At 64.3% G+C, this 52,861-nt stretch carries 54 protein-coding genes, 1 tRNA gene and 2 pseudogenes; 22 read left to right on the top strand and 35 right to left on the bottom strand.

Features of this window, described 5'->3' with window-relative positions:
• Positions 1-173 precede the first annotated feature (173 nt).
• The 5 genes from ppa to ORS3428_RS10100 form a co-directional block, all read right to left on the bottom strand.
• On the bottom strand, positions 174-707 hold the full coding sequence (ppa, locus tag ORS3428_RS10120) for an inorganic diphosphatase (protein ID WP_071097002.1): 534 nt from the start codon (positions 705-707) through the stop codon (positions 174-176).
• Positions 708-935: 228 nt separating this feature from the next.
• Positions 936-1,442, bottom strand: coding sequence for a GNAT family N-acetyltransferase (locus ORS3428_RS10115; RefSeq protein WP_071097000.1), 507 nt, complete (start codon positions 1,440-1,442; stop codon positions 936-938).
• 145 nt (positions 1,443-1,587) lie between these two features.
• Positions 1,588-2,226: a TPM domain-containing protein gene (locus ORS3428_RS10110; RefSeq protein ID WP_071096998.1), complete on the bottom strand. Its 639-nt coding sequence runs from the start codon at positions 2,224-2,226 to the stop codon at positions 1,588-1,590.
• A 6-nt stretch (positions 2,227-2,232) separates the two neighbouring features.
• Positions 2,233-3,060: a TPM domain-containing protein gene (locus ORS3428_RS10105; protein ID WP_071096996.1), complete on the bottom strand. Its 828-nt coding sequence runs from the start codon at positions 3,058-3,060 to the stop codon at positions 2,233-2,235.
• A gap of 203 nt (positions 3,061-3,263) precedes the next feature.
• Complete coding sequence (locus ORS3428_RS10100) at positions 3,264-3,899, bottom strand: LemA family protein (protein ID WP_071096994.1); 636 nt, start codon at positions 3,897-3,899, stop codon at positions 3,264-3,266.
• 140 nt (positions 3,900-4,039) lie between these two features.
• On the opposite strand from ORS3428_RS10100, the gene ORS3428_RS10095 reads away from it, so the two are divergent.
• The 6 genes from ORS3428_RS10095 (at position 4,040) to ORS3428_RS10070 (ending at position 9,274) form a co-directional block, all read left to right on the top strand.
• A complete protein-coding gene (locus ORS3428_RS10095) occupies positions 4,040-4,306 on the top strand; it encodes a hypothetical protein (RefSeq protein ID WP_338011919.1) in 267 nt (88 codons plus the stop codon).
• Positions 4,303-5,187 carry a pyridoxal kinase PdxY gene (gene pdxY / locus ORS3428_RS10090; RefSeq protein WP_071096992.1) on the top strand — a complete coding sequence of 295 codons (885 nt, stop codon included), beginning with the start codon at positions 4,303-4,305 and terminating at the stop codon, positions 5,185-5,187. The genes ORS3428_RS10095 and pdxY overlap by 4 nt, the downstream gene beginning before the upstream one ends.
• Entirely contained in the window at positions 5,184-5,936 is a 753-nt protein-coding gene (locus tag ORS3428_RS10085; RefSeq protein ID WP_071096990.1) for a DUF429 domain-containing protein, read from the top strand. Before pdxY ends, ORS3428_RS10085 begins: the two co-directional genes overlap by 4 nt.
• A 138-nt stretch (positions 5,937-6,074) precedes the next feature.
• Positions 6,075-6,716 carry a carbonic anhydrase gene (locus ORS3428_RS10080; RefSeq protein WP_071096988.1) on the top strand — a complete coding sequence of 214 codons (642 nt, stop codon included), beginning with the start codon at positions 6,075-6,077 and terminating at the stop codon, positions 6,714-6,716.
• A gap of 5 nt (positions 6,717-6,721) precedes the next feature.
• Positions 6,722-7,138, top strand: a complete 417-nt coding sequence (locus ORS3428_RS10075; RefSeq protein WP_071097016.1) for a nuclear transport factor 2 family protein — start codon at positions 6,722-6,724, stop codon at positions 7,136-7,138.
• A gap of 78 nt (positions 7,139-7,216) precedes the next feature.
• Positions 7,217-9,274, top strand: a complete 2,058-nt coding sequence (locus ORS3428_RS10070) for a M3 family metallopeptidase (protein WP_071096986.1) — start codon at positions 7,217-7,219, stop codon at positions 9,272-9,274.
• Between the two features lie 114 nt (positions 9,275-9,388).
• On the opposite strand, the gene ORS3428_RS10065 is transcribed toward ORS3428_RS10070, so the two are convergent.
• The 4 genes from ORS3428_RS10065 to ORS3428_RS10050 all read right to left on the bottom strand — a co-directional run bounded on the left by ORS3428_RS10065 (position 9,389) and on the right by ORS3428_RS10050 (position 14,514).
• Positions 9,389-10,939 carry a M81 family metallopeptidase gene (locus tag ORS3428_RS10065; protein WP_071096984.1) on the bottom strand — a complete coding sequence of 517 codons (1,551 nt, stop codon included), beginning with the start codon at positions 10,937-10,939 and terminating at the stop codon, positions 9,389-9,391.
• A 75-nt stretch (positions 10,940-11,014) separates the two neighbouring features.
• Positions 11,015-11,842, bottom strand: coding sequence for a carbohydrate ABC transporter permease (locus ORS3428_RS10060; RefSeq protein ID WP_071096981.1), 828 nt, complete (start codon positions 11,840-11,842; stop codon positions 11,015-11,017).
• Positions 11,839-12,708, bottom strand: a complete 870-nt coding sequence (locus ORS3428_RS10055) for a carbohydrate ABC transporter permease (RefSeq protein ID WP_071097013.1) — start codon at positions 12,706-12,708, stop codon at positions 11,839-11,841. The genes ORS3428_RS10060 and ORS3428_RS10055 overlap by 4 nt, the downstream gene beginning before the upstream one ends.
• 576 nt (positions 12,709-13,284) lie before the next feature.
• Positions 13,285-14,514 carry an ABC transporter substrate-binding protein gene (locus tag ORS3428_RS10050; protein ID WP_071096979.1) on the bottom strand — a complete coding sequence of 410 codons (1,230 nt, stop codon included), beginning with the start codon at positions 14,512-14,514 and terminating at the stop codon, positions 13,285-13,287.
• A gap of 174 nt (positions 14,515-14,688) precedes the next feature.
• On the opposite strand from ORS3428_RS10050, the gene ORS3428_RS10045 reads away from it, so the two are divergent.
• From ORS3428_RS10045 to ORS3428_RS10035, 3 genes are read left to right on the top strand one after another with little or no spacing between them, the layout of a single operon-like run.
• The gene (locus ORS3428_RS10045) at positions 14,689-15,459 is read left to right on the top strand and encodes an SDR family NAD(P)-dependent oxidoreductase (protein ID WP_071096977.1); all 771 of its coding nucleotides are present in this window, start codon (positions 14,689-14,691) and stop codon (positions 15,457-15,459) included.
• 2 nt (positions 15,460-15,461) lie between these two features.
• Positions 15,462-16,532, top strand: coding sequence for an ABC transporter ATP-binding protein (locus ORS3428_RS10040; protein ID WP_071096975.1), 1,071 nt, complete (start codon positions 15,462-15,464; stop codon positions 16,530-16,532).
• Positions 16,533-16,553: 21 nt separating this feature from the next.
• Complete coding sequence (locus ORS3428_RS10035; protein WP_071096973.1) at positions 16,554-17,435, top strand: MurR/RpiR family transcriptional regulator; 882 nt, start codon at positions 16,554-16,556, stop codon at positions 17,433-17,435.
• A gap of 290 nt (positions 17,436-17,725) precedes the next feature.
• Here ORS3428_RS10035 and ORS3428_RS10030 read toward each other — a convergent pair whose 3' ends face one another.
• Both ORS3428_RS10030 and ORS3428_RS10025 read right to left on the bottom strand, forming a co-directional pair.
• A complete protein-coding gene (locus ORS3428_RS10030; protein ID WP_071096972.1) occupies positions 17,726-18,040 on the bottom strand; it encodes a DUF167 family protein in 315 nt (104 codons plus the stop codon).
• A 10-nt stretch (positions 18,041-18,050) separates the two neighbouring features.
• Positions 18,051-18,341 (bottom strand): YggT family protein, encoded by a 291-nt coding sequence (locus ORS3428_RS10025; RefSeq protein WP_071096970.1) that lies wholly within the window; start codon positions 18,339-18,341, stop codon positions 18,051-18,053.
• 139 nt (positions 18,342-18,480) lie between these two features.
• On the opposite strand from ORS3428_RS10025, the gene ORS3428_RS10020 reads away from it, so the two are divergent.
• From ORS3428_RS10020 to ORS3428_RS10005, 4 genes are all read left to right on the top strand, one after another.
• Positions 18,481-18,556, top strand: a tRNA-Ala gene (locus ORS3428_RS10020).
• 757 nt (positions 18,557-19,313) lie between these two features.
• Positions 19,314-19,751, top strand: a complete 438-nt coding sequence (locus ORS3428_RS10015; RefSeq protein WP_071097011.1) for a curlin — start codon at positions 19,314-19,316, stop codon at positions 19,749-19,751.
• A 62-nt stretch (positions 19,752-19,813) separates the two neighbouring features.
• The gene (csgH, locus tag ORS3428_RS10010) at positions 19,814-20,215 is read left to right on the top strand and encodes a curli-like amyloid fiber formation chaperone CsgH (RefSeq protein WP_071096968.1); all 402 of its coding nucleotides are present in this window, start codon (positions 19,814-19,816) and stop codon (positions 20,213-20,215) included.
• 270 nt (positions 20,216-20,485) lie between these two features.
• Positions 20,486-20,902: a curlin gene (locus tag ORS3428_RS10005; protein WP_071096965.1), complete on the top strand. Its 417-nt coding sequence runs from the start codon at positions 20,486-20,488 to the stop codon at positions 20,900-20,902.
• Positions 20,903-21,038: 136 nt separating this feature from the next.
• Here ORS3428_RS10005 and ORS3428_RS10000 read toward each other — a convergent pair whose 3' ends face one another.
• Both ORS3428_RS10000 and ORS3428_RS09995 read right to left on the bottom strand, forming a co-directional pair.
• A complete protein-coding gene (locus ORS3428_RS10000; RefSeq protein ID WP_131802875.1) occupies positions 21,039-21,374 on the bottom strand; it encodes a hypothetical protein in 336 nt (111 codons plus the stop codon).
• Between the two features lie 159 nt (positions 21,375-21,533).
• A complete protein-coding gene (locus ORS3428_RS09995) occupies positions 21,534-24,569 on the bottom strand; it encodes an AsmA family protein (protein ID WP_108723029.1) in 3,036 nt (1,011 codons plus the stop codon).
• Between the two features lie 296 nt (positions 24,570-24,865).
• Here ORS3428_RS09995 and ORS3428_RS09990 point away from each other — a divergent pair, with 296 nt between their 5' ends.
• Together ORS3428_RS09990 and ORS3428_RS32985 are read left to right on the top strand one after the other, a co-directional pair.
• Entirely contained in the window at positions 24,866-25,051 is a 186-nt protein-coding gene (locus ORS3428_RS09990; RefSeq protein ID WP_131802874.1) for a hypothetical protein, read from the top strand.
• A gap of 167 nt (positions 25,052-25,218) precedes the next feature.
• Positions 25,219-25,398, top strand: coding sequence for a hypothetical protein (locus ORS3428_RS32985; protein ID WP_131802873.1), 180 nt, complete (start codon positions 25,219-25,221; stop codon positions 25,396-25,398).
• Positions 25,399-25,448: 50 nt separating this feature from the next.
• Here ORS3428_RS32985 and ORS3428_RS09980 read toward each other — a convergent pair whose 3' ends face one another.
• The 4 genes from ORS3428_RS09980 to exbB form a co-directional block, all read right to left on the bottom strand.
• Positions 25,449-26,843, bottom strand: coding sequence for a multicopper oxidase family protein (locus ORS3428_RS09980; protein ID WP_071096955.1), 1,395 nt, complete (start codon positions 26,841-26,843; stop codon positions 25,449-25,451).
• 86 nt (positions 26,844-26,929) lie between these two features.
• Positions 26,930-27,907: a TonB family protein gene (locus ORS3428_RS09975; RefSeq protein ID WP_071096953.1), complete on the bottom strand. Its 978-nt coding sequence runs from the start codon at positions 27,905-27,907 to the stop codon at positions 26,930-26,932.
• Entirely contained in the window at positions 27,904-28,410 is a 507-nt protein-coding gene (exbD, locus tag ORS3428_RS09970; protein ID WP_071096950.1) for a TonB system transport protein ExbD, read from the bottom strand. Before exbD ends, ORS3428_RS09975 begins: the two co-directional genes overlap by 4 nt.
• A 6-nt stretch (positions 28,411-28,416) precedes the next feature.
• Positions 28,417-29,253, bottom strand: a complete 837-nt coding sequence (gene exbB / locus ORS3428_RS09965; protein WP_071096948.1) for a tonB-system energizer ExbB — start codon at positions 29,251-29,253, stop codon at positions 28,417-28,419.
• A gap of 262 nt (positions 29,254-29,515) precedes the next feature.
• On the opposite strand from exbB, the gene ORS3428_RS09960 reads away from it, so the two are divergent.
• Entirely contained in the window at positions 29,516-30,190 is a 675-nt protein-coding gene (locus ORS3428_RS09960) for a cysteine hydrolase family protein (protein ID WP_071096946.1), read from the top strand.
• On the opposite strand, the gene ORS3428_RS09955 is transcribed toward ORS3428_RS09960, so the two are convergent.
• A complete protein-coding gene (locus tag ORS3428_RS09955) occupies positions 30,153-30,344 on the bottom strand; it encodes a hypothetical protein (RefSeq protein ID WP_071096944.1) in 192 nt (63 codons plus the stop codon). The two genes, ORS3428_RS09960 and ORS3428_RS09955, sit on opposite strands and share 38 nt — an antisense overlap.
• 62 nt (positions 30,345-30,406) lie before the next feature.
• On the opposite strand from ORS3428_RS09955, the gene ORS3428_RS33935 reads away from it, so the two are divergent.
• Together ORS3428_RS33935 and ORS3428_RS09945 are read left to right on the top strand one after the other, a co-directional pair.
• Positions 30,407-30,925, top strand: coding sequence for an antibiotic biosynthesis monooxygenase family protein (locus ORS3428_RS33935; RefSeq protein ID WP_083355080.1), 519 nt, complete (start codon positions 30,407-30,409; stop codon positions 30,923-30,925).
• Positions 30,922-31,863, top strand: coding sequence for a sigma-70 family RNA polymerase sigma factor (locus tag ORS3428_RS09945; protein WP_244507911.1), 942 nt, complete (start codon positions 30,922-30,924; stop codon positions 31,861-31,863). The genes ORS3428_RS33935 and ORS3428_RS09945 overlap by 4 nt, the downstream gene beginning before the upstream one ends.
• A 49-nt stretch (positions 31,864-31,912) precedes the next feature.
• Here ORS3428_RS09945 and ORS3428_RS09940 read toward each other — a convergent pair whose 3' ends face one another.
• Both ORS3428_RS09940 and ORS3428_RS32360 read right to left on the bottom strand, forming a co-directional pair.
• The gene (locus ORS3428_RS09940; protein ID WP_071097007.1) at positions 31,913-32,851 is read right to left on the bottom strand and encodes an LLM class flavin-dependent oxidoreductase; all 939 of its coding nucleotides are present in this window, start codon (positions 32,849-32,851) and stop codon (positions 31,913-31,915) included.
• Between the two features lie 169 nt (positions 32,852-33,020).
• On the bottom strand, positions 33,021-33,170 hold the full coding sequence (locus tag ORS3428_RS32360; protein ID WP_108723028.1) for a hypothetical protein: 150 nt from the start codon (positions 33,168-33,170) through the stop codon (positions 33,021-33,023).
• A gap of 298 nt (positions 33,171-33,468) precedes the next feature.
• Here ORS3428_RS32360 and ORS3428_RS09935 point away from each other — a divergent pair, with 298 nt between their 5' ends.
• Complete coding sequence (locus tag ORS3428_RS09935) at positions 33,469-34,236, top strand: SDR family NAD(P)-dependent oxidoreductase (protein WP_071096940.1); 768 nt, start codon at positions 33,469-33,471, stop codon at positions 34,234-34,236.
• A gap of 242 nt (positions 34,237-34,478) precedes the next feature.
• On the opposite strand, the pseudogene ORS3428_RS09930 reads toward ORS3428_RS09935, so the two are convergent.
• From ORS3428_RS09930 to ORS3428_RS09900, 7 genes and pseudogenes are all read right to left on the bottom strand, one after another.
• A pseudogene (locus ORS3428_RS09930) lies at positions 34,479-35,422 on the bottom strand (ABC transporter permease).
• The gene (locus tag ORS3428_RS09925; RefSeq protein ID WP_071096937.1) at positions 35,419-36,474 is read right to left on the bottom strand and encodes an ABC transporter permease; all 1,056 of its coding nucleotides are present in this window, start codon (positions 36,472-36,474) and stop codon (positions 35,419-35,421) included. Before ORS3428_RS09925 ends, ORS3428_RS09930 begins: the two are co-directional and overlap by 4 nt.
• Positions 36,475-36,762: 288 nt before the next feature.
• Positions 36,763-38,274, bottom strand: coding sequence for an ABC transporter ATP-binding protein (locus tag ORS3428_RS09920; protein WP_083355078.1), 1,512 nt, complete (start codon positions 38,272-38,274; stop codon positions 36,763-36,765).
• Between the two features lie 172 nt (positions 38,275-38,446).
• A pseudogene (locus tag ORS3428_RS33930) lies at positions 38,447-39,472 on the bottom strand (BMP family protein).
• A 176-nt stretch (positions 39,473-39,648) separates the two neighbouring features.
• Positions 39,649-40,449, bottom strand: a complete 801-nt coding sequence (locus tag ORS3428_RS09910) for an exodeoxyribonuclease III (protein WP_071096933.1) — start codon at positions 40,447-40,449, stop codon at positions 39,649-39,651.
• A 227-nt stretch (positions 40,450-40,676) separates the two neighbouring features.
• Positions 40,677-41,351: an outer-membrane lipoprotein carrier protein LolA gene (locus ORS3428_RS09905; RefSeq protein WP_071096930.1), complete on the bottom strand. Its 675-nt coding sequence runs from the start codon at positions 41,349-41,351 to the stop codon at positions 40,677-40,679.
• Between the two features lie 235 nt (positions 41,352-41,586).
• Positions 41,587-44,238 carry a DNA translocase FtsK gene (locus ORS3428_RS09900; RefSeq protein WP_071096928.1) on the bottom strand — a complete coding sequence of 884 codons (2,652 nt, stop codon included), beginning with the start codon at positions 44,236-44,238 and terminating at the stop codon, positions 41,587-41,589.
• Positions 44,239-44,589: 351 nt separating this feature from the next.
• On the opposite strand from ORS3428_RS09900, the gene ORS3428_RS09895 reads away from it, so the two are divergent.
• Positions 44,590-44,841: a hypothetical protein gene (locus ORS3428_RS09895; RefSeq protein WP_071096926.1), complete on the top strand. Its 252-nt coding sequence runs from the start codon at positions 44,590-44,592 to the stop codon at positions 44,839-44,841.
• A gap of 99 nt (positions 44,842-44,940) precedes the next feature.
• Here the strand turns inward: ORS3428_RS09895 and ORS3428_RS09890 are convergent, their stop codons facing one another.
• The 4 genes from ORS3428_RS09890 to tesB all read right to left on the bottom strand — a co-directional run bounded on the left by ORS3428_RS09890 (position 44,941) and on the right by tesB (position 48,461).
• Positions 44,941-45,216, bottom strand: coding sequence for a hypothetical protein (locus ORS3428_RS09890; protein WP_071096924.1), 276 nt, complete (start codon positions 45,214-45,216; stop codon positions 44,941-44,943).
• A 416-nt stretch (positions 45,217-45,632) separates the two neighbouring features.
• Positions 45,633-46,961 carry an ammonium transporter gene (locus ORS3428_RS09885; protein WP_443136849.1) on the bottom strand — a complete coding sequence of 443 codons (1,329 nt, stop codon included), beginning with the start codon at positions 46,959-46,961 and terminating at the stop codon, positions 45,633-45,635.
• Between the two features lie 49 nt (positions 46,962-47,010).
• Complete coding sequence (locus tag ORS3428_RS09880) at positions 47,011-47,349, bottom strand: P-II family nitrogen regulator (protein WP_071096920.1); 339 nt, start codon at positions 47,347-47,349, stop codon at positions 47,011-47,013.
• 248 nt (positions 47,350-47,597) lie between these two features.
• Entirely contained in the window at positions 47,598-48,461 is an 864-nt protein-coding gene (gene tesB / locus ORS3428_RS09875; RefSeq protein WP_071096917.1) for an acyl-CoA thioesterase II, read from the bottom strand.
• Positions 48,462-48,568: 107 nt separating this feature from the next.
• Here tesB and ORS3428_RS09870 point away from each other — a divergent pair, with 107 nt between their 5' ends.
• Complete coding sequence (locus ORS3428_RS09870; protein WP_071097005.1) at positions 48,569-49,825, top strand: ubiquinone biosynthesis hydroxylase; 1,257 nt, start codon at positions 48,569-48,571, stop codon at positions 49,823-49,825.
• Between the two features lie 213 nt (positions 49,826-50,038).
• Here ORS3428_RS09870 and ORS3428_RS09865 read toward each other — a convergent pair whose 3' ends face one another.
• From ORS3428_RS09865 to ORS3428_RS33920, 3 genes are all read right to left on the bottom strand, one after another.
• Positions 50,039-50,569 (bottom strand): hypothetical protein, encoded by a 531-nt coding sequence (locus ORS3428_RS09865; RefSeq protein WP_071096915.1) that lies wholly within the window; start codon positions 50,567-50,569, stop codon positions 50,039-50,041.
• Between the two features lie 143 nt (positions 50,570-50,712).
• Entirely contained in the window at positions 50,713-51,069 is a 357-nt protein-coding gene (locus ORS3428_RS09860) for a YciI family protein (RefSeq protein ID WP_071096913.1), read from the bottom strand.
• A 13-nt stretch (positions 51,070-51,082) separates the two neighbouring features.
• Entirely contained in the window at positions 51,083-51,463 is a 381-nt protein-coding gene (locus ORS3428_RS33920; protein WP_244507909.1) for a hypothetical protein, read from the bottom strand.
• Positions 51,464-51,517: 54 nt separating this feature from the next.
• Between ORS3428_RS33920 and ORS3428_RS09850 the strand changes: the two genes are divergently transcribed.
• Positions 51,518-51,943: an OsmC family protein gene (locus ORS3428_RS09850; RefSeq protein ID WP_071096909.1), complete on the top strand. Its 426-nt coding sequence runs from the start codon at positions 51,518-51,520 to the stop codon at positions 51,941-51,943.
• Positions 51,944-52,158: 215 nt separating this feature from the next.
• Here ORS3428_RS09850 and ORS3428_RS09845 read toward each other — a convergent pair whose 3' ends face one another.
• Positions 52,159-52,788 carry a YceH family protein gene (locus ORS3428_RS09845; RefSeq protein ID WP_071096906.1) on the bottom strand — a complete coding sequence of 210 codons (630 nt, stop codon included), beginning with the start codon at positions 52,786-52,788 and terminating at the stop codon, positions 52,159-52,161.
• Positions 52,789-52,861: the final 73 nt, after the last annotated feature.

The raw sequence follows: 52,861 nt of genomic DNA, 5'->3' as shown, positions 1-52,861 counted from the left end.
CAAGCTCGCCGATGAAAAGGCCAAGAGTTTTGCCTGCGGCAAGGACAGGCGCCAGGTGATCGGCAACGTCCCCGACTTCGGCCGGGTGGACAACTAGCCTTGGTGAAGATTAGCCGGGGCGTCCACAGCTTCGCCCAGGGCCCATCGCTGCGGTGTTTTGCCCCCGTTCCGCTCTACTTCGCCGCCTTCGCCCGCGCGATCRCATCGACGATCATCTTCTTGGCATATTTGGAATCATGCCARCCCTCGATCTTGACCCATTTGCCGGGTTCCAGATCCTTGTAGTGCTCGAAGAAATGCTGCACCTGCTGGCGCGTGATCTCGGGCAGGTGGGTGTATTCGGTGACGTTCTCGTAGCGCAGCGTGAGCTTGGGCGACGRCACCGCGATCACCTTCTCGTCCTGGCCGGCATTGTCTTCCATGATCAAGACGCCGATCGGCCGCACATTGATGACRCAGCCCGGCACCAGCGCGCGCGTGTTGCACACCAGCACGTCGATCGGGTCGCCGTCGCCGGATAGCGTGTGGGGCACGAAGCCGTAATTGCCGGGATAGCGCATCGAGGTATGCAGGAAGCGGTCGACGAACAGCGTGCCGGCCTCCTTGTCCATCTCGTATTTGATCGGCTCGCCGCCGATCGGCACCTCGATGATGACGTTGATGTCGTCGGGCGGGTTCTTTCCGGTGGGCACGGCTTCGATACGCATGGCTCAAATCCCTCTCAATCTTGTGAGACCGATAGCGGCACACGCGTCATGGTGCAATGCGGCGAAAGGTGCTGAACGCCGATGGAAGCGCACACTTTGTGATGGGTTGTAACCCAATGCATGTCGCCCAAAACGTGCGTGGCGGTTTTGGAGGAGCGACATGCATCAAATTGAGGCCTAAGCGCGTCGCCTGAATCGTTTCGACGCGACGCATTTAGGCGGTGCCCGTCATTCCCAGACGAAAGCGACCTTCTTCAGCGCCTTCTRCTCGAAGACCTCGACGCCCTCGGCGATATCGCGACCGCCATTGCCGGCATAGAAGGCCAGCGCGTTGTAGTTGTCTTCCAGCGCCCACACCACCAGGCCCCTGAGGCCGTGGTCGGCGAGGCGCGCCCGCGCCGCCTTGAACAGCCGGCTGCCGAGCCCGATCCCCTGATATTCCGGGCGCAGGTAAAGCTCGTAGATCTCGCCCTGCTGCCGGAGCTCGCGGGCGCGGTTCTTGCCGATCGTGGCATAGCCGGCGATCGTGCCGCCGATCTCGACCACCAACACGGTGGCTGCGCGGCGAATCGCGTTCGCCCACCAGTCGGGACCGCGCCGATAGATCATCGCCGTCAGGGTGCGGTGCGGGATGATACCGGAATAGGCGCCGCGCCACGCTTCCTGATGYACCTCGGCGATGGCGTTTGCATCACGAGGCTCGRCTTTCCTGATGTCGATCGTCAGCGTGTTCATGATTTGTTAACCATAGACCCGCTTCGTTCGATTGCAAAGAGTCCGCTCTGTCGCGCCCGCGCTTTCRCACAGGCCAACTCGCCGGCTCCCGAGGCGCGGAAAACCGCGCCAGGCGTTCAGCAGAGTGGGTTGCAGCCAGGCTCGGTCATAGCTCGACGAGGTGGTCGTCGAGCTCGTTGATGTCGCCGGCGGTAACGGGGAAGTGTTCGGCAAGCACCGCGCCGACCGATTCGATCGCCTTGACGAAGCCGTCGGCCAGCCGATCGTCGCCGGCATGCCGGGTGAGGTCCTGTATCACGCCGTCCCAGACATGCTGGCCGACCTTGGCGTCGATGCCGCTGTCGGCGACAACCGCCGCATAGCGCTCGGCGATCGAGACGAAGATCAAAACGCCGGTGCGCGCCTGGGTGCGGTGAACGTTGCGCGCCAGGAACTGTTTCATCGCATTGGCGTGCGCAGCCTGATAGCGCAGGCGTTTCGGCACGAGATGGATGCGCAAGCCGGGCCACAGGCGCAGCAGCGCCAGCACCGAAGCCAGCGCCAGCAGCTCAGCCAGGACGAAGTGCGGCAGCCGCATCGTCAGCCACCATGCTTCCAGCCCGTAGGCGACGACCAGGCTGGCGACGAGCATGCCGATCGTCGCCAGGAAGGCGGCGGGGAAGAAGTAGCCGTCGCTGGATTGCGCCACGACGCAATAGATTTCGCCGTCGGTCTTGGCCTCGGCGGCGCGGATCGCGTCGGCGATGCGGTCATGGTCCTGCGGGCTGATCGGTCGCGTTGCCATGGTYCCTCACCAGCTTCCCGAAGAACCGCCGCCGCCCGACGAGCCGCCGCCGCCGGAAAACCCGCCTCCACCGCCTCCGGAGGACCACCCTCCGCCGCCCGACGACCAGCTACCGCCGCCGGAAGACCAGCCGCCGGAGGACCGCCGGCCTGGCTCGAAAGTCATGCCGAGCCAGCGATAGCGGCCCGGTCCGATCTTCTGGCCGAAGATCGGCGGCAGCACCGTCAGCGCGATGCTGCCGAAGAAGATGAGCACCCAGATGGAGATGAAGACAGCGAAGAACAGGTCGTCGGAGTTGAACGGTGCTTGCTCGTTGCGCTTGCCGCGCGCCTCGAGCTCCTCCGGATTGCCCTCCAGCACCATGATCATGTCGTCGACGGCCTTCGAGATGCCGCCGGAGAAGTCGCCGGCGCGGAAGGCCGGCACCATGTCGTTCTCGATGATCAGCTTGGTGTGCAGGTCAGTCAGCGTGCCTTCCAGCCCGTAACCGACCTCGATGCGCATCCTGCGGTCGTTCGGCGCGACCAGCAAAAGAACGCCGTTGTTCTCCTTGGCCTGGCCGAGCTTCCAGAAGCGGAACAACCGGTTGGCGTAAGGCTCGATCTCCTCGCCGCCGAGGCTGGGGATGGTGGCGACGACGATCTGGTCGGAGCCCWTCTTCTCGAAATCCGCAAGCTTCTGCGTCAGCGCGGCCTTTGTTCCGGCGTCGATGATGCCGGCATTGTCGACCACGCGTCCGGTGAGGGCGGGGAGGTCTGCGGCAAGCGCGGCGAGGGGGAGAAGGAGGAGGCAGAAGAGGCTTAGCAAAACGCCGATGATGGCGTTCCTTCGCACCCCCCTCTGTCCTGCCGGACATCTCCCCCGCGAGGGGGAGATTGGCAGCTTCGTTGCCGGCCATCACCTTCAGACGCCAAAAATTGACGACGGCGCAGGCGGCGGCTGATCTCCCCCCTTGCAGGGGAGATGTCCGGCAGGACAGAGGGGCGTDGGACGGAGTGCAAGGTCGGCAGGCTCGATCTATGATCTACTAAGTCATTTCACCCGCCCTGCTTGGTGCCGAAATTCACCTTCGGCACCTGCAGCTTGTCTTCCTCGACGGTGAAATTCGCAAAAGGCTGGTTACCGCGGAACCAGAAGGTCGCCCACAGCACCGACGGGAAGGTCTTCAGCGTCAGATTATAGTCCCTGACGGCCTGGATGTAGTCGCGGCGCGCTACCGCGATGCGATTCTCGGTGCCTTCGAGCTGCGCCTGCAGCGCCAGGAAATTCTGGTTGGCCTTGAGGTCGGGATAGTTCTCCGACACCGCGATCAGCCGCGACAGCGCGCTGGTCAACCCGGCCTGGCTGTCCTGGAACTTCTTGAAGGCTTCCGGATCCTTCAGCGTGTCGGGCGTAACCGTGATCTGGGTTGCCTTGGCGCGCGCCTGGACGACCGCATCCAGCGTCTCCTTCTCATGCGACGCATAGCCTTTGACCGTCTCGACAAGGTTCGGGATCAGGTCGGCGCGGCGCTGGTATTGATTGAGCACCTCGCTCCAGGCCGCCCTGGCGTTCTCTTCCGCCGTCGGGATGGTGTTGTAGCCGCAGCCGGCAAGCAACGGCAGCACGAACGCCATCATCAGCAAGGCGGACAGATTGCGGAAGGAGGGTAAGGAAAGGCGTTCGGCAGACATGATTGGTCCCCTCGATGGAAGTTGCAGCCGAAGCAATAGCACAATCGTCGCGCAAGAAAATGACCTCGGCACCCATGGTCGTGGCCCCTGTGAATGACCGGGCGAACAGGCTAAGCTCCGGGCGGGAAAGGACAATTGCCATGGCCGAACGCCGGGACGACGAGAGCGAATCGCGCCGCATCCTCGAGCGCGTGGCGCGCGAGACGAGGCCGGGTGGCGTCTCGTTCATCGCCCGCACCGCGAAGGACGCGCGCGACCGCATGACCGCGGCGGACGCCGATCGCTCCGATCCGATCGAATATTGGGGCACCCGCATTGGCCGAACGCTCGGCCTCATCGTCGCCATTGGCTCTTGGCCTGGCTGGTGTATGTCACCACGCGGGGTGGCTAGGAACCGAATTCCATGAATGCAGAGAAAACCGACGCGCCGCGTGCGGTCATCGTCATCTCCAGCCATGTCGCCCGCGGCTCGGTCGGCAACCGAGCCGCGGTCTTCGCGTTGGAGACGTTGGGTTTTCCGGTCTGGGCGGTGCCCACCGTCATCCTGCCCTGGCATCCGGGCCACAGCCGCGCCACCCGCATCGTGCCGCCGCTCGACCAGTTCAAGGCGCTGATGACCGATCTCGAGCGCGCGCCCTGGCTCGGCGAGGTCAGGGCGGTGCTTTCGGGCTATCTCGGCGAGGCCGGCCAGGCCGACGCGGTCGCCTCGCTGGTCGCCGCGGTCAAGGCCAAAAACCCGGGCGCGCTTTATGTCTGCGACCCGGTGATGGGCGATTCGGGCGGGCTCTATGTGCCGGAGCCGACGGCTGCGGCGTTGCGCGACAGGCTGATGCCGATCGCCGACATTGGCACACCGAACCGCTACGAACTCGAATGGATGGCCGGCGCGCCGCTGCCGGACATCAAGTCAGTGACGGCGGCAGCGCTGCATGCCGGCCCCTCCACCATGCTTATCACCTCGGCGCCGTCGCTGATGGCGGGCGGCACCGGCAATTTCCTGCTCGACGGCAGCCAGGCGCTGCTTGCCGAGCACCGCCTGATCGAGCGGCCGCCGAACGGCCTGGGCGACCTGACGGCCGCCGTCTATCTGGCCCGCATCCTCTCCGGCCAGCCGCCGCTGAAGGCGCTGCAGTCGACCACGGCCGCCGTCTACGAGATCCTGGCGCGCACCGCCAAACGCGGCGGCGACGAACTGCAGCTCGAGACCGACGCGCAGAGCCTGTCGCATCCGATGGCGATGGTGCAGCTTCGCCATCTCCTGCACCCCGGGCGGGACAAGAGAGCGTGAAGCTCGCCGGCGTCGACGGCTGCAAGGCCGGGTGGATCGCCGTCCATCGCGAGTTCGGTGCCGCGCCATCGGTCTCTGTCTTCCCGAGCTTCGAGGCGCTGCTCGAGGCCTTGCCCTATGCGACGATAGCCGTCGACATGYCGATCGGCCTGCCTGACTTTTCACGCCGGGGAGGACGCGGACCGGAAGCGCTGGTGCGGCCGCTGCTCGGGGCGCGGCAATCGAGCGTTTTCGCCATTCCTTCCAGGGCGGCGCTCTACGCCGACACCAGCGACTTCACGACCGCCGAGGCCTGGTATGCGGCGCACCGGCGGGCAAGCGAAGTGGCGATGGCCACATCCGATCCGCCGCGCGGCGTCTCCATCCAGGCCTTCGGCATATTCGCCAAGATCCGCGAGATCGACGCACTTCTGATCGCGCGGCCGGATTTGCGCGGCCGGATTTTCGAATCGCACCCCGAAGTGGCGTTCTGCCGGCTGAACGGCGGCGCGGCGATGACACTGCCGAAGAAGATCAAGGGCGCGGTCAACCCGGCCGGCATGGAGGAGCGCAAAGCGCTGCTCTGCCGACATGGCTACACGAAGGCCTTTCTCGACCAGCCGCCGCCAAAGGGCGCCGCCAGCGACGACCTACTCGACGCGGCGGCCATGATGGTGATCGCCGGCCGCATCGCCAGCGGTGAGGCGCGGCCATCGCCCGATCCGCCGCTGATGGACCGGTTCGGCATTCCTGTCGCCATCTGGGCATAGTCCTCCTTGCCTCCTTCATCGCGATTGCGACGGAGCCGTCCGCGATTCGGCATTGCCCGCGGGCGGCTTTTGCCGCTAGAGGCTTTTTTCGATCGCAACGCGCTGYCGTCTCCAACCCCGGAAAGGCTCTAGCCGCCCATGCCTCACCTTCCCGAACATCTGCTGACCGGCTATCGCAACTTCATGAGCGGCCGCTATCTTGCCGAAAGCGACCGCTACCGATCGTTGGCGCGAGAAGGCCAGTCGCCCGAGACGATGATCGTCGCCTGCTGCGATTCCCGCTCGGCCCCGGAGGCGATCTTCGATGCCGGCCCCGGCGAGCTCTTCGTTCTGCGCAATGTCRGCAACCTGGTGCCGCCCTATGAGCCGGACGGCGAGTTCCACTCGACCTCAGCTGCGCTCGAATTCGCGGTGCAAAGCCTGAAGGTGAAAAACATCGTGGTAATGGGCCACGGCCGCTGCGGCGGCATCCGCGCCGCGCTGGACACCAATTCGGCACCGCTCTCGCCCGGCGATTTCATCGGCAAGTGGATGAGCCTGATTGCGCCGGCCGCAGAAACGGTAGCGGCCAGCACATTCATGACCGCGACGGAGCGCCAGACCGCTCTGGAGCGCATCTCGATCCGCTATTCCATCGCCAATCTCCGAACATTCCCCTGCGTCTCGATCCTCGAAGGCAAGGGCAAGCTCTCACTGCACGGCGCCTGGTTCGACATCTCGACCGGCGAGCTGTGGGTGATGAACAAGGAGACAGGCGATTTCGAGCGACCGGAGCTGTGACCTTGATGCGTCGCGAATGGCGGAAGTTATTTCTCGCGACGGCGATGCTGCTGTCCTCGATCATTTACGCCAGCGCCGATGACGGCGCCGTCGTCGATCGCTGGTATGCGGCGCTGCTGGCCGCCGACCGCACCGAATTGTCGCAGCTGCTGGCGGATGACGTGCGCATGAAGCTCGACGACGTCGGCGTCATCCAGGATAAGCAGGAATTCCTTGCCTCGATCGACGAATGGCAAGGCGCGGTCGCAAGCGCTGCCATCCGCCATCGCATCGAAAAGAGCGAGAACGGAGAGACCACGGTGCTCGCCTGCTACAATTTCCCGGAAAACGACACGCTGATGCGTGAAACCTTCACCGTAGTCGCCGGCCGCATCGCCGCCAGCACCCAGACGGCAGTCGCGCAGGACTGCAGCGCTTACTGAAACCCCCGCGTTGCGCGATTGCGAGCCCCGCCCTACATCGAGGGCAACCCGCCTTTATCCAGCCCACCGGAATTGCTCATGTCATCTTCGAAAGCCGTCGACCTCGCCGCCCATCCGCTGACGTTCTGGCAAGGGCCRCTCGGCCTGCCCGATTTCTCACGCATCGGCGACAATGATTTCGGCCCGGTCTTCGACGCGGCGCTTGAGGCGCATCAGGCCGAGATCGACGCGATCGCCGGCAACAGCGAAACGCCGACCGTCGACAACACGCTGGCCGCGCTGGAGCTCGCCGGCGAGTCTCTCGACCATGTCTCGTCGATCTTCTGGTGCCGCGCCGGCGCCCACACCAACGACACCATCCAGGCGCTGGAGCGCGACATTTCTCCAAAAATGTCGCGGCATTTCTCGGCGATCTCGATGAATGCGAAACTGTTTGCGCGCATCGACGATCTCTACCAGCGCCGCGAAAGCCTGCAACTCGATGCGGAAACGCTGCGCGTGCTGGAAAAAACCTGGAAGGGCTTTGTCCGCTCCGGCGCCAAGCTCGACGCAGAAGGCAAGAAGCGACTCGCGGCCATCAACGAGGAACTCTCCTCGCTCGGCACCAAGTTCGGCCAGAACGTTCTGGCCGACGAGCGCGACTGGGCGCTGTTCCTCGACGACGCCGACCTCGCCGGCCTGCCGGATTTCTTGAAGAGCGCTATGGYCGAAGCGGCCGAGATACGCGGCCAGAAGGGCCGCTATGCCGTGACCTTGTCGCGCTCGATCTATGAGCCGTTCTCGACCTTCTCGGAGTGCCGCGACCTGCGCGAGATCGTCTTCCGCGCCTTCACCATGCGCGGCCAGAATGGTGGCGCCACCGACAATTCGGACGTGGTGCGCGACATGCTGAGGCTGCGCGCCGAGAAGGCGAAGCTTTTGGGCTACACCTCCTACGCCGCGCTCAAGCTCGACGACACGATGGCGAAGACGCCGGAGTCCGTGCACGACCTGCTCGACCCGGTCTGGGAAAAGGCTCTGGAGAAGGCCGCCGCTGACCGGCAGGAACTGGAGCGGCTGGCAGCGGAAGCCGGCAGCAACGAGACGTTCGCCGCATGGGACTGGCGCTTCTACCAGGAGAAGCTGCGCGCCGAGAAATTCGCCTTCGACGAGGCGGAGCTGAAGCCTTACMTCCAGCTCGAGCGCGTCATCGACGCCTGCTTCGACGTCGCCACAAGACTGTTCGGCATCACCTTCGAGGAGAAGAGGGGCATTGCCGCCTGGCATCCCGACGCGCGCGTTTTTGCGGTGAAGAATGCCGACGGCAGCGAGCGCGGCCTGTTCCTGGCCGACTATTTCGCACGGCCGTCAAAACGCTCGGGCGCGTGGATGAGCGCGCTGAAATCGGGCTACAAGCTGGGACACGGCGCGAAGCCGGTGATCTACAACATCATGAACTTCGCCAAGCCGCCGGYCGGCGAGGCCGCCCTTCTGTCAGTCGACGAGGCAAAGACCCTGTTTCATGAATTCGGCCACGCGCTGCACGGCATGCTGACCGACGTCACGTGGCCCTCCGTCGCCGGCACCTCGGTGAGCCGCGACTTCGTCGAATTGCCGTCGCAGCTCTACGAGCACTGGCTGACGGTGCCGTCGGTGCTGGAAAAGCATGCGCTGCACGTCAAGACCGGCAAACCGATGCCGAAGGACCTGCTCGACAAGATGCTCGCCGCCCGCACCTTCGGCGCCGGCTTCGCCACCGTCGAGTTCACAGCATCAGCCTTGATCGACATGGCCTACCATGCGCGCCCGGATGCGCCGGAGGAGCCGCTTCGTTTCGAATCCGAAACGCTCGAAAAGCTGCATATGCCGGACACCATCGCCATGCGCCACCRCACCCCGCATTTCGGYCATGTCTTTGCCGGCGACGKATACTCAGCCGGCTACTATTCGTACATGTGGTCGGAGGTCCTGGACGCCGACGCTTTCTCGGCCTTCGAGGAGGCCGGCGACCCCTTCAATCCGGAACTCGCCGAGCGGCTGAAGAAGAACATCTACGCCGCCGGCGGCTCGAAGGACCCCGAAGAGCTTTACACCGCCTTCCGCGGCAAGATGCCGTCGCCCGAAGCGATGATGGTGAAGCGCGGATTGACTGGGTAATCTCCCCCTTGTGGGACCCTTGTGGGGGAGATGGCCGGCAGGCCAGAGGGGGGCGCTGTCCCGCYGACTTTCAGTGGATCGGAATTGCGCCGTCCGATTTGTCTCTCCCGCCATTTACGATGAGGAAGCGTCGCGTTCCTTCGCGCCCCCCTCTGCCCTGCCGGGCATCTCCCCCGCAAGGGGGGAGATCGGCAGCTTCCACGGATCCTTCACTCTCGGCCATATAGCCCGCTTCAGCTTCTTGTAGTCCGTAACCGCCGGGTTGCTGGGATATGAGCTCGGCGCCGTCACATAGATGATCTCGGCGGCGATGGGCGCGAAGCCGGCGTAGAAATGGTTGGTCGACTTGACCAGCAGGATGTCCTTGCCCAGCGGATCGATGCYGATGTTGGAGAAGATGTCCGGCTCGAAGGTCTGCGTGCGGTTGGTGTTGAGGATGACATCGATCTCGGTACCCTCGATGCGCACCACCGCGGCCGGCCCCAAAGTCACCCGGCTCGGCCCGAAGCTTTGCCAGCCTTCGGCGACGGCTTTGAGCACCGTGACGCGCGCGTCGATCGGCTCGCCGGCCTGCGGCCCGGCCTTGCCGCCGAAGCGCAGGTCGATCACCGCACCCTCGCCTGCGGCATGGCAGAAAGTCACCGCGATCGGATCCCAGATCGTCGCCACGCCGACCTTGTCGATGCCGCGAGCCAGCAGCTCGCGCAGTACGATGGTGCCATCGCCGGGCACGCCGCCGCCCGGATTGTCCCAGATATCCGCGATCACCGCCGGCTTGTCCTTGTGCTCAGCGCGCGCGGCGAGCGCCCGCTCGATGCYGGCCGAGGCGGAGAGCATCGTCATCGCCGTCTTTTCGCGCAAGGCGTAGAGCTCGCGCCCCAGCGTCTCGGCAAGACGATCGCCCTTTTCCTTGTCGTTGTCGGTGATGACGAGGATGCGCGTGCCCATCTCCGGCACGTCGGCAGYCATGAAGCCGTGGATGACCGAGACCGACAGCACGCCGTCCTTGCCGTGCAGCGCCTTGATTTTGTCGACGAAGGAGCGCATCGGCTCGCGGCTGGTCGGCAGCACCTGGATCATGCGGCAGTCGAAGGTGGAGATCACCGGCTTGATCTCGCCGCGCGCGGCGGCAAGGCCGAGCTCGACGACATGCTCGCCGCGTTCATAGAAGTCGGTGTGCGGGAATTCAAGGAAATAGGCCATGATGTCGGACGCCGCGACGCGCTWCGGCGTCAGGTGGCTGTGYGGATCGAACTCCGAGGCGATCACCACTTTCGGYCCGACGATCGCGCGCATGCGCTCCAGCAGATCGCCTTCGCAATCGTCATAGCCCTGCGCCACCATCGCGCCGTGCAGGCCGAGGATGACGGCGTCGACCGGCAGGGCCGCCTTGAGCTGATCGAGGATCTCGTCGCGCAGCGCCTCGTAGGTCTGCCGCTGCACCAGACCGCCTGGCTCCGCCCAGGTCGCGGTGCCTTCGATGACAGTCAGGCCCTCGCCTGCCGCGCGCCGACGCAGCGCCACGATCGGTGAGGAGCACAGCGTCGGCGTCTCCGGATGCTTGCCCGGGCCGGCATAGAAGGCCATCTCGAACGAGGCCCGGTCGGTCGGCACCGGCGAGAAGGTGTTGGTTTCCGTCGCCAGCGAGGCGGTGAAGATGCGCATGAAAGCTCCGTTTGAGGGGAAACTGGCTGTTTTCGCGGTTCGGGAGGGCAAACCGCTACCACTTTCCTGGAATTGCTATTTAACGGCTCCGAGCGCCAGCCCTCGGACGAGGTAGCGCTGCAGYCAGATGAAGAGGATCGCCACCGGCAGGGTCGCCAGCAGTGTGGCCGCCATGACATGGTGCCATTCGATCGTGTAGCGACCGGCGACCAGCGAAAAAACCTGGATCGGCAGCGTATAGCTTTCCTGGCTGYGTAGCATGGTGAGCGCCACCACGAACTCGTTCCAGGCATTGATGAAGGTGAAGATCGCCGTAACCGCGATCGCCGGCAGGCAGAGCGGCAGGAACACCTTACGCAAGGTCAGCCAGCGGCCGGCGCCTTCCATCCAGGCCGCCTCCTCGAGGTCGCGCGGTATGGTGTCGAAATAGCTTTGCAGCATCCAGACGGTGAAGGCGACATTGAAGGCCATGTAGATGAAGCCGAGCGCAGTGGTGCTTTCGACGAGGCCCCAGGCGGCCATCAGCCTGAACAGGCCGAGCACCAGCACGATCGGCGAGATCATCTGCGAGATCAGCAGGAACTGGCGGAACGCGCCATAGCCGCCGAAGCGGAAGCGCGACATGGCATAGGCCGCCGGGACCGAGATGAGGATGGCGCCGATCGTGGCGAGCGCCGAGACATAAAGCGAGTTGACGAGGGCCCGGCCGAAGCYGGTCGCCACCCACATGTCCGAGAAGTTCGACCAGTGGAATTCGCTWGGCCACCAGGTGGGGGAAAGCACTTCCGGYCGCGGCTTGACCGCTGTGAGGAACATCACCGCGAAGGGGAAGATCGTCACCACGATCAGCGGCAAAAGCAGCAGCCAGGCGATGATCGAGCGTCTCAGCTTACCGTTCCTCATGCGCGCTGCTCCCGCATGGCAAGCCTCACATAGATCATGGTGAAGATGAGCAGGATGACGAACATCACCAGCGACACCRCTGACGCCTCGCCGAGTTTGCCGATGCGGAAGGCGAGCTTGTAGAGATGCGTGACCAGGATGTCGGTGGAGTTCGCCGGCCCGCCCTGCGTCATCACCCAGATGATCGGGAAGGAGTTGAAGACGTAGATGGTGTTGAGCACGATCGCGATGTTGATGAAGGGCTTCAGYAGCGGAAAGGTGATCTCGCGGAACTGCTGGTATGGCGTGGCGCCTTCCAGCGCCGCCGCTTCATAGAGGTCGTCGGGAATCGAGGACAGGCCGCCGAGGAAGATCGTGGTGGTGAACGGCACCGTCACCAATATGCCGATCAGCACCTGCATCGGGAAAGCGGTATCGGCGCTCGCCAGCCACTGGATGTTCTGGCTGATCAGGCCGAGCCTCATCAGCGCCGAATTCAGCATGCCGCTTTCGCCGTTGAGCGCCCAGCGCCAGACCACCGCCGTCATGGTKAGCGAGACCGCCCAGGGCAGCATGATGATGACGCGGGCGAGCCCCCGGCCATAGAAGTCGGAGTTGAGGATAATCGCCACGGGGATCGACAACAGCAGCGCGCCGCCGACCACCAGCACGGTCCATAGGCCGGTGCGCCACAGCGCCGCGACAAAATCAGGATCGACGACGAGCGCCGAGAAATTGGCCAGGCCGCTGAAGTCGCGCAGCTGGCCAAAGCGATTCACGTCATGCGTCGAGATCTGGACAAGGTCCCAGACCGGCCAGAAGATCACCACCGCCGCCAGGAACAGGCTGGGCAGCGTCAGCAGATAGGGCAGGATGCGGCTTTGCATCGGCTGGCTTGCACCGCGGTGCGGGTAGATGGCAGTGGCAGTGGTATTGGTGCTCAAGACGTGCGCCCATATTGGAATTTCGCTGGCTTGCCAGCTTGGCTCATTCGGCGTCTCGTTCCCTAGCGTTTTGACCGGTCGGATATTTTTGCGCTGGCACGTCGCATGCCTTTGGAGATTGGCCGAGACACCCATCCCTCGTCATCCTTGGGCGTAGCGGGACGCGAAGCGTACCGCGTAGACCCAAGGATCCATGCCGTGACTTCAGAGCGCTGCTGCGATGCAGAATTCTGCTCCGCTGCACCCTCGGCGGAGTTCACGGCATGGATCCCAGGGTCTCCGCGACGGAGCTTCGCTCCTGCTCCGCCCTGGGATGACGACGTTGGGGTTGCGTCAGCCAATTGCAAACGTTGGTGATGGCTCACCGAAACGAACGATGAAATCTTACCCGCCCACAAGCTTGCAACCTTTCAAAATCACTGTGTCGCGGAGCCGGTYCCTGGATTTGCTCCGAGGCCGAAAAAGGTGTGGCGCGCCCCGACGGGGTGGGGCGCGCCACGGGGCGCAGGGAGTGACGCCCTATTTCTTCAGCACCCCGTTGGCTTTGGCCGCCGCGTCCTTCAGGGCCGCTTCCGGCTCGGCGTTGCCGAGATAGATCTTCTGCATGGCGTCCGAGGTAATCTGGGCGATCTCTTCCCAGCCCGGAATGACCGGCGCGAAGCGGGCGTCGGGCAGCAGCGCGGTGAAGGCGGCGAGGTCGGCATTGTGGACGTAGTAATCCATCTTTGCCTCTTCCTTGTTCACCGGCAGGAAGCCTTCGCCTTGCGTGAACTTGGCGCGCTGCTCCTTGGTGAACAGGAAATCGAGCAGCTTCCAGGCCTCGTCCTTATTCTTGGAGTTCTTGAACATGATGATGGAGTCGGTGACGCCATAGGTGCCACGTGCGCCGGTCGGGCCGGCCGGGATGGCGGCGACVCCATATTTCAGCTTCGGCGCTTCCWCCTTGATCTGGTTGGACAGGAAGGGCGCGGTGATCATCATGCCGACCTTGCCCTGCTTGAACAGGTTCTGCACGTCCTCGCGATTGTTCGAGGTGACGCCCGGCTCCGTCAGGCCMTCGTCGATCATCGACTTGTAGAGCTTGGCGGCCTCGAGCGCGCCGGGCGTGCCGAGACCGGACGTGCCGTCCTTGTTCAGGATCTCGGTGCCGAAGGACCACATCGCATAATAGTAGTAGACGTCCGTCTCGATCTCCTTGCCTTGCATGCCGAAGCCGAAGGCGCCCTGCGCCTTGATCTTGCGTGCATCCTCCTGCAGCTCGGCCCAGGTTGCCGGCGGCTTGGCGATGCCTGCTTTCTCGAACAGATCCTTGTTGTAATACATGGCGCGCGCCGAAGCGGCGATCGGCAGGCCGTAGGTGTGGCCGTTCATGATCGACGGCTGCAGGAAGGTGTCGATGAAGCGATCCTTGAACTCGGGCGTGATGTAGCTGTCGAGCGGCTCGGCGACATCCTGCTGCACGAAGTCGATCAGCCAGCGCGTGCCGATGATCGAAAGGTCGGCATTGGTGCCGGCGGTGATGTCGGTGGTGAGCTTCTGCAGGAGCACATCCCACGGCACCACTTCATATTTGATGGTGATGCCCGGATTGGCCGCCTCGAACTCCTTCTTCACCGCTTCGAAATAGGGGCCGGTCTTGGCGCTGTACTCGGCGACCGTGACGCGCACTYCGCCCGCATCGGCCGGCACCGAAAGCGCCAGCATGCTCATTCCGGCCAACAGGCCGACAGTCCATTTCGCAAGGCTCATCTGATCTCCTCCCGTGATGCGCATTGGCGCCTGGCCCCGATGGGCGCAGGATTATGTGACTTTCTTACATTATCGATCATTCTACGCCACGCAAGCAGTTTATGATGTTGCTTAATTACATTTCGTTGGGTAGCCTTGGTCCTCCATCTGGCTTGCAGAGGGGGAGCGCGCATCGTGGATTCGAAGGCCGATTTCGAGGGTAGGACCGTTGTCGTCACCGGCGCCGGCGGCGGCCTCGGCTCGGCGATCGTGGCGCTCATGGCCGAGCGTGGCGCGCGCATCATTGGCTGCGATCAGTCGGCCGAGGCKCTGGCGAGCCCGCACATTGCTTCGCGCCACGYCTTCAACCTGCTAGACCGCGTCTCGATCGAAGCCGCGATCCCGGCCCTGYTCGACAAGGACGGCGTCCCGGACATCCTGATCAACAATGCCGGCTGGACGCGCGCCGAGACGATTGATGCGCTGACGCCGGACAAGATCGAACAGGAGCTCGATCTCAATCTTACGGGCGTGATGAATTTCGCCGATCCGCTCATCAAGGCGATGGCTGGGCGCGGCTCGGGCAGCGTCGTCTTCATCTCCTCGGTCAATGCCATTGCGCATTTCGGCAACCCCGCCTATGCCGCGGCCAAGGCCGGCWTCAACGCCTATGCCAAGTCGATCGCCGTCGAGCTTGGACGCAGCGGCGTGCGCGCCAATGTCGTCTGTCCCGGCTCGATCCGCACCGCCGCCTGGGATCATCGGCTGGCCAAGGACCCCGAAATCCTCGGACGGCYGAAGCGGCTCTATCCGCTCGGCCGCATCGTCAATGCGTCGGAAGTGGCTGAAGCCGTGGCTTTCTTGGCTTCGGACCGGGCGTCCGGCATAACCGGCGCAGTGGTGCCGGTGGACGCCGGACTGACAGCCGGCTACCTGCCCTTCATCGACGACATTCTGGGAGCGTGACCATGACCGATGTCCTGTTTCGCAACCTGTCGAAATCCTTCGGCCAGCTCCAGATCCTCGAGGACATCAACCTGGAGATCAAAAGCGGCGAGTTCGTCGTTCTGGTCGGCCCGTCCGGATGCGGCAAGTCGACCCTGCTGCGCATGCTGGCCGGGCTGGAGACGATCACCTCCGGCGACCTCGTGATCGGCGGCGTGCGCGCCAACGACCTGCCGCCGCAGAAGCGCAACATCGCCATGGTCTTCCAGTCCTATGCGCTGTTCCCCCATCTGAAGGCCTCGGACAATATCGGCTTCGGCCCGAAGATCCGCGGCGAGACGCGCGCCGCCGTCGAGGACAAGGTGAAGAAGGCTTCCGGCGTGCTGAACCTCTTCTCCTATCTTGACCGCTACCCGAGGCAGCTGTCCGGCGGCCAGCGCCAGCGCGTCGCCATGGGCCGCGCCATCGTGCGCGAGCCTTCGGTGTTCCTCTTCGACGAGCCGCTTTCCAACCTCGACGCGCAGTTGCGCGTGCAGATGCGCACCGAGATCAAGGCGCTGCACCAGCGGCTGAAATCGACCGTCGTCTACGTCACCCACGACCAGATCGAGGCCATGACCATGGCCGACCGCATCGTGGTCATGGACCGCGGCCGCATCCAGCAGGTCGGGCAGCCGCTCGAGCTCTACGATAAGCCGGCCAACAAGTTCGTCGCCAGCTTTATCGGCTCGCCTTCGATGAGCTTTGTCTCCGGCGCGCTGAGGACGACGGACGGCAAATCCTGGTTCGAGACCACGGGCGGCGGCCGGCTGGCGCTTGACGGCAAGGATGCCTCGCGCAGCGACACGGTCGAGGCGGRCATCCGCCCGGAGCATTTCATCATCGGCGCGGCCGACGATGYGATCGCCATCAAGGTCGACGTGGTCGAGCCGACCGGCTCCGAAACTCATGTCTACGGCTCGATCGACGGCGACACGGTGCGCGCCGTGTTCCGCGACCGCCTGCAGGTGAAGGCGGGCGACCGCCTGCTGGTGACCGTCGACCCGCGCAACATCCACCTCTTCGACAAGGCGACGGGCCTGCCGCTGCTGTGATGAAGACATGACGGTTACGAAATGAAGACGCCGGCCGATATCATCACCCGCCTGCAGCTGATGTCGCAGGACGGCACCAAGTCGGACCGCCGGCTGGCCGGCCTCGTGCTTTCCGACCTCGATTTCGCCTCCAAGGCGGCGATCTCCGAGATCGCCGCGCGCGTCGGCGTCAGCGAGCCGACGGTGACCCGCTTCTGCCGCAGTCTTGGCTGCGACGGCCTGCGCGATTTCAAATTCTACCTTGCGCAGGCAATCGCCATCGGCGGCCAGTATCTGTCGCCGGAGCCACTGAGCCGCGACGCGCGCGAGCAGCGCATCGCTTCGGCCATCACCGAGTCTGCAATCGCCGCCATCCAGCGCGCCAGCGAAAATCTCGACATGAGCGTGCTGCTGAGTGTGGCTGCCCGCATCGCCGGTTCCAGCAACGTCTTGTGCATCGGCTCCGGCGGCATTTCCTCGATGATGGCGACCGAGATGCAGAACCGGCTGTTCCGGCTGGGCCTCTCGGCGCTCGCCCAGATCGACGGCCAGCTGCAGCGCATGTATGCCGCCGTCGCGACTCCGGAGACTACGGTGGTCGCCTTCTCCGTCTCGGGCTATGCCCGCTCGGTGATCGAGGCGGTCGAGGTCGCGCAGCAATATGGCGCCGCGACCGTCGCCATCACCGCGCCGGACTCGGCCTTGGCCAGGGTCGCCGACACGGTCATCCTGCTGCAGCCATTCGAGGACGGCAACATCTACAAGCCGACCTCATCGCGCTACGCCCTGCTCGCCATCCTCGACATGATCGCCACCGCGGTGGCCGAAGCGCGCGGGCCGAAAGTGCTGGAGAACCTGCGCCGCATCAAGCAGAGCGTGAACACGCTGAAGGTCGACGATCCAAAGCTGCCGCTGGGGGATTGAGAAGAGCCGGCGGCGGAGCTGCGAATCTCCCCCCAAGCGGGGGAGATGTCCGGCAGGACAGAGGGGGGCGCTGTCCCGCCCGCGTCTCAAGATTCTGCATCGCCGCGCTGCCCCTCATCCGCCTGCCGGCACCTTCTCCCCGTTTAGGACGGGGAGAAGGGAGATCCTGCGACGCTGGCGGTTGGCGAAATCATCCGCGACAGCTCCTTTCTCCCCGTCACTATACGGGGAGAAATGCCCGGCAGGGCAATGAGGGGCAGCGCCGACCGGCGATATCTATCAATGCGGTGTCAACCGCCGGAAAGCGCCTCGACGCTCGTCGCCAGCGCCGCCGCGTCGCCCAGTATCCGCACCGTCTTCAGCCGCGACGTCCCCGCGGCAACGACCGAGACCGCCGAGCCCGGGACGCCCAGCGCCTTGGCCAGCAACCGCTCCAGCGCCGCATTGGCGGCGCCGTTCTCCGGCACCGCGCGCACGCGCGCCTTGAGATGGCTGCGTCCGTCGGCGGCCGTCTCGACGCCGTCGATGCGCTCGAGCGCCGCCTTCGGCGTCAGCCGCACGAAAAGGTCGATGCCGTCTCCACGCGAGCGAAACGGCGCGCTCATCGGCGGGGTCTCAGACGACGAGCGACAGCACGGTCGTGAGCAGGAACTGCCGGATGAAGAAGATGATCAAAAGAAGAATGATCGGCGAAATGTCGATGCCGCCGAGGTCGGGCATGAAACGAYGGATCGGCCTGAGGGCCGGCTCCGTCAGCCGGTAGAGCATGTTGGCGACGGTGTCGACGAACTGGTTGCGCGAGTTGACGACGTTGAAAGCATAAAGCCAGGAAAAGATCGCCGAGGCGATGATGACCCACCAATAGAGGTCGAGCGCCATGACGATGGTTTGAATGAGGGCGATCATGCCGGTCTCCAAATTGTCGCCGACATGTAGCCATTGCGCGCGAAACCGGCAAGCCCGCCGGCTTCGGCGCATTGCGCGAGGCAACCGTTTCGCCTTGACATCAAACGACCGCGACCGATAAAAGCCGATCCGCTGGAACGGGGCTGTAGCTCAGCTGGGAGAGCGCATCGTTCGCAATGATGAGGTCAGGGGTTCGATCCCCCTCAGCTCCACCAGCGGGAATCCTTAAGCGATTGAAACAACGACGTTTTATCAATCGCTCGGCATTCTTCCCCACTTAGCCGCTTTATGCCTCTGTCTTTTGGGGGCGGAGAATATTGTTCCCGCCACGCGCCCGACGCGCAGATTCCATGACGGCGCTCCGTTGTCGACCGTATAGAAACGAGCGCCACAGCCTTGCCAGAGCACGTTTGCCTTCTGCCACTGTTCGGTTCCCGCACGGGCGAGGTGCTTCTCGCGCGCTGATGACCTGTGGCTTGCCGGGATAGTGCGACAGTCGTGGCGCCTTAATAGCCGCCGCCGCCCGAGCCGCCGCTACCGCCGGAGCTACTGCCGCCACCCATTGTGGTCTGTGCCGGGGAATGCTGCGCTCCATTGCTGGTCATACACCCGGCGGCACTGGTGAGGATCATGAGCAAGACTGCGATTGTGATGTGACGGCGCATGAGGTTCTCCCTTCCGTGAGGTTCCTATCGCGCATCCGGTCAACACCATTGAAACTCGGTTTTATTCCATCACGATTGAGTGACRGATTCGCGTACTCACGAGGCGCTGCGCGATCCCTCTCCATTAAGTAATTGGAAATGAACGGCGATGCCTGACGCCAATGGCCGACTGCTGCGGCTTTGACGCGTCCGAATGGGCGGTCATGAATATTCGCTGAATGGAGCCTTCAGCCTCCGTTCCGCGCGGCTTCTCTACAAAGGGACCGTTCAACCCGCGGTCCCCTGCCGCATCGAAGGAGAGATCCCCATGACCCGCACCTCAATCGTCGCTGCCGCCCTTGCCGCCGCCGTCGGCTTCACCGCCGTCGCTCCCGCCATGGCCAACGACGTCAACATCGAACAGTATGGCTGGCGCAATTCCGCAGGCGGCGCCCAGCACGRCTACCGCAACCGCATCCATTTTCACCAGGATGGCCGCTTCAACACCGCGATCGGCCAGCAATATGGTCGTCGCAACCTGTCGGTTATCGGCCAGCAGGGCGTCAACAACTACGGCGCGACCTATCAGTATGGCAACCGGAATGCCGCAGGCATTGCCCAGTTCGGCTCGAACCACACCGCTATCCTGACGCAGGACGGCAACGGCAACGTCGCCGCCGGGGTGCAGGTCGGCCACGGCTGCAATGCGGACGTCGGCCAGGGCGGCAGCGGCAATGTCGCCGCCTTCGTCCAGGACTGCCCCTGAACCATGGATGGCCGGCAATGGAAGTTGCCGGCCGCCATCCTGAGATGGCGAGGAGAACGTTCATGACCAAACTGGACAAGCGAGCAGCGGCGGCATCGGCCGCGCTCCTGGCTGTCATCGCCGCCGGCGTGGCCGGCGCGACAGCCGGCAGGGACGGCTCGAATTCCGGGCCGTTGCGATGCGAGATACGGGAGACGATCCGGGGCGACGCCATCCTGCTGGAGCCCCTGGTCTATGCCGACAAGAGCACCAGCGGCACCTACTCGGTCAGCGTCTCCGGGGGCGGCGCGTCGGGCTCCACCAACATCCAGCAGGGCGGCGCCTTTGAGGCCGGTCCCGGCAAGCCCGCATCGCTCGGCCAGATGAGCCTCGGGGCGAATGGCGCCACCTACGACGTCAAGCTGAAGGTGACAGCAGACGGCACGACCATCAACTGYGTCAAGCAGGTGTCCGGCGCGACCTGAGCGCCGGCTGCAAGGACCGATCGAAAAGGGCTCCGGGCAACCGGGGCCCGTCGCCATTTTCGCCAGGCCACGAGCAATTCCCTGAAAGTGAGCGTCGGGTCCCCCCGTCCGGAATTGCGCGAGGTTGAACACTTGGAGCCTTGGCGATTCTGGCAAAAGGCCGAGCCGCTCCTGATGTTGAACGGCGCCTGAACGACCCCTTCCGTCACGGTTCAGCCTGGCTGTGCGACTGTTCCCCATCAACGGTCGAACCCCGCCAGGAGACGTAACATGAACCGCCAGATTACAAAGCTCGTCCACGCCACTGCGCTCGCCGCGGCTATTGGCCTGCCCCTTTTTTCCGCTCCGGCAAAGGCGGGCGGTTCGATCGGGTTTTACTACACGCCTCGGACGACCCGCGATGCGCGCGCGCTGGATCTCGGCCTGCGCGCCTATTCGTTCTACAACGGACTGCGCAGCGGCGCCCATATCAGGCAGTTCGGGCGGAACAACCGTGCCGGCATAGCTCAGGAAGGGGCCGGCAACCTCGGCATAATTCGCCAGGAGGGCAGCGGCCACTCCGCTACCTTGCGGYAGGATGGCAACGACAATTCCTACGGCATCTTCCAGTTCGRCAGAAACACCGACGCCAACGTCGCACAGRCCGGCGACGGGCAGAGCGGAGCGGCTCTCCTGTTCGGCTGGTAGGCGAGAATTCGCGGGGGTCGCGGCTACGTGAACAGCTGTCTCTAGCCACGTAGCCGCCGGCTGYCTTCGTTACTGCTCAGCAGACCTGGAAACGGCTCCTGGGCAAATGCAGGAGCGCATTTCGGCTCGGACGGCCTCAGTCATCCCAGTCATCCCAATCGTCTTCGTCTCGCTGCGGATAGCTGGGAATGACCCGGATAATCGGCTGTGGACGCTGATAGCGCCAGTAATATTCGTCCGACGGCCGCGGCTCGTAGGTGCGGTAGATTTGCCGGTAGTGGTGTTTGGGCTTCCAGTATTTGTGCTTCTTCTGCGGCCGCACGCAGTAGCCGTCCTCCGTCAGGTACGCGCATGTCACATGCGCCTCCTGAACCAGACTGCCTCTCTCCGGCACCACGATCATCGGCGCTGCATGGACCRCAAAAGTCGGCGCCAGCACGGCGCCGGCAAGGGCAAGAACGGACAATTTCATCGACCTCTCCATCGTCTCCGGGTTACGGCCGGAAAAGCCTTCCGATTGGGGACGATTTGCGGCGGCCGGTGATCACATTGATTTTCCGCCGCACATATGAGCGTTAGATCATGTCGTCTGCCCGCAAGCTCGAAGCCCGGACCGGGCGCATCCATTGCTCTAGTTCGCCAGCTGATCGAGAAGCGAATCTATTTCGCCTTTCTTCGTCGATTCGGGCGAAGCAGCGGGGGCTTGCGGATCAACGGCGGCGGGTTCCGCCGCCGGCGCGGGAGTCTCGGCGACGGCCTCGCCATCCGGACTCGGATTTTGCGGCGGCGCCGCGGTTTCCGCATTGCCATTGTCTGGCGCTGCGGCCGCGGCCGGGGCAGCGGGCGACGATTTCGGCCGTGGCTTGGCGTTCCGCAGAAGATCGCCGATCAGATCCGCCGCTCCTTTGCCGGAACCGGTCGCGCCTGTCTGACCGGAGATCAGCTTGTCGAGATTGAGTTTTCCGGTCGGCAGCCCAAGACGGCTCAACATGTCCAGCGCGCCCTTCGGGTCTTTCGCCAATGCGCTCAGGTCCGGATAGACGCGGGGCGCGGACAGGGAGCCGTCGACCACAATCGGCACACCGATGCCCTTCACGGCGACGTCGCCTCCCTGCCCGGCAAGCGAAGCGACGACGCGGGGGTTGAGATGGATGTCGAGCGTCTGGTCGGCAAGGTCCATCTTGCCCGAACCGTCCATCCGCACCAGCGGGCCCAAAAGATTGATATCCGTTGTCTGCGCAACGCCGTTCTCGATGGCAAATGAGGCGCCGAGTTCCGTGAAGTTCGTCTTCTTGGCCTGATCCTGCTTGAAGCCGCCGGACAGCAGGCCGACAAGGTTGTTGTAGACCTCCGCTATGTCGATGCCGCGAAATGCGCCGTCGCTGAATTTTGTCGCTGCCTTGCCGCCGAGCGAACGGGCAAGCGATTTGGTGCTCTTTCCCGAACCTGAAACCGCGACCGTCGCGTTGAGCGTGCCTTCGATGCGGTCAAAATCCGCTGCATCGTGAAGCAGGGGAGCGGCGGCCGCGCCGGCGATCGCCGTGTTCAGTTCAAGCGAAGGGGCATCGCGCGAGCCATCGGCGATCATTTCCGCCGCAATTGTGCCGCCGTAGAAAGGACTTTGCGGCACGCTCAGATGCGCCTTCCCGTCGGCCACCGTCAGGGTGGTTGCCACCGGGCCGGCGAAGACCTCTCCATAGCCGAGCTTATCCGCCTGGATCTCCACCTTGGCATCAATGCCCTTGAGGAAGGAGAGATCGATTGGAGCGTCGGCGGCGCCGGCGGGCTTTTGCTTGGCGCCTGCCGCGCCGTCACCGCCGCCGGCGAGTGCAGCAAAGTCGAGTTTTGCGAACTTGAGCGACGTCCGGATGTTGAGAGGTTCCCCCAGTTTCATCGAGCCTTGTCCGGACGCCTTGACGCCGTTCAGGGCGACGGTGGCTTTCTGGAAGGAAAGCTGCCCCGGAGCGGCATCGACATCGCCTTTGAAGGCAAAGCCTTGCAGACTGCGGGAAGCGCTTCGGCCCAGCCACTGCATCAGCTTGTCGACGGAGGCCGACGTGACCGAAACCTGGCCCTTGAATGTGCCGCCAACCCCGGCAACACCGTTGACGCTTCCTTCAAGATATTTGGAGGCAACCGAAAGGCTGATCGGTGCGGATGCATCGGCAACAGAGGCACCGGCAAGAAAAGGCGCAGGCGCGAGCTGCGACTGGAACGTCACGGCCTGTCCGCGTAAGGCGAACTTGCCGGCCACATCGACCGGCTTGCTGACATCGTGAACTTTCACGTCCAGGTTCAGCCCGGTAATGTCGTTGGCTGTTTGATCCTTGGCATCGGTCAGCGCCGCAAGGGGAAGCTTGCCGTCTCGAATCCCGACGCTCCCCTGCAGATTGGCGCTGCTGCGAATGCGCTTTGCGGTCAGCCCTCGAAAAGCGAAGCCCATATCGGCCGTCAGCTTGCCGGAAAGCGGCACGGTTTGCCCGACAAGCTTCGCCATCGAGCCTATGTCGAGCCCTGAACTGGCAATGTTGCCCCGTATGGTGGGAGGTGCTTCACCCACATTCGTCGAGGCCTTCGCGGTGACGCTTCCCGCRTCCAGGCCGAAGTGCTCAAGCTTCGCCTCGAGATGCCCGTCGCGCAGCGTAGCGCTGAGCTGAACATCCGAAGCCCGTATTTTGCCGCTGACCAGTTGATCGATGGCAACGCTGATGTCGGCATCGAAATTGGACAGCATTGCAAGGTTGGGTTCTCCCGAACCGGTGGCAGCTTTGCCCCCGCTGGAGCCGCCCTTTCCGACGTCGCTCAGCGCGTCGATATCGACGCGCTTTGYCGCAAGGTCGGCGAAGAAGTGGTGCCGTGCCCCAGGCTGAAAGAGCGCGTCCATCTGGAAGTTTTGATCGCCGATATCGAACTTGCCACCCTTGATCTGATAGCTGCCGTTCCCGTTGAGCTGAATYTCTCCGCTCGCATGCAATGAAGAGAATTTTTGCACCGGCGCCGGGTCAAGCCGCGCTTCGATGGCGATTTGCGCAGGGAGCCGCTTCAGGATCGGCCGCAGCGCGGAAAGACTGCCGCTCATTTCCACGCGACGGCCATCCCTGGTACCGGCCAATGAGAACGAGACCTCGCGGTCGAGGTCCGGAACTTTTAGATCGGCGTCGATTGCCGTGACCGTGATTGCATTGCCGGCCGCAGCGCTGGAAGTGAGGCTGCCGTTTCTGATGGTCAGCTGGTTGATCGCCAGTCGCTCGAGCGCATTGACAATCGATGCGAACGGATCTGCCTGCGCCTCGTTCGACGCCGCAGGTGAATCGGCGGTCCCTGAAGCCTTGACGGCGATTGCCGGGTCCGTCAGCGCGACGGACTGTATCTCGAGCTTTTCAGACCATAGCGACGAGAACGTTATCGATGTCGAGAACCGCGGAGCGGATATCTCGAGATCGCCCGTGCCGGTCGACAGGGAAATATCTTCCGCGACCACCGCCAGGCTGGGCAGGAGCGACAGTCTGACCGGCCCGTCCAGCCGAATGGTCATCCCCGTCGCGGATGACAGCTGCCGGCTCAATTCGGCACGAACCCAGTCGACTGAAATCAAAGCGGGCAAAAGGAAGAGCAGCCCGACGAAAAGAACACCAGCTACAGTGAATGCAGCGACGATTTTTCTCACATCGACCARCCAGAATGCTCGGAAGAATCAGTATCGTCAGCATACATGCTTCCGGCGCCCGACTGAATCCTGTAGTCGATGGCTTCGAGCGGACGAATTTCGGACTGCTGCACGGAGCTCGGCCGGCGCTTTGMCGCGAGCTCTCACAACCGGGCCCCTTAGACGCAAATGTTTCCAGGCCTACGAGTTTGGAAACGATTAGCCGTTTTCAGAGCCATTCCCGCGAAACAGACCGGGCGCATTCATCGCGCATCCCACGGCGCTGATGCCCGTCTCAACGAAACAGGGGAATGCAAATGTCTATGCTTGGAAATCTGGCCGGCTACGGCCGGTTCGTTATGCGCGAACACAACCGCGCCAAGACCAGGAACTTGATGAACAGTCTGTCGCCTGAGCTGCAGAAGGACATCGGCTGGGAAGCCACGCCCGGCGCTCGCGAAAAGGCGCGCCTCGCGCAAATCGTCTTTGCCGGCACGCGCTGAGCCAACCAAGCCCTTCGCCCATGCAGGGCGAGGGGCTTCTCGATCCGGCAGCCCTCTTGCGCCATCGCATGCGGCCCCCGGCGCCGGACCATCGTGCCATCGCGGCGAAACAGACGAGGTCCGACGGCGACATATCGGCCATTTCAACGGAGGAAGTGCCTATGTCAGTGCTCGGAATCCTGCTCCACCACAGCCGCGCGATCATCGACGCGCATAACAATGCCAAAGTCAGAAACCTGATGGACGCGATGCCGCCTCGCGCGCACGCAGAGGCCGGCAAGGAAAGGCATCTCGCCGAAGGGCACGAGCGCCTCCCCCGGCACCGGCGCGATAGACGATCGAAGTGACAGGCTGACTGCTCAGGAGGCCGGCACGGCCCGATCSGAATTGCCCCTGGTCATGCCACCCGAAAATAGCTCGTCATGCCCGTCTTCTGGTGCTCGATGATGTGGCAGTGCAGCAGCCAGTCACCGGGATTGTCGGCGACGAAGCCGAGCTGAACCTTCTCGTTGGGCTGGATGAGGTAGGTGTCGGAGACGAGCGGCTGCACCTGGCGCGTCGAGGACGATAGCACCTTGAAGCTCATGCCATGAAGATGGATAGGGTGCGCGTGCGGCGTGAGGTTTTCCATGTCGATGACATAGGTTTTGCCAAGTTTCAGTTCCGCCAATGGCGCGGTCGGGTCCGGCGTGTCGCCCGGCCAAGGCACCTTGTTGATCGCCCAGAAACTGTAGCCGAGCGAGCCGCAGATGCCGTCGCCAGGCACGTTTTYCGCCGTGGCGCTGAGCGCCAGCGGAATGTGCGTGGCGCCGGCGACGTCCACCTCAGCCACCGGATTGGCCTCCAGCGGCGCGAGGTCGCGAAGGTCACGCTTGAGCGACGTTCCGACGGCGYGCAAGGTCGCCAAAATCTTGGGCTTGGTGCCCCTGACGTCGCGCACGCTGACGATCGCGCCTTCGTCATCGGGCATGCGGATGGCGACCTCCAGCCGCTGRCCGGGTCCGATCTGCAAGGCATCGGGCGCGAAGCGCTGCGGAACCGGATTGCCGTCGAGCGCGATGACGGCCGCCTCTGCACCCTCGACGCGGAATGCATAGATGCGGGTGACGTCGGTGATGGCGGCCCGAAGCCCCACCAGCCCGCCGGCCGGCGCGTCATATTGCGGCTGTGCGAGCCAGTTGGCCGTGCGCACGGTGCCATAGGTGCCGGCTCTCGCCGCATCGCGTGGCCGGAACTGCTCGATGAACTGGCCGTCGTCGCCGAGCCGCCAGTCGCGCAGGTTGATCACCACTTCGGAATCGAAGGCCGGATCCCTCGGGTTCTCCACCACGACGACGCCGGTCAGCCCGTGGCCCATCTGGGTCAACGTGTTGCAGTGCGGGTGGTACCAGAAGGTGCCCGCATCGGGCGGCGTGAAGGCGTAGTCGAAATGATCGCCCTGATAGACATAGGGCTGCACCAAGAAAGGCACGCCGTCCATCCTGTTCGGAACGCGCACGCCATGCCAATGGATCGTCGTCGGGTCGTCGATGCCGTTGATCAGCCGCGCCGCAAAAGCCTCGTCCTTCCTCATCCTGACGACCGGCGGCATCCCGGCCTCGCCGTAGGTCAGGACATTTTTCGTCGGTGCGCCATCCGTCAGCTGCGCCTGAATACTGGCGGTCTTCAGGATCAGCGGCTCGGRCGTGGCCGCGGCCAGCCCGGCCACCCTGCCGACGGTCGAGGCGCCGATGCCGGCAAGGCCGGCTGCAGCGGTGGCTTTGAGAAGATTGCGGCGCGTGAATATCGTCATCTAGCTTTCCAGCGGGCAATGTTTCGGAACCAATCCAAGATTGGGYTGGACCGGTTGAGGCGCCTATCATCATCCGGCTCCCTGGCCTAGTCCCGCAGGCTGAACACGAACGGCGCCGTGCGGGTGACGCGCGCGCCGAGCTCCGCTGGCGGTGTGGGCACCGTGGCGCCCTGCAGCGCGCCAAGCGCCGCGCGATCGAGGTCCGCGTCGCCCGACGACCGCGCCAGCCGGGCGGAGAGAACCCGTCCCGATGCATCGACCGTGAAAGTCACATTGGGCCTGCCTTCAGCCCGCCTGGATTTCGCCGCGCTCGGATAGCGCGTGTGCCGCCTGATCCAGGCCGCGAGGCTGGCATTCCATCGCGACGGGCTGACGCTGGACCGCGACGCCGCCTCCGGCGACTGCGGCGCGGCGGCTTTCACCCCCGCCTTCGCGTCGAYGCTGGCGGTCGTCACCACTTTGGACGGCTCCGACTTTTCCTTCTTCGGCGGCCGTTTCGACTTTTCGACCGGCTTCCTGTCAGCCTTCTTCGTCACCTCGGCCGGCTTATCCGCTTTGATTTCGGTCTCAACCGGTCTTGGCTGCGGCAAAGGGATGGCAACCTCAGGCGCGATAGCCTCGACGGGATCGGGCACGACTTCGTCCAACGGTGCCTGCTCATCGAGAGCCGCCACCGTTGCCGCCGGTTCGGCCGCCTCCGTCTTGCCGGCGTCGACCGGCTGCTCAGTCACCGGCTCGGATTTTTCGGCGACCGGCGCCGGGTCGCTCACCGTTTTCGCATCGCTGACGGCTTCCGTCTCCTCGACCAAATCCGGCCGATCGGATGTCACCGCGTCCAGCATGGCCGCTTCTTCCGGCACGGGCGGTGCGACCACCAGCGGCGCCATTTCGACCGCCAGCGCCGGCGGCGGGCCGCCGTCCGGAACCTCGGTGAAAACAAGATGCTGCACCGCATAGGCAATCGCGACATGGCCGGCAAAGACAATCGCGGCCGCACCGGCCCACCGACCGGCTTCACGCAGGCCGAAGCGTGGCTGGCCAATCGCGGACAAGGCGGCCGTCATTGGCCCGTGCTCCCGCCTGTCGCCGGCGGAGTGCTGCCGCCGGCGGCCGGGGCTCCGCCTGGCGGGAGAGCACTCCCGGGACCTGACGCCGTCTCCAGGCCGACCAATGCAACCTTCAGATAGCCGGCGGCGCGCAGCAGGTTCATCACCTCCATCAGCTCGCCATAGCCGACTGTTTTGTCGGCGCGCAGGAAGATGCGGGTCTGCTTGTCGCCCTTGCTGCGGCTGTCGAGCCCGGCGGCTAAGGCGGGGCGCGGCACGCTCTCATTGCCGATGGCTAAAGTCAGGTCGCTTTTCAGCGTAAGGAAGAGTGGCGTCTCGGGCCGTGGCGCCGGCGTTGCCGTCGAACCCGGCAGGTCGACATCGACGTCGACCGTCGTCAGCGGTGCCGCCACCATGAAGATGATCAGCAACACCAGGATGACGTCGATGAACGGCGTGACGTTGATCTCATGGCTTTCCTCGAGATCGTCGCCGGCCGTTTCGCGGATCCGCACAGCCAAGGCCAGCTACTTCGCCGCTATTGYCGTTGCCGGCGGCACCGTGCGGAAATCGAGGTCGCGGCTGACCAGCCGTTCGACGCCGGCGGAAGCATCGGCGAGGATTTGTCTGTAGCCGGCTATCGATCGTGCGAAGACGTTGTAGATCACCACCGCCGGGATTGCGGCGACCAGGCCCATTGCGGTGGCAAGCAGCGCCTCGGCGATGCCCGGCGCCACCACCGCCAGATTGGTGGTCTGCGCCTCAGAGATGCCGATGAAGGCGTTCATGATGCCCCAGACGGTGCCGAACAGGCCGACAAATGGCGCCGTCGAGCCTATGGTGGCGAGCAGGCCTGTGCCGCGCGACATGCGCCGCGCCGCCGCCGCCTCGATGCGCCCGAGTCTCGAGGTGACGCGCTCCTTCAGGCCGTCGCCCGAGGCATGGTCGAGCGCGCCGGCCGAGAGCGCGCGCTCTTCCTCTGCCGCGCGCACCAGCAGAGCGCCGGGTCCGTTGCCGTGGCCGAGCGCGCGGCCGGCCTGTATCAGCGTCACGGCATTGCCGATGGCAATGGCGGCGCGACGCGCCCTCAGCTTGCCGCCGAGGATTTCGAGCGACTTGGCGAGCCAGATCGTCCATGTCACCAGCGAGGCAAACGCCAGCCCGACCATGACCGCCTTCACGACGATGTCGGCGTTCATGAACATTCCCCAGGGCGAGAGATCGTGCGGCAGCGTGAGTGAAACGGCAGGCGCCGCAGTCGCGGCCGGCATCGCGATCGGCGACGCCGGTTGTTCCTGCGCGACGCCAGGTCCGATCGCGATGAGGTACGCGGCCAGTGCCGCGTGCAGACCGTTTCGGGACACGCCTCGTCCTCGCTTGTTCATTGCACTTAAACGACGGGCTGGCGGGCTGCCTGAGCGCGAACGTCGGCACGGCCCCGCGTGGCTGCTCGACTGAGTACGAAACATGAATTTTATAGTCAACATTAAAGATGATATTTTAAGCCAACAAATAGAGCAAGGTCTCGGCCTCGGACGACGCGGGATCGCATCCGCAAGAGCGCAGGAGCGGCGTTCCGAAGCGCGTGTGATAGGCTATGCTTCTCGCGGGATGAGGAGACTGTGAATGATCAAGGCGACACCGTTCGACTTCCCCTATGACGGCCGGCTGGTGCCGCAACAGACCGCACTGCTTGTGATCGACCTGCAGGAGGATTTCCTGTCGCCGACGGGCTACTTTTCCAGGCGAGGCTATGACCCTTCCCCGCTCCGCGCCATCCTGCCGGCGGTGAACCGGCTGATTGCAGCCGCCCGCGCCGCCGGCCTGACGATCATCCACACCCGGCAGGGCTACCGTGCCGACATGGCCGACATGACCCCTTACGAGAAATGGCGCCGCAAGCGGGCGGGACTGGAGGGCACCGACATCCTGCTGCGCTCCAGCCCGGGTTTTMAGATCGTTTCCGATATCGAGGTGGCTCCGCAAGACATCGTCGTCGATAAGACCTGCAACGGCGCCTTCACCCATACCGACCTGGAGCTCATCCTGCGGGCGCGCGGCATCACGCATCTTCTGTTCAGCGGATGCACGACGGACGTCTGCGTGCATACGACGTTGCGTGAGGCCTGCGACCGCAATTTCCAGTGCCTGACGGTTTCCGACGCCTGCGCCAGCGGCGACGAAAAGGCGCATGAAGCCGCGCTCCACATGGTGACGGTCGAGGACGGYGTCTTCGGCGCGCTGGCGGACTCGCAAGCCGTCATCACCGCGCTGTCACTACTTGCGGACGCGGCGAGCTGAAGATTTCCGGTCCGCGACGATCGCCCACCTCCGGCCAGCCGATATCCTTGCGGATATCCATTGGCAGCAAATAGAGTGTCCGCGCCGCCCGATAGCGGGCGCGGATGGCCGCGTATTCGGTTGCCATGCGGCTGATGGATGACAGGATCGACATCTTGTTTCTCCCTTGGTTGATGCCGCGTCGAAAGCAGCGGCACCCATCAGGACGAACGACGGATGGCTTTCGGAACGGTGAGGGCGAATTTTCTGAAAATGATCTCTGCATTGCCGATCGACAGGTGCTCGTTGGCGCTATTCATCGCTGGCCGAATTTTTTTGCATGCACCGTTCCGTTCCCAACGCCGCCTTCGTCTTGACGGTTGTGACGATCGCGGAGGCCGCGGCGGCCTCCGCCAGAACAGACGGAGCCAAGCCATGTCGAATGCAGTGACCTTGATCAATGTCTTTACCGCCAAGCCCGGCAAGCAGCAGGATCTCGCAAGGGTGCTCGCCGAAGGGACGCGCAGCTTCTTCAGCAAGCAGCCGGGCTCGTTAGCTTCATCCGTGATCGTCGGCAGCGACGGCAGCAAGGTGGTCAACATCTCGCAATGGCGCTCGGCCGAAGACATCGCCGCCTTCCGCGGCGACCCTCGCTTCGCCGAATACATGAAAACGATCGTGGAAGTTGGAACCGGCGAGAGCGTGATGGGCCACACCAGCTATTCCCATACGGCCGGCGTGGAAAACCAGGCGTGACCGGTTCGCATGACCGTCCCGTTGCAACGACGGAAGCCAGGCTTCGCGCCTTCGAGCGCGAGGCCGCAGGCTTGAGGGCCCGGCTGCACCGCTACTGCTCGCGGATAGTGGGATCGGTCATCGATGGCGAAGACATCGTCCAGGAAGCCTTGGCCAAAGGTTTCGTGGCGATCAGGAACGGCGACATGCCCGAGAAGACCGAGCCCTGGCTGTTTCGCATCGCGCACAATTCGGCGCTCGATTTCCTGCGCAAGCGAAGCCGATCGCGCCCGAGCGAAAGCGATGTCGAGCTCGATACGATCGCCGCCGAGGACTCTCCCATCGATGCGCGGATTGCCGCCGAGGCCAGCCTTGCCGAGTTGATGCAGTTGCCGCCGGCGCAGCGATGCGCGGTCGTCCTAAAGGACGTGCTGGGCCACAGCCTGGAGGAGATCGGCGAGATCCTCGAAACCACCGAAACCGCGATCAAGGGCGCGCTGCAGCGCGGCCGCGAAAGCCTGCGCAGGCTTGCCGCAGCGCCGCGGCCGGCAACGCCGCGCCCGACGCTCAACCRGCAGGACGTGCGGCGCCTCGGCGACTATGTCGCGGCCTTCAACGCGCGCGATTTCGATGCCTTGCGCGGCCTGCTCGCCGACGACGTGAAGCTGGAACTCGTCAATCGACTTCGCGCCGAAGGCAAGGAATATGTCGGCAATTATTTCGGCCGCTATGCCGAAGAGACGCATTGGCATTTCACCACCGGGCTCGTCGAAGGCCGCCCCGCCATCCTGGTCACCARCCCGGACCGCCCGGCCGGGCCTCCGCGCTATTTCATTCTCATTCATTGGGAGAACGGCCGGATCACCGGCATCCGCGATTTCCTTTTCGCGGACTATGTGATGGACGGATTGGAGTTCTCGTCTCGACCGTCGGGAACCATCGATMCCGTGTCGCGATAAACGCCCCAGCGATTTTGCCAGTTCGGCCTGACCGGCTGGCCGATCGATCTCAGCCGGCGCGCACTCCCGTGAAGAAGCGAGACGCACGCGGTCCCGGCCGCGGAATGTCGGCCTCGCGTCGCGCCAGTGAATTCGATACCAGCGTGATCGTCTCGCGTCCGATCCGRGCGATCTCGCGGGGACGGTCGATGCCGCTGACCATGAATTCCTCGATGCCAAGCGCCGCATAGGGCAGCAGCGAGAGCGCAAGCCGTGCCGCCGGCCCCGCGACCTCGACCGCCTTGCGGTCGGAGGCGTCCGCCCAGCCTTGCGGATGGATACGCACCGGAAGGGCAAAGCGYAGCCTGCCGGCGCGGCCGTGTTCGGCGGCGGCGCTGCGCACGCGCTGCATCAGCTGTGCGACTTGGTCCGGCGAGCCGGCGGCCAGCTCGAAAACATCGGCATGCCGACCCGCGGCCTTCAGCGCCGTGCCGGATTGCCCRCCGAGGCGGATGGTGAGATCCGCGCCATGCGGGCCCTTGCGCGGCACATAACCGCCTCTGACGCTGTAGAAGGCGCCTTCGTGATCGAAAGGCTTCTCGTTCGACCAAAGGCGCTTCAACAGCACCAGATATTCGTCGATGCGCTGCCACACTATGCTGTGGCCGACGGGCCGCGCTTCGGCGTCGCAGTCCTCGAACGGCTCGCTCAGCATTCTGAGCGACAGGCGACCGCCGCCCTTGCGGTCCAGCGCCGCGAGTTGCCTCGCCGCCACCGTCGGTTCGATCACGCCGGCCCAATGCGTCAGCACCACTTCGAGCGACGCAGTGCGGTCGAGCGTCTGGGCGGCGATGTCCATATTGGCGAGCAGGCCGGCCGGATCGTCGACGACCAGCTTGCGGAAACCRGCATCCTCGATCAGCGACAGCTTGGTCGCGGTCTCCGCGAAATCGTAGAAGAAGCTGCCATCGGCAGGCTTGCCGGGAACATGCGTGAACTCGATCGGCATTGCCATCTCTCCATCACGTTGGATCGCCCCGCTTCAAAGCCCTCGTATTTGAAATCTGCGCGCCGGCACGCAACAGCGCCCGGCGGCGCGGCCAGTTCCACTACGACTACTTGAAATTCAGATTGTCTGTCGGCGGGGCCTCGGCCCCGATACGGTCAGGACTCGACGGTCAGGGGATGATCCCCAGCACCACGGCGCCGGTGAACACGAAAGCCAGCGCGAAGACGAGATAGRCAAAAGTGCCGCCATAGGCGGGCCTCCAGCTCTGGTCGGCGGTCAGCCTCTGGCCTTTGCGCTGAGCGTTCTGAATGTAGGACATGGTCGAGCCTCCGTCTCGGTAATTAATCTATAAACTTACTAGACTTTGTCGATTGCTATTTTTGAGGCGTTGTTGGAACGGCATTCCCAGGATTCGGCCCTTGGTGGTTTTTCTTACCCTACAAAAGCGAGGATTCCGGCTCGTCAAAGCGTGCGACATGGCCTTGGCTGGCCTGCAATCGGCCAGTAGGGCGGCCAGCCGAAGCCAAAAAGCCGTTTGTTCGACGGTGCTTGGCCATTCCGAGCGGCAGGGATAGCATCGTTCCGAGCAGACAAAACCTTCAGAACGGAGAAAAGACATGGGTGGAAGGCTGGCGGGCAAGGTCGCCATCATTTCGGGCGGTGCGACAGGCATGGGCGGGGCGGCGTCCGAGCTGTTCGCAGCCGAAGGCGCCAAAGTGGCGATCGTCGACCGCAACGGCGAGGCGGCGGGCAAGACCGCCGCGGCGATCCGGGCGCGCGGCCATATCGCCGAGCATTTCGTGGCAGATGTTTCGGACGAAGCGCAGGTCGAAGCGGCAGCGAAGGCGGCGGCGGAAAAATTCGGCCCGGTCACCGTGCTGTTCAACCACGCCGGCACCATCGTCATCAAACCGTTCCTGGAAACGACACTGCAGGAATGGGACTGGCTGCATGGCGTCAACGTCCGCTCGATGTTCCTGATGACGCGCGCGGTGCTGCCCGGCATGATCGCCGCTGGCGGCGGCTCGATCGTCTGCACCTCGTCGATCTCGGCAGTGGCGGCCACGCCGAACGAGGTGCTCTACGACACCACCAAAGGCGCCTGCCACATGTTTGCCCGCGCCATCGCAGTGGAGTTCCGCGACCGCAACATCCGCTGCAACGCCGTCTGCCCCGGCTTCATCCGCACGCCCCACGGGCTGCGCGAGGTCGCCGACCTCGGCAAGCTCGGCGTCGACGTCTCCGACGCGGCGATGGCCGCGCAGCAAGGCCGCATCGGCGAGCCGGAGGAAGTGGCGAAAGCGGCGCTGTTCCTGGCCAGCGACGAATCGAGCTTCGTCAACGGCGCGCATCTCTTCGTCGACAATGCGTTCACGGCGATTTGAGGCGTTTGCTTTCTCGGGGTTATGACTTCCAGCGTCGCGCCGCCCCTCACCTGCCTGCCGGCATCCTCTCCCCGTAGAGTGACGGGGAGAGGGGCGCTCTCATCGATGGTTTCGCCAATCTCAAGCGCAGCAGGAAGAATGCCAAGGCCGCAGCCAGCCCCCTTCTCCCCGTCACTATGCGGGGAGAAGGTGCCGGCAGGCGGATGAGGGGCGGCGCCAGCCTGGCCAGCGTGACACCATTGCTACCGTTCCTCCCTCCGGAACGGCTTCAGCAGCGCGGATGGCGCCACCGCATTGCGTGACATGAATGCCATGGCGATGATGGTGAAGATGAAGGGCAGCATCAGGAACGCTTCGTAGGGAATGTGCCCGAGGCCGCTGGCCTGCATCCTGAGCTGCAGCGCGTCGACGAAGGCGAACAGCAGCGCTGCTCCCGCCGAGCGCCACGGATCCCAGCGACCGAACACGACCAGCGCGATCGCTACCAGCCGCGCCCCGAGACGACGCCGAAGGTGAAGGCATTGAACTGCGCCATGGTGAGGAACGCGCCGGCGAGCCCCATCAGCGCGCCGCCGAGGATCACCGCCTGGAAGCGTGTGGCGATGACGCTGACGCCGGCGGAATCGGCGGCGCGCGGGTTCTCGCCCACCATGCGCACGGACAACCCCCATGGCGTGCGGTAGAGCACGAAGGCGGCGAGCGGCACGGCGATAACAGCGAGATAGACCAGCGTGAACTGGTTGAATACCGCCGGGCCGAGGATTGGTATGTCTGAAAAGAGCGGGATCGGCACCGRCTGAAAGCCTTTGATGCTCGGCGGCACCGATTGCTGGCCGAAGATCAGCCGGTAGAGGAAATAGGCAWGGCCCGAGCAGAACAGCGTCACGCCGATGCCGCAGACATGCTGGCTGAGGCCGAGCGCCACCGTGWAGATCGCATGCAGCGCGCCCATCAGCGCGCCGACAAGCACGGCCACCAGCACRCCAAGCCACAGGCTGCCGCTCAAGCTCGCGGCAGTGAAGCCCGCCATGGCGGACAACAGCATGATGCCTTCGATGCCGAGATTGAGCACGCCGGCGCGMTCGGAAAACATCTCGCCCAGTGTGGCGAAAGCGAGCGGCGTGGCGATGCGGATGATGGCGGCGAGGAAGCCGACCTGGAATATCTGCTCGAACACCGCGCTCATGCGGCAGCTCCCACGCRGCGGATCCGGTAGGCGGTGAAGAGCAGCGCCACCAGCATGGCAAGCAGCGCCGTGCCCTGGATCACGTCGCTGAGGAAAGCCGGCACGCCGGTCGCCCGCGACATCGCCTCGGCGCCGGTCATCACGGCGGCGAGGAAGAGTGCGGCCGGCACCACGCCGAGCGGGTTGAGCCGCGCTAGCATCGCGACGACGATGCCGGAATAGCCATAGCCGGGCGAGATGTCGCTCATCACCTGGAAATGCACGCCGCCCACCTCGCCGACGCCGGCGAGYCCGGCCAGCGCACCGGAGAGCAGCGCGGTCGACAGCAGCACACGTTGCACGTTGATGCCGCCATAGCGCGCGGCTTCCGGATTCTCGCCGGTGACGCGGATGCGGAAACCAAGCGTTGTGCGCGCGATCAGGAACCAGCAAAGCGGTGCCGCGATCAGCGCCACCACGACGCCGATATGCAGCCTTGTGCCTTCGATCAGCACCGGGAAATTCGCGGAATCCTCGATCGGCGGCGAGATCGGATAGCCGCTGAAGCTGTCCTTCCACGGGCCCTCAATCAGCGCCATCAGCGCATAGTAGATGACCGAGTTGAGCAGCAGCGAGCTCACCACATCGTCGACCTTGAATTTTGCTCTGAGCGTCGCCGGCACAAGGGCGACAACGGCGCCGGCGGCAGCGCCCACCAGCGCCATCAGCAACATGGCGAGGTAGCCCGGCATCGGGATTGCGCCGATGGCGCAGCTGGCAACGGCGCCGGCCAGCAACTGACCCTCGGCGCCGATGTTCCAGAACTTGGCGCGGAAGGCGATCGCAACCGCCAGGCCGGTGAAGATCATCGGCGCGGCGCGCACCAGCGTCTCGGTGATGGCGTAGCTGTCGCCGAGCGAAGCCGACAGCATGACGCCATAGGCCTCGATCACGCCGGCGCCGGCGATCGCGATCAGCCCGCTGCACAAGACCAGCGCGACGGCGATGGCCAGCAGCGGCAGCGCAAGATTGAACCAGGCGGGTGTGGAAGTGCGCGCTTCGAGACGAAACATCAGGCGCGGCCCTCCGCRCCATGATAGCCGGCCGACAAACRCCGCAGGCTGGACGAGTACTTCCTCAAGCGTCGGCGCAGCGCCTCATTCGCCTGCCGGCCCCTTCTCCCCGTATAGTGACAGGGAGAAGGGGGATGACCGCAGCCTCGGCGCTCTTTCCTGCAACGCTGGCGATTGGCAAAATCGACGGCGATAGCGTCCCTCTCCCCGTCTCTATACGGGGAGAGGATGCCGGCAGGCAGGTGAGGGGCGGCGCCGGCGTCCGCAATCAGAGGCAAGCTCATCGCTCTAGGCCCTCCCTTCCGCACCGGTCATCATCAGGCCGAGCCTCGCGACGGTGGCTTCGGTGCTGGAAAGCGTGCCGGCGATGCGACCCTCATACATCACCGCGATGCGGTCCGAGAGCATCAGCAATTCCTCGAGGTCCTCGCTGATGACGATGATGCCGCAGCCCTTGCCGCGCATGGCGAGAAATTTCTCGTGGATGAAGCGGGCCGCACCGATGTCGAGGCCGCGCGTCGGCTGCGAGACGATCAGCACCTTCGGGTCGAAGGCGAGCTCGCGCGCCAGCAGCGCCTTCTGCAGATTGCCGCCCGAAAGTGCGCCGGCGCGCACCATAGGGCCGGGACAGCGTATGTCAAAGGCCTTGATCTGCGCTTCGGYGAAAGCGCGGATCGCGGCGGGATTGAGCAGACCCTTGCGACTGAAGGCCTCGGTGCCGATACGCGGCAGCACCATGGAGTCGGCGAGCGGCAGATTGGTGACCAGCCCGGTCGTCATCCTGTCCTCGGGTATGCGGCCGAGGYCGAGCGCCTGGAGCTCGCGCGGCGAGAACTGCGCAACCGCTTTGCCGGCTATGATCATCGAGCCGGCATTGGGCGCCAGCATGCCGGAAATCACATCGGCGAGCGCCCGCTGGCCGTTGCCGGAAACGCCGGCAATGCCAAGGATCTCGCCCGCCCGGACAGAAAGCGAGACGTCGCGCAGCGGCGTGCCGGCATGACCCAAGGTGGAGATGCCGTCCAGCGTCAGCACGGAGGCGCCCGGCGTCGACTCCCCCTTCGCCGGAGGCACGATCTCGTGGCCGCACATCAGCTTGGCCATCTCCGCCGAGGTGGTGCCCGCCGGATGATCGACGCGGCCGGCGACCTTGCCGTGCCGCAGCACCACGCAGCGATGCGTGAGCGCCCTGACCTCATTGAGCTTGTGCGAAATGAAGATGATGCCGAGCCCTTGGGCCGCCATCGAGCGCAGCGCGGCAAACAGGCCATCGACTTCGGAAGGCGCCAGCACTGCTGTCGGCTCGTCGAGGATCAAGAGCCTGGCGCCGCGAAACAGCGCCTTGATGATTTCCAGCCGCTGCTGCTCGCCGACCGACAGCGCCGACACCCGCAGGTCGGGATCAAGGCTCAAGCCATGCTGGCGGCCGATCTCCTTCAGCCGCGCCAGCCCGCCGGCGCGGTCGATCCGGCCCGATTTGCCGGCAATACCGATCAACAGATTTTCCAGCACCGTCAGCCGCGGCGCCAGGTGAAAATGCTGGTGCACCATGCCGATGCCGGCGGCAAGCGCATCGGCGGAATTGTGGATGGCGACCGGCCTGCCCTCGACCAGGATCTCGCCGRCATCCGGCGCATAGGCGCCGAACAGCACGTTCATCAGCGTCGTCTTGCCGGCGCCGTTCTCGCCGAGCAGGCCGAGGATCTCGCCGGGCGCGACGCTGAGATCGATCGCCTCGTTCGCCTTGACGGCGCCGAAGCTCTTGGTGATGCCGCGCATTTCGATCAGAGGGGCGGACAAAGGTGCTCCTGGGGGGTACGACGTTGGAGCTGAACACCCTCCCCCTTGTGGGGAGGGTCGGCGAGCAAGGGACGCGAAGCGTCGTTGGCGAGCCGGGGTGGGGGTACGGCGCCGACCCCCACCCCGCTCCGCTTCGCGGATCGACCCTCCCCACAAGGGGGAGGGTGAAAGATCAATCCGAAACCGGCGTGTTCTCGTCGACGTCGACGCGGAAATTGCCTTCGAGTATCTCGGCCTTCTTCTTCTCGACCAGCGCCTTGACCTCTGCCGGCAGCGTGTTGTCGAACTTGTGGTAGGGTGCCAGATAGGAGCCGCCCTTGGCCATGCGCGAGAAGTCGCCATAATCCTGCGCGGTGAAGACGCCGGCCTTGACCAGTTTGATCGCCTGCTCGACCGTCGGATACATGTCCCATACCGGGCCGGTGATGACCGTGTCCGGGCCGAGGCTCGACTGGTCGGACATGTTGGAAATAGCGTAGATCTTCTTCTCGACCGCCGCCTCGATGACGCCGAAACGCTCGGCATAGATGACATCGACGCCGGCGTCGATCTGCGCCACGGCCGCCTCCTTGGCCTTCGGCGGATCGAAGAAGGAGCCGATGAAGGCGACCTTCTTCTTGACGTTCGGATTGACCTCCTTGGCGCCGGCAAAGAAGGCATTGACCAGCCGGTTCACCTCCGGAATGYCCATCGCCGCGACGGCGCCGACCGTGCCCGACTTCGACATCTTTCCCGCGATCATGCCAGAGAGATAGGCGGGCTCATGGATCCAGTTGTCGAAGACGCCGAAATTGGGTTCGGCCGGACCGGCACCGGAGCCGAACAGGAAAGCGGTCTTCGGGAACTGCTTGGCGGTCTTTCGCTATTCGCGCTCGGCGGCGAAGGCGTCGCCCAGCACCAGCTGGTAGCCGCCCTGCGCATATTCGCGCATCACGCGGCTGAAGTCGGCGGTCTGCACCTTTTCCGACCATTTRTATTCGATGCCCAGCTCCTTCTCGGCCTTCTGCAAGGCGACATGGATCTGATTGTCCCACGGCTCCTCGATCGGCGTGGCGAAGATCGCCGCCACCTTCAGCTTCTTGTCCTTGGCGAAGGCGCCATTCGGCAGCGCGGCCGCCGCGAGACCCAACGCGCCGAGTTCCAGCACATGGCGCCGCGACAGGCCGGCGCGTTGCGTTCTGCTATGATCGTTTTCCATTGAAGTTCCCCTGTGCTCGACGGCCGTGTCGAGCCGGCCGTTCAAGAAATGTCTGACGCCAGGACTATGGAACGGCGCCCGACTTTTGTCCACATGGTCAAATTTGCTGTCGATCGTTTTGAGGCAGCCGGCACGGCCGACGGAACAGAGACGCGAAGGATYGCCGGCGTAACCGCCTAGTCCAGATCGAACCGTGCGATCACCGGCACATGGTCCGACGGCTTCTCCCAGCCGCGTGCTGCCTTCAGGATCTCGTAGCCGGCAAAGCTCGGCACCAGATTGGCCGATGACCAGACATGGTCGAGGCGCCGGCCGCGGTCCGAGGCCTCCCAGTCCTTCGCGCGATAGCTCCACCAGGTGTAAAGTTTTTGCTCGGCGGGCACGTTGAGCCGCATCAGGTCGACCCAGCCGCCGGCCTGGCGCATCGCCTCGAAGCTTTCCGTCTCGACCGGCGTGTGGCTCACGACATTGAGCAGCTGCTTGTGCGACCAGACGTCATGCTCCTGCGGCGCGATGTTGAGGTCGCCGACCAGGATCGAGGCATCGGCCTCGCTCGCCGGCACGCCGTTCATCTCGTAGACGAAATCGAGCTTGTGCCTGAATTTCCGATTGATTTCCGGGTCCGGCTCGTCGCCRCCGGCCGGAACGTAGAAATTGTGCAGCAGGATCGACCTGCCGCCGGCCTGCACTTTGACCGACAGATGACGGCTATCGTCGATCTCGCAGAAGCGCCGCTTCTCGACCAGCTCGATCGGGCGCCGCGCCACGGTCGCGACGCCGTGATAGCCCTTCTGGCCGTGGAAAAGGATGTGCTCGTAGCCCGCCTTGCGGAAGGCCTTTTCCGGAAAGAGCTCGTCCGGGACCTTGGTTTCCTGCAGGCACAGCACATCCGGCGCGTGCTCGTTGAGCAGCCGCTCGACGATCGGCATGCGCAGGCGCACGGAGTTGATGTTCCAGGTGGCGATGGTGAAGGGCATGCGGCGAGGTCCGGAAAGATCGCCGATCTACTGCCAGTTGCGCGCAAAGACAAGCGGACGATACTTGGCAATGCGCAGGCGCCGCCCCTCATCCGCCTACCGGCACCTACCCCCCGTGAAGGACGGGGAGAAGGGACAAGCTCCRKCRCTGRCGRCCCCTCTCCCCGTYCTTCACGGGGAGAGGGTAAGGGTGAGGGGCAGCGCCAACGCTGGAGGCCTTACCGAATTTACCGCGTCTTCGTGTTGAGCTCGCGATTGGCCGTGTAATCGATGGCGAACGTGTCGGGCGGGATGGAGACACCTTCTTTGACGTTGAAGATCATCACCGTCGTGTCCTTGCCCTGCGCGTCGGTGATCGTCCATTGGCGCAGCTCATAGGTCTTCGGATCGAACATCATGGTGATCTTCGCATTGCCGAACACCGACTTGTCGGAAAGCTGGATGGTGGTGAGGTCGTCCTCTTCCTTGACGCTCTTCACCCGCCCGCCCGAGAGATCGATCTTGTCATCCAAGAGCAATTTGAGCGGCGTCTTCGACAGCGGATAGAGGTCGGAGGTGTTGAGCTTCTTGTTGAGGATGACCACCGACTGGCCGTCGGAGATCACCCGGAAATTCGAGGCGCCGTCATAGTTGAAGYGGATCTTGCCTGGACGCTCGAGGAAGAACTTGCCGCCGGTCTGCTCGCCCTTCGGCCCGAACTGCACGAACTCGCCGCTCATCGATTTGACCGAGGAGAAGTGGTCCGCGATCTTTTGCGCCGCTGGCGGAACCGCAGCCTGCGCCCGGGCCAGAAGCTGGAAGCCCGGCATGACATTGATGGCGGCCGCGCCCGCGAGCACGAGGCCAAGGCCGAGCACCTGCCTGCGGGTCGGGGCGAATTCGATTTGGGCGTTGGTCTTCATGCCGGTCACTTTCTGTGATTTCGTGTCGTCGCAGTCTCTGGACCCCCAGTTGGGCCTAAGTTTGGCGGGTCGCGCGGCGCTCCGTCGCACGAACGCGCCGGAAGGTTCAAAGTTGCCGGCCGTCGACCTGGCCTAGAGCGGTTCACCCGTTTCGCCGGAGCAGCGGACCACTCTATCTCTTTGTTTTCACGCAATTCCGGACGGAAAACCGCTTCACACCTTTCCTGGAATTACCCTAGAATTTGTCCTCTTCCGTTGGCACCAGTATCTCGCGTTTGCCGGCATGATTGGCTGGGCCGACAATGCCTTCCTTCTCCATCTTCTCGATGATCGAGGCGGCACGGTTGTAGCCGATGCCGAGCCGGCGCTGGATGTAGCTGGTCGAAGCCTTGCCGTCGCGCAGCACCACCGCCACCGCCTGGTCGTAGGGATCGTCGGAATCCTCGAAATTGCTGCCGCCACCGCCGCCGGAGCCGCCCCTGCCCGAGGCGCCGTCCTCGTCGTCTTCCCCGTCATCCTCGGTGATGGCGTCGAGATATTCCGGAACGCCCTGCAGCYTGAGATGGGCGACGACCCTCTCGACTTCGTCGTCCGAGACGAAGGGGCCGTGGACGCGCTGGATGCGGCCGCCGCCGGCCATGTAGAGCATGTCGCCCATGCCGAGCAGCTGCTCGGCGCCCTGTTCGCCCAGGATCGTGCGGCTGTCGATCTTCGACGTCACCTGGAAGGAGATGCGGGTCGGGAAGTTGGCCTTGATCGTGCCGGTGATGACATCGACGGATGGGCGTTGCGTCGCCATGATGACATGGATGCCAGCGGCGCGCGCCATCTGCGCCAGGCGCTGCACCGCGCCTTCGATATCCTTGCCGGCCACCATCATCAGGTCGGCCATCTCGTCGATAATGACCACKATGTAGGGCATCGGCTCGAGATCGAGATCCTCGGTCTCGTAGATCGCCTCGCCGGTCTGGCGGTCGAAACCGGTCTGCACCGTGCGCGAGATTTTTTCGCCCTTCTTCTCGGCCTGTTGGACGCGTGCGTTGAAGCCGTCGATGTTGCGCACGCCGACCTTGGACATCTTGCGGTAGCGGTCCTCCATTTCGCGCACCGTCCACTTCAGCGCCACCACCGCCTTCTTCGGATCGGTGACGACAGGCGTGAGCAGATGCGGGATACCATCATAGACTGAGAGTTCGAGCATCTTCGGGTCGATCATGATCAGCCGGCATTCCTGCGGCGTCAGCCGGTAGAGYAGCGACAGGATCATTGTGTTGATGGCCACCGACTTGCCCGAGCCGGTGGTGCCGGCGACCAGCACGTGCGGCATCTTGGMGATATCGACGATGACGGCCTCGCYGTTGATCGTCTTGCCGAGCGCCAGCGCAAGCTTCGCCTTGGTGGTCTCGAAATCGCGGCTCGCCATGATCTCCCTGAGGTAGACCGTTTCGCGCTTGGCGTTCGGCAGCTCGATGCCGATGGCGTTGCGACCTGGCACGACGGCGACGCGGCAGGCGATCGCGCTCATCGAGCGCGCGATGTCGTCGGAAAGGCCGATGACGCGCGACGATTTGATGCCGGGCGCGGGCTCCAGCTCGTAGAGCGTCACGACCGGGCCGGGGCGGACATGGATGATCTCGCCCTTGACACCGAAGTCCTCCAGCACGCCTTCCAGCAGCCGCGCATTCTGCTCCAGCGCGTCCTTCGACAGGCTCGGATCGCGGGCGACATTCTTCGGCTCGGACAGGAAATGCAGCGACGGCATCTCGAACCTGCCGGAGCCGATCAGCGAGGTCTGCGCCTCGCGCTGGACGCGCGCGCCCTGCACCGGGCGCGGCGCAGGCGCCTCGACGCGGGTCGCCGCGTCGGAGCGGAAATTGCGGACGGTGGCGCGACGCTGGACGGGCTCATCGTCGTCGAAATCGACGTCTTCTTCGTCGGCGAAGTCATCGTCATCGACCGGGTCGACCGAAGCGCTGCGGTCGTTGACCATGGCGGCGAAGAATTCCGGCTCGACGCGGGCGCGGCCGCCAGGGCTCATGCGCGACTCGGCGAACTCGGCCGATTCGACGCGCTCGGCCGCACGCCGCCAGGCGCTGGCGCGCGGCTCCAYCTGAGGCTCGAACTCGTCCCGCTCCTGCCTGCGTCGCGCGGCGCGGCGGTGCAGGAATGCACGGAAGGAAAGCCACCAGTGAGTGATGGCGCCGAGCGCCAAGATGCCTTCATCGCCTTCGTCGTCATCCTCGTCGAAGAGCGGGTCGTCCTGCTCGCGCGGATCGGGTTCGCCGGCGCGTTCCATGACGGCAAAGCCGTTCTTGCGCGCGATCAGTGCCGAGCCGTAAGCGAACAGCCAGAGAGCCGGCACGGCCAGGACGACGGCGATGATGCCGGCGAAAAGGCCCTTCGGGTAGCCGCCGACGGCGATGCCGGGGATCTTCAGCACCATGTCGCCGAACACRCCGCCGAGACCGGTCGGCAGCGGCCAGGTGTTGGGCGGCGTGACGCAGCCGGCGATGGCAGCCGCAAGCAGCGCGAAGCCGAACCAGGCCAGTCCGCGCCTGGGCAATCTGTCGACGCCGCGCGCGGAGAAGAGCAGGAAGCCCCAGATCACGGTAGGCACCAGGCCGGCGACGGCGGCAAGGCCGAAGAACTGCATGGCGAGGTCGGAAAACACCGCGCCCGGATAGCCCATGGCGTTGGTGACGATGTTGTTGGTGGCGTGCGAGAAGCTCGGATCGGCGACGTTCCAGGTGGCGAGGCTGGCGACGCCGAAAGCGGTGAACACGAACAGGCCGGCGCCGATCAGCCGCCCGACCTGGCGCCGCGCGAACGCCTGKATGCCGTGCCCCGTGTCGGTCAACGCGAGCGGTGCTGAAGCCCCTGAACGCATGCCTCTTTCCCCGTCTGTAATTTGCCTGGCCCGGGCGAATGACGCACTTGGGCAGATTCGAATGCCAGACTATCGGCGGGAAGGTTAAGGCTRCATTAAGCATAATGATCGCGAGGGCGAGTCCAACGGGATGTCATGGGGACGAGACCTGCGCGCCGCACATATGGTCGCAGCGGGCTGCGGCTGAGACGATGCCGGCGCATCGCATGCGGCTCGCTGAAGGCCCAAGCTACGCCGAATCACCAATGACAGCCTTCAGGCTACTCATTCACCATCCGGGTGAAATCCGATTGACAGAATCGCGCGGCTCATAGTTTTTCCCGAACGTGGATAGGGCTAAGGGGGATTTCCATGCTTGAAGTTCTGATATTTGGCGGACTGGCCGTGTTCGTCGGTATCGTCTGGTGGTTCAGCCGCAAACTTCCGTGGCCGTTCGAGCATCAAGGCAAGCGATACTACCGGTACCACGACGGCCGTTTCTTGGACGCCAAGAAGGAACCTGTCACCGACGCTGCAATGGTGACGGTCCTGCAGGATGYGTGGAAAGCATCCAAGGAGCAGGAGGCACGCAGTCGGGAGTGGGACGTTCCCGCGGGCGACTGAGCCCTACGGCGATTGTTCAATGCCGAGCCGACGGGTCGGTTCTCATTTTCCTTGAACGACAATGGCGGGCGCGACGGCCCGCCATCGACAAAAATGCGGTCACTTGTGGCCGGCATACTGCATCAGGCTGGCGCAGAATTCGGCGTGGGGCTTGCTCATCGCCGCGTCCTGGCACTCCTTCATCATCGCGTCCTGCTTGTCCTTCGCCGTCGCGRCCCAGGCCGCCTTGAAATCGGCCTCGGACTTCATGGTCTTCATGCTGGCATCGGTGAAGAACGGCGCCATGTTGTCAGGTTCGTCGAGCGCACCGGCCAATGYAACGCCGCTGATCATGGAAAAAGCAAGTGCCCCGAGGAAGATATTCTTGATTTTCATTTGYTGGTTCCTTCCCTTTGTTGTCGACCGCCCAAGCGACGATCRCCATCCCAGTACGGAACGGGCCGGATCGATGTTTCAGACGGCGCATTTGATCACCCGAATGTGATTGACAGCGCGCAGGAGAGCCACGGGACAAAAAGGAGGCCCGGAAGACCTTCCGGGCCTCAAGGCGTGAGCCCTGTGGAGAGCGTCACGACGGGATCTTGGGAGTAGATCCAGGAACTGCGCTGCGTCTTTCCGTCCGGAATTGCGCAGAGCGAGTTATTCCGGGACCGGCGGGGAGAGAGCGCCGGTCCGGCGCAATTCCAGGAAAAGTGCGAAACGGTTTTCCGTCCGGAATTGCGTTAAAACAAAGAGATAGAGCGGTTCTGTGTTTCCGGGAAACGATGAACCGCTCTAGGCAAAGGCGGGCCTTACGGCACCACTTCGCCGTGGAGGGTGACGTCGAGACCCTCGACCTCTTCCTGCTTGTTCGGGCGCAGGCCAACCAGCGCCTTGACGATGTAGAGGATCACGAAGGTGGCGATYGCCGTCCACAGGATGGTGAAGACGATGCCGTAGACCTGCGTGGCGACCGAAGCGCCCTTGCCGAGCGTGTTGATCGCCGGATCGGCGAGCGCGCCGGTGAGAAGGGCGCCGACGATACCGCCCACGCCGTGCACGCCGAACGCATCGAGCGAGTCGTCATAGCCCATCGCATGCTTCAGCTTGACCGCCGACAGGTAGCAGACGACGCCGGCGACGATGCCGACGATGAAGGCGCCGGTCGGGTTGACGAAGCCGGAGGCCGGGGTCACCGCGACGAGACCGGCGACAGCGCCCGAGATGATGCCGAGAACCGAGGGCTTCTTGGCGACGATCCATTCGGCGAACATCCAGGCCAGCGCCGCGGCGGCGGTGGCGACCTGCGTGTTCATCATCGCGGCACCGGCGAGGCCGTCGGCGGCGAGTTCCGATCCGGCGTTGAAGCCGAACCAGCCGACCCACAGCAGCGATGCGCCGATCACCGAATAGACGAGGTTGTGCGGCGCCATGTTGATGGTGCCGTAGCCCTCGCGCCTACCGAGGACGAGCGCGCAGACGAGACCCGCGACACCGGCGTTGATGTGAACGACCGTGCCGCCGGCGAAGTCGAGCACGCCGGCCGAGCCGAGGAAGCCGCCGCCCCACACCCAGTGCGCGATCGGCGCATAGACGAAGACCAGCCACAGGCCCATGAAGATCAGCAGCGCCGAGAWCTTCATGCGCTCGGCGAAGGCGCCGGTGATCAGCGCCGGCGTGATGATGGCGAAGGTCAACTGGAACATCGAGAAGACGAACTCAGGGATGTTCGCCACGCCCGGCGCCCACAGCGTCGCGGTGGTGATGCCGTGGTGGAAGAATTTCGAGAAGCCGCCGAGATAGGCGTTCGTGCCRCCGCCATCGGAGAAGGCGAGCGAATAGCCGAACATGAACCACAGCACCGTCACCAGGCAGGTGATGGCGAAGCTCTGCATGATGGTGGCGAGCACATTCTTCTTGCRCACCATGCCGYCGTAGAACAGCGCCAGGCCCGGAATGGTCATCATCAGCACTAGCGCCGTCGAGGTCAGCATCCAGGCGGTGTTGCCGGTGTCGAGCGCGGGCGCGGGTGTGGCCGGCGCCGCGGBGGTCGCCGGAGCCGCGGCCTGCTGCGCGAAGGCGGCGACCGTGCTGAGCGCTACGAGAGCGAGCGAAGCGCCCGCGCGTCCCGTCGTCTTCAAGGGGGAAGGAATATTCATTGAACTCTCCGTTGGAATAGCTGGTCGCCGCTCAGAGCGCGTCGGTGTCTGTTTCGCCGGTGCGGATGCGCACCGCCTGGTCGATGCCGAAGACGAAGATCTTGCCGTCGCCGATCTGGCCGGTCTTGGCGRCCGAGGAGATGGCCTCGACGGCCTTCTCGACCATGTCGGCGCCGACGGCGACTTCGATCTTGATCTTGGGCAGGAAGCTCACCGCGTATTCCGCGCCGCGATAGATTTCCGTATGTCCCTTCTGACGCCCGTAGCCTTTGACTTCGGTGACGGTCAGGCCCTGGATGCCGACGGCGGTGAGCGCTTCGCGCACCTCGTCGAGCTTGAACGGCTTGATGATTGCCATCACGATTTTCATAAGGTTTCACCCTYTGCTGTTGCGGTCGCCCGCGTTTGCACGACTTCGCCGATCCCCGTGAGAGCCGGACGTGGCTGACAGGATTCAAGCTCCGTGCCAGTTGCCGAGGCAGGGTCTTAACCTGTTGTAAACAAAGGGGATGGGGGGCCAGTGCACGTTATTCGTGCACGGGCCTATCAAGGCACCTGATCAATAATTAGGCAAAATTTCAAAAATGCCCCTTTTCTAGGCTTTAGCTCGAAGCCGGCTTACCGTTTCAGCCGAATGAGCCCTTCCTGGGCAACCGAGGCGATCAGGGTTCCGTCCCGCGCGAACAGTGAGCCGCGCGTGAAACCGCGCGAACCTTGCGTCGAAGGACTGTCCTGCGTGTAAAGGATCCAGTCGTCCAGCGAATGGCTGCGGTGGAACCACATCGCATGGTCGAGRCTGGCCGCCTGGAWGTCGCGGTCGAAAATGGYGCGGCCATGYGCGAAGGTCGATGTGTCGAGCAGCGTCATGTCGGAAAGATAGGCGAGCACGGCGGCCTCCGTGGCACGGTCCTCCGGCACCGGACCGGTGGTGCGGATCCAGATGTTCTGCTCCGGCTCCAGCTTCTCGCGGCTGGTATAGTGCTTCRGCATCACCGGCTTCATCTCGATCGGCCGGTYGCGCTCCCARTAGCGCCTGATGYCCTCCGGCACCGCCTCGCCGAACTTGCCGAGCAGCTCGCGCTGCGACAAAAGCGTGTCGGGCGCCGGCACGTCGCGCGGCATCGGCAGCTGGTGCTCGAGGCCGACCTCGTCCTGCTGGAACGAGGCTTCCAGCGAGAAGATCGCCTGGCCATGCTGGATCGCGACCACACGGCGCGTGGTGAAGGAGCCACCGTCGCGGATGCGGTCGACCTCGTAGACGATCGGCACCTTGGTGTCGCCGGGCCGCATGAAATAGCCGTGCAGCGAATGCACATGGCGCTCGGGCTCGACCGTGCGCTGGGCCGCGACCAGCGCCTGCGCGATGGTCTGGCCGCCGAAGACGCGCTGCCAGTCGACCTTGGGACTGCGACCACGATAGAGGTTGTGTTCGAGCTGCTCGAGGTCGAGAATGTCGAGGAGCTCGTCCATGGCTGCCGTCATGTTCCACGTCCTTCGAAGATGTGTCATGGCGGGTTTCGGACAGGACAGGCAGGCAGTCAAGCCGCTACGGCCGGCGCGGAGGCCGCAAGCCGCGAAAGGAAAGTGCCATGGTCAAGGCGGATGGAACTGGCGAGGCTTCRCTGGATGTGCTGGTGGCGGGCGCAGGCTATGTCGGTCTGGCCGCCGCCGTATCAATGAAGCAGGCGCGCCCCAGCCTCGGCGTCGCCATCGTCGACGCGGCGCCCGCCGGCGTCTGGCAGAAGGACGGCCGCGCCTCGGCCATCGCCGCCGCTGCCTGTCGCATGCTGGAGCAGCTCGGCGTCTGGGATGAGATCGCGCCGGAGGYGCAGGCGATCACTGAGATGATCATCACCGACTCGCGCGCCGCCGATCCCGTGCRCCCGGTGTTTTTGACCTTCGACGGCGAGGTGGCGCCCGGCGAGCCCTTCGCGCATATGGTCGCCAACCGGGTTCTCAACGGGGCGCTGYGCCGGCGCGCCGAAAAGCTCGGCATCGACATCATCGAGGGCATGGCCGTCAGCGCTTTCGACACCGGCAGCGCCGGTATCTCCGTGCATCTGGCCGACGGCGCCGCGCTCAGAGCGCGGCTGCTGATCGCCGCCGACGGCGTCAACTCGAAGCTGCGCGAGATGGCCGGCATCAAGACAGTGAAATGGGAATACGGCCAGTCCGGCATCGTCTGCACGGTGGCGCATGAGCGCCCGCATAATGGCCGCGCCGAGGAACATTTTTTGCCGGCCGGCCCCTTCGCCACGCTGCCGCTGAAGCCCGCAAAGGACGGGACCAACCGCTCGTCGATCGTCTGGGTCGAGCGCACGGAAGATGCAAAAAAGCTGGTCGAGGGCGACGAGTTCGTCTTCGAGCATGAACTGGAGCAGCGCTTTGGCTTGAAGCTCGGCGAGATCCACGCCGCTGACAAGCCGCGCGCCTGGCCGCTCGGCCTTACCCTTGCCCGGGCTTTTGTGGCACCTCGCATCGCGCTCGCCGGCGACRCCGCCCACGGCATCCACCCGATCGCCGGGCAGGGCCTGAACCTCGGCTTCAAGGATGTCGCCGCGCTCGCCGAAGTGGTGGTCGAGGCCGATAGGCTCGGCCAGGACATCGRCGCGCTCGACGTGCTCGAACGCTACCAGCAATGGCGACGCTTCGACACGCTGCAGATGGGCATCACCACCGACGTGCTGAACCGGCTGTTTTCCAACGACATCGGCCCGCTGCGCGCCGTGCGCGACATCGGCCTCGGCCTTGTCGAGCGCATGCCGAGGCTCAAGGACTTCTTCATCCGCCAGGCCTCTGGACTTTCCGGCGACACGCCAAGGCTATTGAAAGGGCAGGCGATCTAACACCCAAATAATGTAGTAACGACCACAGCAATCAGAATTCCGTACACGAACCGGCCGATTCTGGACTTCTTCAGCCAGTCCCCAAATAGCATTCCAAGTAGGTCAGCTATTTCGGCCGCCACATAAGCCACTACTTCCAATTTGCGCCACGGAGCTGTGAAGGACCCGATTGATGTGGGTACAGCTCGCTGTCTTTCAAAGGGGCTGCACCGGTCAATTGACTTCAAAGCCGAGTTTCTGYCGCAACCTCATCATCCGCTGGTCGGTGATCCGCAGGCGTTGTTCGCCGCCCTGCGCCACACGGTTCAGCATCCGTAGCAGATCGTCCCGCTCGTGCGGYAGGAGGCGCTCGCGCAGGAACGGCGCCAGCTTGTCGATGACGATCGTCGTGTCGTCGATCTGCGCGGCGGCCCATTTGGCGTAGACGACCGCCTCGTCGGTTTTCTTCGGGCTTTGYGCGATCTCCGAAATTACCTCACGAATGACGGCTTCGCACCCCGGCAGGATCGGAGCATGCTCCGACACGATCGCGGTGATCAGCGTCGCGGCCGCCACGACCGGATCGTCGATGGCCGTCAGCGGTGACAGCGCGGCCTGCTTGCGCAGCTTCTTGCGGCGGATGTTGCCCTGCACGCGGCCGATGACATCGGCGACCTCGTTCGCCGCCTCGTTCATCGCCTTCAACCGATACCACCAAATGGCCGCTGCTCCGAGCAGTCCAAGTATGGCGATCAGGAAAGGCATGCCGAATTCCCCCGAAATCCCGACAACGATAGGAGAATAGCGGCATCGCTTCAACGCGAGACGGTTGCCTCAGCTGAAGAATCCCTGAAGGCCATTATCAAAGCGGACTGCATCAATCGTGCCGCAACTGCCATGGCCGCCGGTCATGGCTCCGGTATGTCGTAGATCGCCCTGACCTCGACGGTGCCGAGTTCGGCCAGCGGAATACCCTCGGCGATCTGCAGCGCCTCGTCGAGATCCGCCGCCTCAACCATGACGAAGCCGAGCAATTGCTCCTTGGTCTCGGCGAACGGGCCGTCGGTGACCAGCCGCTTGCCCTTGCGCCGGCGCAGCGATTTCGACGTCTTCACCGGCTGCAACGCCTGGGCGATGATCAGCTTTCCCTGTTGGTCGAGCCACCTGTCATAGGCAAGCGAATCGGCGTCGAGCTTGGCTGCCTGCTCCCGGGTGAGCGCGAAAAGGTCCTTCTCCTCGCCATAGACCAGCAAGACATATTTCATTTCAGTTCCCTTCCTATGATGAAGCATATGAAGCGATGGCGACGCTGTCGGCCTTGCTTGCGACCGCCGCATGGTCGAGCAGGCATGCCGCGATCCCGATAATAGCCGCGGCTGCCGCGAGCCGGCCGAAGCCGGACTGGGGCGGATCCAGCCAGAAATCTACCGATCGCTGAGCCCTTCGGCCCGGGCGGCTCCAAAGCGCGAAAAACAGATTGTCCATCCTGAACCTCCATCTGCCGAAATCGGTGGCCGCTCGCAGGACGGTCCGGCCGCGGGGAAGTCGACATTTTTGCACGCGCATTTTTTGCAAAAAAATTTTTTGGCGATGCGCCGATGCAAGCGTGATCAGGCCAAGGGCATGGATGGTCTTCCGGCGCCGCCGCGCTATAGTCACCAGGAGCGCCGGCGCCCCGCCGGGCGCAGACCCCGACAAAGTCAGGAGGACTCCATGGACCGCACAGCAAACGCCGTCTGGAAGGGCAATCTCAAGGAAGGTAGCGGCACGCTGGACACCCAGAGCGGCGTTCTGAAGGCCACGCCCTACTCCTTTAAGACGCGCTTCGAGGACGAGAGCGGCAGATCCGGCACCAACCCGGAAGAACTGATCGCCGCCGCCCACGCCGGCTGCTACGCCATGCAGCTCTCCCACTTCCTCGCCGAAAACGGCACGCCGGCTACCGAGCTCGACGCCAGGGCGGTCGTGACGCTGGTGCCGGGCACCGGCATCACCGGCAGTGYGATCACCCTGGTCGGCAAGGTGCCGGGCATCGACGCGGCAAAGTTCAAGGAGCTCGCCGAGAAGGCCAAGGCCGAATGCCCGGTCTCGAAAGCGCTCGGCGCCATCAATGTCTCGCTCGACGCCAGGTTGGGCTGAGTAATGTCCTGATGGGTTGGCGCCGCCCCTCACCTGCCTGCCGGCATCCTCTCCCCGTATATTGACGCTCTCATCAATGATTTCGCCAATCGTCAGCGTTGCAAGAAAGGCGCCGACCCTGCGGCCGGCCCCTTTCTCCCCGTCACTATACGGGGAGAAATGCCCGGCAGGGCAATGAGGGGCAGCGCCTGCTTCAACAATGATCTGAAAAAGCGCTATTGCCCGCCCAAAGCCTCGATCTTCGCGCGCAGCGCAGCGACTTCTTCTTCAAGCGCTCGCACGCGCGCTTCGAGATCGGAATCCGACGACGGCGCCGGCTGCCAGGCTGCTGCAACCGCCGCTGCCTCCACCGGCCCGCTGAGCAGATGCACATAGCGCTCCTCTCGCCGCCCGGGCGCGCGCTCGAGCAACTGCACGAGCGGCGGCCGGCGGCCGATCAGCAGGTCGAGATTGTCGCGAAGCTCGTCCACCGAGRCAAAGCGCGCCATGCGTTCCGACCGCGCGAGCAGCTCATGCGCCGTCTGCGCGCCGCGAAGCAGCAGCAGGCCGACGATCGCGATCTGCGGCGTGGTCAGCGAAAAGCGCTGCGCCATCAGATGCTCGTAGCGCTCGACCCGCGAGGCGAAGGCCTGGCGCACCAGGCCCTTCTGCTCGAGCTGGCCAAGCGCCCGCCTGACCTCGGTGAGCTCCAGCGCCATCACCGGCTCACGCGCCGTCTTCTGATTGGCCGCCGCGTGCGCGCCGTTGAGCGTCAGCGGATAGACATCCGGCGTCAGCTCCTTCTTCTCGATCAGGCAGCCGAGCACACGCGCTTCGACGGGATTAAGGACGGGGAGATCGGTCATTGGGTTGGCATCCTTTTTGGCGCTGGAGGGACAGCCCCCCTCTGGCCTGCCGGCCATCTCCCCCGCAAGGGGG

It is taken from the genome of Mesorhizobium sp. ORS 3428 (assembly GCF_001854785.1).
GTDB lineage: Bacteria > Pseudomonadota > Alphaproteobacteria > Rhizobiales > Rhizobiaceae > Mesorhizobium.
Note: the sequence above shows the minus strand (reverse complement) of the source record. Positions and strands in the feature narration are given on the sequence as shown.

Bases quoted from the DNA above. Each gene is read 5' to 3' on its own strand.
- ORS3428_RS10110 (WP_071096998.1), bottom strand. From the start codon at position 2,226: ATGGCAACGCGACCGATCAGCCCGCAGGACCATGACCGCATCGCCGAC.
- ORS3428_RS10100 (WP_071096994.1), bottom strand. From the start codon at position 3,899: ATGTCTGCCGAACGCCTTTCCTTACCCTCCTTCCGCAATCTGTCCGCC.
- ORS3428_RS10095 (WP_338011919.1), top strand. From the start codon at position 4,040: ATGGCCGAACGCCGGGACGACGAGAGCGAATCGCGCCGCATCCTCGAG.
- pdxY (WP_071096992.1), top strand. From the start codon at position 4,303: ATGAATGCAGAGAAAACCGACGCGCCGCGTGCGGTCATCGTCATCTCC.
- ORS3428_RS10075 (WP_071097016.1), top strand. From the start codon at position 6,722: ATGCGTCGCGAATGGCGGAAGTTATTTCTCGCGACGGCGATGCTGCTG.
- ORS3428_RS10035 (WP_071096973.1), top strand. From the start codon at position 16,554: ATGAAGACGCCGGCCGATATCATCACCCGCCTGCAGCTGATGTCGCAG.
- ORS3428_RS10030 (WP_071096972.1), bottom strand. From the start codon at position 18,040: ATGAGCGCGCCGTTTCGCTCGCGTGGAGACGGCATCGACCTTTTCGTG.
- ORS3428_RS09990 (WP_131802874.1), top strand. From the start codon at position 24,866: ATGTCTATGCTTGGAAATCTGGCCGGCTACGGCCGGTTCGTTATGCGC.
- ORS3428_RS09955 (WP_071096944.1), bottom strand. From the start codon at position 30,344: ATGTCGATCCTGTCATCCATCAGCCGCATGGCAACCGAATACGCGGCC.
- ORS3428_RS33935 (WP_083355080.1), top strand. From the start codon at position 30,407: ATGGCTTTCGGAACGGTGAGGGCGAATTTTCTGAAAATGATCTCTGCA.
- ORS3428_RS09935 (WP_071096940.1), top strand. From the start codon at position 33,469: ATGGGTGGAAGGCTGGCGGGCAAGGTCGCCATCATTTCGGGCGGTGCG.
- ORS3428_RS09860 (WP_071096913.1), bottom strand. From the start codon at position 51,069: ATGAAATATGTCTTGCTGGTCTATGGCGAGGAGAAGGACCTTTTCGCG.